Below are 56,781 nucleotides of genomic sequence, written 5' to 3' on the forward strand. Positions count from 1 at the left end.
GGTTCGGCTCCGCGTTCCAGGGGGCGTTGCGCACTGTGGTGCCGCTTGCCGCGCCGCACGAACGCACCGGCCTGCTGTCAGTGCTCTACATCGTGTCGTATCTCGGCATGGGCCTGCCCGCGGTCATCGCCGGCGTGCTTGTCGTGCACGGTGGTGGACTGGTGTGGACCGCGCGGGGATACTCACTCTTCGTCATCGTGCTTGCCGGCGCCGCGCTTGCCGGTCTGCTGAGGAACGGGGGACGCGCCGATGAGGACGCCCGCGCGTGAGCGGCTGCTCGACGCCGCCGAGGAGCTGTTCTACGCCGAGGGCGTCCACACTGTCGGCATCGACCGGGTGATCATGCACGCCGGGGTGGCGCGCGGCTCGCTCTACAACGCGTTCGGCAGCAAGGACGAGCTGGTCCGGGCATATCTTCAGCGCCGCGCGGACCGGATGTTCGCCCGGATCGGCGTGGCTGCCGCACGGCAGGACACGCCGCGCGGGCGGCTGCTGGCACTCTTCGACGCGCAGGCGGAGTGGATGGCCGCGCCTACCTACAACGGCTGCGCGTTCGCCCGCGCCGCCGCGGAGTCCCCGCCGGACGGCGTGGCTGCCGAGGCCGGTCGCGACTACCGCGCGCGCCTGATCGCACTGCTCACCGGCCTGGGCGCCGAGGCGGGCGCACGCGACCCGGCCGAGCTGGCCCGGCAGCTGCTGCTGCTCTACGACGGCGCGGCCAACGGCGGGCGGTTCGAGCGCACCACAATCGCCGCGGTCGCGAAGGCAGCCGCGGGGGCGCTTGTGGACGCGGCCAGTACCTGAGAATTGGCCCTCGACCCACGGTCCGATCGCGCTCTAGCGTCGGATCCATGGAGATCCTCCGCTACACCGCGTTCAGCGACGACCCGGCCGGCGGCAACCCGGCCGGCGTGGTGCTCGACGCGACCGGCGCCACCGGCGCGCAGATGCTTGCCGTCGCCGCCGAGGTCGGCTACTCGGAGACCGCGTTCCTGATCCCGCGCGCGGACGGCGAGCACGACGTGCGCTACTTCAGCCCGCTTGCCGAGGTGCCGTTCTGCGGTCACGCGACGATCGCCACCGCCGTCGCGCACGCGGACCGGCACGGGCCCGGGACGCTGCGGCTGCACACCCGCGCGGGCCTGGTGCCGGTGGAGACGACCGGCCGGACCGCGACGCTTGTCAGCGTGCCGCCGCGGGACACCGCGCTCGACGACCCGGCGCCGCTGCTCGGCCTGCTCGGCTGGTCGCCCGGCGACCTCGACCCGGCGCTGCCGCCGCGCGTCGCGTTCGCCGGGGCGTGGCACCCGGTCATCGCGGCCCGCTCCCGGGAACGGCTTGCGAAACTCGACTACGACCTGGCCGCGCTCGGCGCGCTGATGGCCGACCGCGACTGGACCACGATCGCGCTCGTCTGGCGCGAGTCGGAGACCGTCTTCCACGCGCGCAACCCGTTCCCGCCGGGCGGCGTCTTCGAGGACCCGGCGACCGGCGCGGCCGCGGCTGCTCTCGGCGGCTACCTGCGCACCCAGGGCCTGGTCACCCCGCAGACCACGATCACGATCCATCAGGGGTACGACCTGGGCCGCCCTAGCCTGCTCACCGTGACGATCCCGCGCGAGGGCGGCATCTCGGTGACCGGGACGGCAGCGCCGATCACCGTGTGAGGGTGTCCGCGGGTTAGGCTCATCGTTTGTCATCGGACGGGAGGCCGGCGTGGACTATGGCGACAAGCTCTTCTGGCTCTCGGTGGTGATTCAACGCAAGTACGCGCAGATCTGCGCCGAGTTCGACCTGACCCCCTCGCAGGCCACGCTGATCTGCGCGGTCCGGAACGAGCCGCGGCAGATGGCTGACCTCGCCGCGTCGTTGGGGATGACCAAGAACGCGTTGAGCCAGCTTGTCGATCGCACGGCGCGGCGCGAGTTGGTCGGCCGGGCCGGCTCGGCGCAGGACCGGCGGGTGGTGATGCTCAGTGTGACGCCCACGGGGAAGGTGCTCGCCGAGGCCTTCTACGCCGAGATCACCAAGCGCCTGCCCGAGATCGCGGGGAACCTCGACGCCGACGACAGGCGCGACTTCGAGCGGGTGGCCACCGCCATCGTGGACACCTCGGACCTCTTGTCGCCCACCTCGTACCCACCCATGGGAGCGTAGGGCCGCCTTGACGAAGTTCATGGCATGAACTACTTTCGTTCATGCCATGAACTACTGAAGGGTGTCAGCGATGAGCACACGGACCACGGGCACGATCGCAGTCTTCGGCGCGACCGGGCAACAGGGCGGGGCGGTGGTCGACGCGCTGCTGGACCAGGAGGCGCGGGTGCGGGCCCTGGTCCGCGACCCGCGGTCGGGCAGGGCTCAGGCGCTTGCCGCCCGCGGCGTCGAGCTGGCGGCCGTCCGGGCCGACGACCCGGCATCGCTTGCCGCCGCACTGGCGACGGTCGAGGGGTTTTACGTCATGACCCCGGCGGCGGACAGCCTCGAAGAGGTCGAGGCGGAGATCCGCGTCGGTACCGCGCTCGTCGACGCGGCGGTCGAGGCCGGCGTCCCGCACGTCGTGTTCAACTCGGTCTTCGGAGCGGACCGGGAGTCGGGCGTGCCGCACCACGACTCGAAGCACCTGATCGAGGAGCACCTGAGGAAGTCCGGCCTGCGGGCCGTGATGGTTCGCCCGACCGCCTTCATGGAGAACTTCGCGAGCGTGATGGCGCCCAGCCTGGAGCACGGGGAGATCGTGCTCAGGCTGCCGCTGCCGGAGGACGTCGCCCTGAAGATGGTCTCGATCAGGGACATCGGCCGAGTCGCCGCCGCGCTCCTGCTCGGCACCGCGGAGGCGCCCGGCGGAGTCGTCGAGCTGGTCGGCGACGAGCTGACCGGCCCGCAGATCGCCGCGGCGTTCGGTGCGCGCGCCGGGCTGCCGGCACGGTACGAGGCCCTCCCGTTGAGCGTGCTTCCCACCGACCTCGACAGGGCGATGTTCCGCCAGTTCGCGGAGGCGGTGGACGGCCCTTCGGAGCTCACGCCGGCCGCCCTGGACCTGGCCGGATGGATCCGAGCCACCGGCTGGACCGCTGGTTCCTGAGCGTCAGACGCCGGAGGCCCACCCGACGTAACCGGCCGGCCGGACCAGCGCCGCCCGCACCACCGATCGTGCCGGCCACCGTCGGCTATGTGGAGATCAATTGATCGTGACCGCCGTCCAGGAGACGGGCGGCAGCTCGATCGTCAGGATGCCGCCGTCGAGCACCGCGCTCTCGTTTGTCCGCAGCCCGACCCGGGTGGTGTTCCGCAGGTCGTTGACCGCGTGGATGTCGTCGTCCCAGATCCCCTCCGCGGTGACGGCGGACCCGGCGAACCGGCGCACGTCGACAGTGAGCGTGGTCGGCTCGGTGAGGTGCCGGTTCTGCAGGAAGATGGTGAGATCCTCGCCGAGCGTGGCGGCCGCGTCGACCACCGGCACGTCGCCGTACTTCGCGGTCGGCACCGTGTCCGCGTCAAGCACCACCCGGAGCGCGTCACCCCGGGCCGCCTGCGAGGTCACCGCGAACGGGAAGAACGTGGTCTGCCGCCAGGCCGGGCCGCCCGGCTCGGTCATGATCGGCCCGATCACGTTGACAAGCTGCGCGAGGCTTGCGGACGTCACCCGGTCCGCATGATTGAGGAGCGAGATGAGCAGCCCGCCGAACGCGACCGCGTCCGCCACTGAGTAGACGTCCTCGAGGATCCGCGGCGCGACCGGCCAGTGGTCGATCGGGAACGTATCCTCGACCGCGTTCCACCGGGACGCGTACCAGACGTTCCACTCGTCGAACGAGATCATCATCTTCTTCCTGGCCCGCTTCAGCGCCCGTACGTGATCTGCCGTGGCCACCACCGCCTCGATGAACGCGTCCATGTCGACGCCGGACGCGAGGAAACTGGCGTAGTCGCCGTCCACCGGCTCGTAGTAGGCGTGACAGGAGATGTAGTCCACGTCGTCGTAGGTGTGCTCAAGCACCACCCGCTCCCACTCGCCGAACGTGGGCATGCTCCGCGCGGACGATCCGCAGACGACAAGTTCGAGCGTGTTGTCGACCTGGCGCATCGCGTTGGCCGTGACCGAGGCGAGCGTGCCGTAGTCCTCCGCACTGCGCCGCCCAAGCTGCCACGGGCCGTCCATCTCGTTCCCGAGACACCAGATCTTCACCGCGAACGGCTCCTCCCGGCCGTTCGCCGCACGCCGGGCGGCCCGGGTCGTACCCCCGGGGATGTTTGTGTATTCAAGCAATTCGATCGCCTCGGCCGGGCCACGGGTGCCAAGGTTGACCGCGAGCATCAACTCGGAGCCGACGTGGTCGAGCCAGGTCTGGAACTCGTGCAGCCCCACCTGGTTCGTCTCCGTCGAGTGCCAGGCCAGATCCAGACGGCGCGGACGCTCCTCGGCCGGCCCGACGCCGTCCTCCCAGTTGTAGCCGGAGACGAAATTCCCGCCCGGATACCGGATCGTCGACACGCCCAGCTCCCGGACCAGCTCGATCACGTCCCGCCGGAAGCCGTCCGGGCCCGCACTCGGATGCCCCGGCTCGTGGATCCCGTCATAGATGTGCCGGCCGAGATGCTCGACGAAGCCGCCGAACAACCGCCGCTGAACGGCCCCGATCGTGAACGCCGGGTCGAGAGTGAGACGCGCGCGGGCCATGGTTGAGCGCTCCTTGCGTTGGACTGCCTGCCATGTCGATCTTGACACGCCCACCCCACCCACGAGCACCAACACCACCCGCGCAGCCCGTTCCCATCCCGCCGGGCCAGAATCCCGCACAAGACAACCCCATGCGCGGGTACGCCTCCGCAGCGCGGCCGGTTGCGTGAGACTGCGGCCATACGTTCACGACGGTGCTGAGCAAGCGACGTAGACGCTCGCCTCGAAGGACTGTCACACGGCAAGCTGGTCGGATGACGACCGAGGAATGTCTGCTGTGCCGGGTCAGCGACGCGGACGCCCACTTCGACAGGCGACGGGTCTGGGCGGACGAACACTGGCGGCTGTCGGTCGTGCGGCGCGGTCCCGTACCGGGCTTTGCGCACCTCGAACCGCACCGTCACATCCCCTTCATCACCGATCTCGACGGACCGGAGGCGACGACCCTGGGCCCGGTACTCGCCCGGGTGACCGCGGCCCTGCGCCGGGCCACCTCCGCCGACAAGATCTACGTCTACCTGTTCGGCGACCGCGTGCCGCACCTGCACGTCAACCTCGCCCCGCACCACCCCGGTGACGCCCTCACCGGCGGCCCCGGCCTCCTGCGCCCCGACGCCGTGCCAGCGGATCCCACCGCGCACCGCGCCACGGCGGACGCGGTCGAGCAGGCACTCGCCGTCCCGCTCAGCGGCTGATCACGGGCGCCGGCCGGGCGAGTTCGTCCTCGACGAAGGTGGGCCTGGCCAGCGTGATCACCGGGATGGCCGCGACGAGGGCGACGGCAAGCAGGAACAGCAGCGGCAGGGTCCATCCGCCGTGCACATCGTGCAGCAGTCCGACGATCAGCGGGCCGAGCGCGCCGCACGCGTACGCGACGCCCCGGGGCGAAGCCGCTGAGCGCGACGGTGCCACCCGGTGTGCGGGTGTGGACGTTGATGAGCACGAGGCAGACCGGGAACAGGATCGACCCCGAACCGATGAGCAGCACCCAGAGCAGCGTGAGTGTCGCGGGCGCGAGCAGCAGGCCGAGGTAGCCGAGCACGAAGCTCGCAACACCCGCGGCGATCAGCCAGCCGGCATTGCGCAGCCGGGCGACGAGCAGGGGCGCGACAAGTGCGATCGGCGCGCTGATGAGGCCGGTGACGGCGAGCAGCACACCGGCCTGGGTAGGCGTGGAACCGGCGACATCACCGAGGATCTCAGGCAGCCACGCGAAACCGGCGTAGGTGCAGATCGTGCTTGCCGAGAAGACCACGGTGATCGACAGAGCCGCGCGTGACCGCCACAGCCGGGTGAGGACAGCCGGAGGCGCAGACTCGACGGCTTTCACGAATCGACGGCTGCGCTCCCGCACGAGAATGACGAGCCACGGCACGACCGCGACCACCGAGGTCAGCGCCCAGATGCCGAGCGCGAACCGCCATCCGGCCCGCGCGGCGACCGGAGCGGCGGCCGCGGCGGGCACGGCCGTGCTCACGCCCACGATGCACACGTAGACGGCGGTCAGCAGCGCCACCCGGTCGGGGAAGTAACGCCGCACGATCGGCGGCAGGAGCACATTGCCGATGCCCGTACCGGCGAGCGCGACGACACTGCCTGCCAGCAGCACCCCGAAGCCCGGGGCGGCCGCGCGCACGAGATGGCCCAACGTCATGAGCAGCAGCGCGAGCACGATGCCGCCGTCGAGGCCGAGACTCCGGGCAACCCGCGGCGCGACGAACCCGGAGGCCGCCAGCAGGATCGGAGGCACCGTGCCGAGCAGCCCGGCGCCGAGGTTCGAGATCGCAATGTCCACCCGGATGGCGCCCAGGATCGGCGACATCGCCGCAACCGTCTGACGCAGGGTGAACGCGACGAGCACAATCCCCAACATCGCGGCCGTACGCCCCGCCCACAGCGCGACAGGGTGGTCCTCGGACATCACCGGAGTCTAGGCGCGGTCCCCGGTCGGAGTGTCCGGGAGGCGCCTGATGCAGCGCCTAGGCTGCCTACCGTGAGTATCAACGGCAATTGGCTGCGCGTCTCCCCTGACGAGTGCGAACGGGCAAGAAACGACCTGGACTGGGCGCATGGTGTCGCCCGCGCGGAACGCGGCGGTGATTCCGGGCGGTGGGCAGGCACCGGGAAGGCGTGGAACGGCTTCGATTTCCTGCTCGACCGGCTGGGCTTCGAGACTCCGCTGGTCCTGGGCGCCGAGAGTTTCGTCGAGCTGCCGGATGTCGAGCCGGACAGCGCGGAGATGTTCGACTTCATGGACAACCTGGAGCTCGACTGGGGCTACGGGCCGCCCTCCTATTTGACGCCGGCCCAGGTGGCGGCCGCCGCTTCCCAGCTGGCCGAGTTGACCGAGGACGACCTTCTCCGCGGCGTCGATCCGTCGGAACTACAGCGGGCGGACGTCTACCCCGGCACCTGGGACCGGCCTGGGGAGCTGTCCTGGGTGACCCACTGCCTGCCGGATGTCCAGGCCTTCTTCACCGCCGCCGCCAAGGACGGCGACGCGGTGATCTGCTGGCTCGACTGACCACCGCCGCCTCGGCTGTGACGGTCTGCCGTACCGCTATGAGGGGCGTTCGGCCGGGGCGACCGGGGCGATGGCGCGGAGTTCGGCGGTGAGCCTGGCGGAGAGTTCGAGGGCGGTCTCCGCTGGTGGGGGCGGGGTGGGTTCGAAGAAGGTCACCGTGAGGCGGGGGCGGCGGGGGAACCGGGCGATGTCCACGGTGCCGGAGACCGCGGCGCAGATGATGCGGGCCTCGGGGACGGCCTGGGCGAGGCGTCCGGCACCGCTGCGGGCGCGGAGTTGGCGGCCCTTGGAGCGGGTGCCTTCGGGGAAGATGCCGAGGCAGCCGCCGGAGCTCAGGCACTGCACGGCCGCGTCGAGCGCGTCCATGTCGGCGTGGCCGCGCCGGACCGGGATCTGGCCCATCCCGTCGAGGATCCGGCGGAGCAGCGGGTTCTTCCACAGGGAGGCTTTGGCAAGGGCCTGGATCTGGCGGTGCCGGCGGGCGGCGACGGCGATGACGACCGGGTCCCATGCGCTGTCGTGGTTTGCGGGCATGAGCGTCGCGCCGTGCGTGGGGAGTTTGTCCAGGCCGACCACCTCGAGGCGGCCCCACCAGTTGACGATCGGAGCCGCCGCCGCCATGACCGCGCGGTAGACCGGCGGGATCCGGCCGGCGGTGCCGGTCTCAGCGGCAGAACGATCGCGCTTCATGACTTACTCTCCCACCGGTTGGACGATGACACTCGGCCTGTTTTAACAGGTGGCGACCGTCCTCAGCAACGCGGGACGGTGCTGCGCGCGATCTCCACAGGTCTACTCAGGCGTGGCTCGGGTCCCGCCGCCGCGGTGACGTTAGGCTCGCTGGCCATGGGAAAGCTCATCTTCAGCATCAATGTCACCCTGGACGGTTGCGTCGACCACCAGGAGGGCATCGCCGACGACGAGACGCATGCCCTGTTCACCCGTCTCATGGACGAGAGCGGGGCGATGCTGTGGGGTCGTGTCACCTACGAGATGATGGAGGGGCACTGGCCGGCCGTCGCCCGCGGCGACGTGGACGCGCCGCCGGCCATGCGCGAGTGGGCGGCCAAGCTGCAGGCCAAGCCCAAGTACGTGGTGTCGTCGACACGTACGGACTTCCCGTGGGCCAACAGCCATCACATCGCCGGTGACCTGAGCGAGGGCGTGCGGAAGCTCAAGGACGCGACCCCGGCCGGCGTACTCCTCGGAAGCGGCACACTCGCGACCGAGCTCGACCGGCTGGACCTGATCGACGAGTACCGGCTGCTCGTCCAGCCCAGGATCGCCGGCCATGGCCCGACCCTCTACCAGAGCGGCCTGCCCGGCACGCGTGAGCTCGACCTGGTCTCGGCGACGCCGCTCCGCAACGGCGCGGTGGCCATGCACTACCGCCGTACCCGCTGAAACCGGCCCTTCGCGGGTACGGTGACGCGTCCGCCACCCGGCTCCGGAGCGCCGGCGGAGCCCGCCGCTCCGGTGTGCCCGCGGGAGCGGCTCTATTGCCGGGGCGGCTCGACCATCACCTGATCAGACCCAACGCCTGACTTACCTGCTGCCGGTACGTGGCTGCCATCATCATTCGGCAACAGCTGATAGATCGACGGCCAGGTGCGGCGTGTGCACGTCATTCGCGACGAATAGCGTGCTCATGCCGCACCTGACACCTGCACCACCGCCGAGCAGCACATAGCAAGACCACCGGGCGCTGCGGTCCAGGCGGTCATACGGGCCGGCACCGAGGCGACAGGGGCAGCGATCTTTCGCCGTCAGTACGAACGCGGCGGGCGGCACCTATATGAAGAAATATCGGGCGCGCAGGCCGGCGAGGGCGGCGCCGCGGAGAAGGCGGGTCGTCACAAGGCCAGGAGATTAGTCGAGGTCGGAGAGGTCGAGCACGAAGCGGTAGCGGACGTCGCCCTTCTCCAGGCGCGCCAGCGCATCGCTTACCTGCGCGGACGGGAGCAGTTCGATGTCGGCGGTGATGCCGTGCTCGGCGGCGAAGGCAAGCAGTTCCGCGGTGCCCCGGCGGCCGCCGGTGCCGGACGAGCTGAGCTTGCGGCGGCCGATCGCCAGTTCCATCAGGTTGATTGTGGTCGGCAGCGGGAAGCCGAGCACGCTCAGCGTGCCGTCGAGGGCGAGCAGCTGCAGCAGCGGTGACAGGTCGTGCGGCGCCGAGACGGTGTCCAGGATCAGGTCGAATCGGCCACGCGCGGCGGCCAGTGCGGCGTCGTCCGTGGTGAGCAACAGTTCGGAGGCGCCCAGCTCACGGGCATCAACTGCCTTTTCGGGGGTACGGCTGAGCACTGTCACCTCCGCGCCGAGCGCGACCGCGAGCTTGACACCGAGGTGGCCGAGCCCGCCGAGCCCGGCGACCGCGACGTGGGTGCCGGGGCCGACACCTGCAGCGCGCATCGGCTCCCACACGGAGACGCCCGCGCACATCAGCGGCGCGGCCGCGGCCGGGTCGAGGCCGTCCGGCAGGTGGTACGCGAACGGGGCGCGCACCACGTACTCCCGGCTGTAGGCGCCTTTGGTCGGCGTGCCGTCGATCCGGTCCGGGCTGCCGTAGGTGCTTGTCGGCCCGGCGAGGCAGTAGTTCTCCTGGCCGGCCTCGCACATCGCGCAGACGCCGCAGGAGTCGACGAGCGTGCCGACCGCGACCCGGTCTCCGGCGGTGAAGCCGGTGACCGCGGGGCCGGCCTCGGTGACCGTGCCGGTGAACTCGTGCCCGGCGACCACGCCGCCGTCGAAGCTCTTGAAGCGGCTCAGGGCGCCGTTGAGCATGTGCAGGTCGCTGTGGCAGACGCCGCAGTAGTCGATGCGCACCGCGAGGTCGTCGTCGCGCAGGTCGCGGCGGATGATCTCGCCGCGGTGGAGTGTGGTGGTGCCGTCAGTGCTCAGCCAGGCGGTGGTGGTACGCATTTGTCGTTCCTCCCAGACAGACTATTCGGTCTGCCGCCCACCGTAGCGGCCCGCGGGCGGCAAAACAAACCAACTCGTCTGTTTGTTAAAGTGCCCGTCATGCCCGACTTGCCGACCACCTCGCGTGGCGCCGCCACCAGCCGGCGCATCCTCGACGCCGCGACCGCCGAGTTCACCGAGCGCGGGATCGCCGGCGCCCGGGTGGACCGCATCATCGCCGCGGCCCGCACCAACAAGGCCCAGCTGTACACCTACTTCGGCAGCAAGGACGCCCTGTTCGACGCGGTGTTGGCGGACTGCCTCGACCGCGGCGACTCGCACGTGGAGTTCGATGCGGACGACCTGCCGGGGTGGGCGGTCCGGGTGTACGACATGACGCTTCGCAGCCCCGACCTCATCCGGCTGCTGGCCTGGTCGCGGCTGGAACGCCGGCCCGCCGGGCTGTCCATCGGCGACCACGACACCGACCTGAAGACGACAGCGGTCAGCGAGGCCCAGGCGGCCGGGAGACTGCGGGCGGGCGACCCGGTGGATCTGGTGATGCTGGTCCTCGCGATGGCATCGGCGTGGTCACCGGCGACCGGGACGTACGCGGCCAGCACGGACGAGCCCGCCGCGGTCCACGAGGCCCGCCGAACGCTGCTGCGCGAGGCGGTGGCGCGCGCCGTGATGCCGTAGTCGGCACGTGAAGCCCCGGTCTCGGGCTCAGCGGGGCGGAACTGTGAGGTCCAGGCGGGTGTCGGCGGCCGGGATGACGTAGACCGGGCCGGTGCCGGGCGACCACGTCTCCGGGAGCAGCAGGAGCATGTCGTTGCGCTGGGCCAGCAGCCGCAGGTTCCAGTAGCGGATGCGGTAGCGACCGGCCTGCGGGCCGAGATCCTGGGACTCGACCCCGGTCCCGGCGATGGCCAGACGTTCCGCGGCATAGAGGACGACCTGCGGCCGGGCGTCGAGGTTGGCCGCGAGGTAGAGGGCGTAGTCACGCCCGATCCGCTGGGCGTAGAGACCGGTGGCCCAGAGCAGCCCGGCAACCGCAAGCACCGCAAGCACCAGGCTGCGCAGACGGGCCGGAATCGCGGCCTCCTCCGGTTGTTCCGGGCGGTCCATCAGCAGATGGCCGTAGCCGACGAGCGCGACGGACGCGGCCAAGATCAGCGGGAGCGCGATGCCGAGCGGCTGCCCGATGTCACCGCGGTCGAGGAGTCCGGCGAGCACGACCAGACAGCCGAGCACCCCGGCAGTGCGAAAGATCAAGGACAGACGGCGGATGCAGCGGGTACGCCGTGCGCCCGCGGCCTGCCGCAGCACCGGCACGACGATGCGGCGGTGCAGGGTGAGCGCGGGGAGTGCGACGAGCCCGGCGAGGATCAGCGGCTGGAACGCGGCGTTGACGCTGTGGATGAGGTTGTCGGCGACGGAGAAGCCGAGCGCCGACGCGTCCACACCGAAGTAGTCGAAGGTCGCCCGCAGCCGGATCGTGCCGAAGTAGTAGAGGATCGCGCTGATCAGCGCGGACTGGGTGGCCACCGAGCCGGCCATGCGCCACATCGCGGTCCCCCAGAGCGCCCCGGCCCGAACGCTCTCCGGCGAGTGTGCCGCCGATCCCGCCCGGCCCGGCGACCCCGCGACCGCCGGCATCTCGATCGCGGGCGCCGACGGTAGCGGCGACCGTCCAGGTGCCGCCCCGGACACGGGTTCCGGGCCGGTCGGCTGGGTCGGGACCGCGGGGTCAGGCATCCTGCGCGGCTTGCGCGGGGACCTCGGACACGGCGGCCGGTTGCCCTTCCGCCGTCCCGGACGAGGCCGGCTGCGTGCCGGGCCGGGACGCGGGGCCCGGCGGGGAAACGCCGTCGAGCGGGGACGGCGACTCGGAAACGGCGATCGGCTCCTCCCCGGCCGGCCCTTCGGCAGCCGGTTCGCCGCCGCCGCCGATGGTCGTCGTGGGCTCCCCCACCACCGGCGCCTCCTCCGCCTCCCGCCAGGGGTCCGGATCCGGCAGCCAGGCACCGGGCAGCCCCCACCCCGAGAACGGCGCCTCCGGCATCAACTCCGGCGACACCGGCTCCTCCGCCACCACCGGCGCCTGCCCACGTCGGGCGTCCGACGGCGCGGGATCACTCACAGGCACCGCGCCAGCAGAGGCCCCGGCGGCCCTCCGCGAACCCGGCGCGCACATCGGCGGCAACGGGTCACCGCCGAGCGGCGCGCAGTGAGCCGGCGCCGGCACGACCGCCTCACTCGTGATTACCGGACGCTCCGACGAGCAGCCCGCGCAGGCCATCAGGCCCATACCGAAAAGCAACAGCACGCCCGTCCGCACCGGGCGGCAAAAGTTCACCACCGGTCGAGTGTGCGCCACTATCCGGAGTTTGGGCAGGTCAGAGCGGTTGAAAACCGACACTTTCGCACGGTCGGGTGACGCCCGCTCTGCACGTTGGGCGTTCCCGACGCTCACCCCCTTCCGGCACGCCTGCCCGGTCGTGGCCGGCCCGGTCGTGGCCGGCCCGCTTCAGCCGCTCACCCCTTGGCGCCGCAGTCGCGGAGGTAGTCCCGGGTCCGGGCCGCGATCTCGGCGTGTTTGCCGGGTCCCGGTGGCGGCTCGTGGGCGACCACCACGAACGCGTCCCGCCCGCGGGCACGCAGCGCGTCCAGGACCGGGGGCAGGTCGGGGAGTCCGCCGGGCGGTGGGCAGCAGATGCCACGCGCCACGGCCTGCGCGTACGGCAGCCGCTCCCGGTGGGCGAGGATCGTCTTCGTGGCGTCGACCTGTTTGACGTGCAGGAAGCCGACCCGGTCCGGGTGGTCGGCGATAAGTGCGACCGGATCGCCGCCGGCATAGGCGTGATGGCCGGTGTCCAGGCAGAGCCCGACATATGCCGGATCGGACTCGGCTAGGAACCGGGAGATCTGCGCACCCGTCTCCAGGAACGTGTCCGGGTGCGGCCGGAACCGCAGCGTCAGCCCGTACTCGCCGAGCATGTGTTTGCCCAGCTCGTTCGCGGTGCGGACAAGCACGTCCCAGTCGTCGCCGGTCAGCTCCTCCTCGTCCGGCAGCGGCATGAAGATCAGGTCGTGGGCACCGGTGGAGGCGGCCAGCTCGGCGGCGATCCGGGCGTGCGCGAGCGCGTCGCCGAACTCCCCGGCGCGGTGCAGGCCGCCGCAGCCCTGAACGGTGCCGGCGCAGACCCGCAGTCCCCGCCGTCCGAGTTCGTCGTTGAGCCGGGCCGGGTCGGTCGGCAGGTAGCCGTACGGCCCGAGCTCCAGCCAGGAGTAGCCGGCGCCGGCCAGTTCGTCGAGGAACCGCTCCCACGGCGGGTACGGCCCGCAGCCGGCCCACCGGACTCCCCACGAGCCGGGACAATTGCCCAGAATCAGGTTGACCACCGTGCACCTCCGACGCCCCTGCATCGTCGCAGCGAGCCACCTCGATGCAATAGCGCCAGACACGGTACGTCAAGAGTCAGTTACTTTATGCGCACAAACTGCATGATCCAGTTCGTTTCCCAGTTGCCGTCGCGGTCCGGATACGCCTGCTCCCAGCGCGCCGCGTCCGGCCCGAGCACGGTCCAGACGAACCGGCAGCGCACCCGCACACCGTCCACCTCATCCTCGCCGTAGAACACGCCGGTCCCGTCCTCCCCGAACCGCCCGGCCATCGGCGGGGACGGCCGGCCGGTGCGACTGTCCGCCCAGTGCAGCGTCCACTCGTCCCGCGCCGCGTCGTAGAGCCGCAGCGTCAAGCCCCGGAACCCCCGCGTCGAAAAGTCGATCTCATCGATGTTCGCCGCCCCGCCGAACAACTGCCGGCACTCCGCCGTCGACGGGAACTCCTCGTCCGCCCGCACGTTCGTCACCTGCCAGCGCCCGATCAGAAAGTCGAAACCATTCACCTGTGCGGTCATCGCCATCGCTCCATGCTGGAATCCGGAACCCGTCGCGGGCACGGTAGGCCGACTCCCCTGACAGAGACTGTCAGTGAAGACCGGCACAATCCGTCACATGCGCGCGAGCCGGCTGGTGTCCCTGCTGTTGCTGCTGCAGTCGCACGGCCGGATGACCGCCGAGCGACTCGCGGCCGAACTTCACGTCTCCGTCCGCACCGTCTACCGCGACGTCGACGCGCTCGCCGCCGCCGGCGTACCGCTCTACGGCGAGGCAGGCCACGACGGCGGATACCGCCTGGTCGACGGCTACCACACCCGGCTGACCGGCCTCACCGGCGACGAGGCGGAGGCGCTGTTCCTGACCGGCCTCCCCGGTCCCGCCGCCGACCTGGGCCTCGGCGCCGTGCTGGCCGCCGCCGAACTCAAACTGCGCGCCGCCCTCCCCGACGCCGCGCGGGACCGGGCCGACGCGCTGCGCCGCCGCTTCCACCTGGACCCCGCCGCCTGGTACGCCGACGGCCCACCACCCCCGGAACACCTGCCCGCCGTGGTCGCCGCGGTCTGGGCCCGGCACCCGCTGCGCCTCCGCTACCGCCGCTGGGCCGCCCCGCAAACCGTGATCCGTACCGTCCGCCCCTACGGCCTGGCCCTGAAGGCCGGCGCCTGGTACCTGGTCGCCGACACCGCCCGCGGCCTGCGCACCTACCGCGTCTCACAGATCAGCCGGGCGACCGCACTGACCGGCACGTTCGCCCCGCCCGCCGACTTCGACCTCGCCACCCACTGGCAGGACTACCTCACCGCGTTCGACGCCCGCCGGCACCGCGCCGAGGCCACCCTCCTGCTCACCCCCGAGATCATGCCCCGCCTCCCCGACCTGCTCGAACCGGCCGTCGCCCGCGCCGCCCACGCCACCGCCACCCCGCACCCGGACGGCCGCCTGCACGTCACCGTCCCGATCGAGTCGGACTCCCACGCCCGCGAAACGCTGCTGCCCCTCGGCGCCCACGCCGAGGTCCTCTCCCCCGCCACCCTCCGTCTCGCCATGGCCACCGAAGCATCCGCCCTGGCCCGCCGCTACTCCTGACACCCGGCACCGGCAAGCCACAGATCAACATTCAGATCGGCCCGCGCGTGGTCCGGCCCGCACGCTCCCGACTCTGTTCCCCATTCGGCAGCGGCGGAGAGACACCCCCACCTGCCCGCGGAGTCAGTTGCTCCTCCCCACCTCGCCCGCCGTCGTCTCGCGGGCAGCACGGGCACTCCGTGCCCGATATTTCGCGATATAGATGCCAGGCCGTCAGGACCGATCGCCTAGACGGCTCACCTGGTCTGCAGGGCTGCTCCAGCCTGTAACGACGAGATGGGCCGTTCTGGGGAGAAGTGCCAACGATGACGTCTCCAGGCCATGACGTGAAACGATCGCGGCGTTGAGGGCAGGAGCCGGCCGCGGCCGGCTCGGGCGGATGGCCCCACGGCGTGACTGCGGCTGTCGCTGTGGTCCCAGGTGTCAGGACCTGCTCCGGACGGCGTTGCACGGCTTGCGCACGTCCTCGTGCTGATATTTAGCGCACGCGGCCCTCGCCTTCTCCGCGTGAACCAGCCCAGCGGGCCGCCCACCGCCCATCGAATAGGCAACAGAGTCGGCAGCATACGGGCGAACCTCGCCGCCGCCCACCAAGACTCCGCCGGCGCTCAGCTTGCCGGGCGGCGCGGAGCCGGTGCCGCGCGGGGCGGGAAAGGCCACATGCGACCGCCGCCGCACCACCGGCACCCCGGCGGCGCAGGGCCCGTGCCTCGTCGAGTGCGCCCGCCGGGGTTCTGCCGGACCACAGCGGGTCAGACAGGAAGGAGCGCCAGCGACGACCGTTGCCCGCGGGAGCATGCGGGCCGCAACCACCCCGGGAGTGGGAAAGCAGCTTGTGCTCTTGCTTCCGGGTTTCGTTCGTGGTTTCTGCTCGGGTTCCCTATCGGGGTTTCCGCTGTTCGGGGCGCTGCGTCGGCAGGAGCGGCAGTGTGCCGGCAGCGGATCGCAGCCACACGGCAGTGACACGGCGGCGCGCACCTCCAGCAGTTCACCTGGTGACGACGGCGGGCGCCCGGCCGCGGGCCTGACGGAGGAAACCGGCGCGGGTGGCTCATCCGCCCGCACCGGTTTCACCCGCGGGCGGCTCCGGACCGGGACTGATCAGAGGTGGTTCTGCTGCATGGCCTGGTTGGTGAGCTGGCGGGCGAGGCGGGCGGCGACCGCACGGGCCTCGATGTGCAGGCGTGCGACGTTGAGGCCGTCGTCGCCGAGGACTGCCAGCAGGGCGAGGTCGCCGATCGCGTAGACCGCGAAGTAGCCGCCCTGGCTGCGTACCGTGCACTCGCTGAAGGAGCCCTGGTTGAGCGCGGCGCCGCAGGTGCGGCCGATGCCGTAAGCGGCGGCGGCCAGCGCGGCCAGGTCGTGCGGCTCCGCCTGGGTGATCAGGTCGTGCAGCACCAGCAGGCCGTCCACACCCGAGATGATGCTCCCCTTGACGCCGGTGACCTGGGTACGAAGGGAGGCCAGCTCGGTCCGTGCGGGCTGGTACGGGTCATGCGGTGCGGTGGTCATCGACACGATTTTCTCTCCGGCGGCAGGGGGCGGCGTGATGGGGCTTGCGGCGATCACAGATCTCGCAGCGCGGACATGATGCGGTCCAGGGCCGGCGAGTCGTTCGTGAACGGCTGATTCAGCAGACTGAGCAGCGACGGCACCTCACCGTCGTCGAGCTCGACCGGCAGATCCAGGCCCGGGTCGGGCTCCGGCACAGGTCCGGGCCGCACGGTACGGCGCGGCAGCAGCTCTCCCCCGTCATCGGCGGCCACAACCGTGAGCGTATCCCCGGACGGGGGGTCGACGTGGTCGGACGTGGGCATAGTCTCCCCAGGCCAGGGCGGTTCCGACTGGGTCGGAAGGTAGACGGGCGGCTCGCTGACCGGGAAGTCCACGTCCCGCGGGACATACCCGGGCCAGGCCGCATCCGGCTCCTGGTAACCGGGCAGATAACCGGCCTCCAGCACGGCTCGCGCAGCGACGTCCGCGGCGACGTTGGCGGCCTCGTCCTCAGCGGCCCACGCCTCAGCGTCCTCCGCGTCCTGCGCGGCAAGCGCAGCACCCGGGCGACGCGAGACGCCATAGGGGTTCCCGAACTGCCCGAGCGGCGGCGGGTACGCCACGGTCTCGTGCGGCGGGTCGTCGTCCTGGAGCGGCGTCGGGTCGTAGAAATTTTGGTAGTCGGCGTCGGGAGGGGTTTCCTGCCGGTGAGCGCCCTCGGCCGGCAGGTCGTAGGCGGCGTCGAACGGCGGATCGTAGATCGGCAGCAGCGGAACATCGGCCGTCGGCGGAACCTCGAAGTCCGGGGAGATGTGGCCGGGCGGGGTCTGCGGCGGCTCCAGGCCGGCACCGGACTCGGGCGCGGGGACGACGGGTGCGATGCCGACGGCGGGCGCGAGTGGCTCGAAGACGTCCTCCGGAGGCGGTTGCAGCCCGGCGATCGGCATGTCCAAATCGGAAATCTGCCGCTCGGGTACGGGCAACTCTTGGAATGCGTCGTCGAAGGGCGGAAAGTCGGGGGCGGGCTCGAAGAAGGGCGGAAGGTTGGTGACGGTCGGGTGCGGGAGCACGTCGGCCTCCGCGAGCGCTTCGGCCTCCGGGTCCCGGTCAGCCACTGAGTCCGGGACGACCACTGAATCCGGGACGACCACTGAATCCGGGACGACCACCGGGACCGCACCGGTCTCCGAGGCCGGGGCGGCTGTGGCGGAGGACTGTGGTTCGTCGAATGAGGGCGGCTCGACGGGCTGCTCGGGCTCGGTCATCTGTTGCGGCTCGCCGGACGGGCCGCGATCGCCGGACGGGCCGTGGTCGGCGAGCGGGGCGAATTCGGCGAGCTGGACGTGATCGACAGAGTTCTCGGGCTCGGCCTCGGCGTAGGGCTCGGGCTCGGCGTAGGGCTCGGGCTCGGGCTCGGGGAACGATTCTGGGTCGGACAGCTGCTCAGACTCCCGGTCCTGCTCCGGCTCCGGATTCGACTCAGACTCAAGCCTCGGCTCAGGCTCAGGGCCCGTCTCGGGCTCAAAGAGCGACCCAGACTCAGGGCCCAACTCAGACTCAAAGGGTGTCTGAAGCTCAAGGACCGACTCAGACTCAACCGGCGGCTCAGACTCAACCGGCAGCTCGGGATCGGCTGGATGCTCGGCTTCGGCAATCGGCGCCAAAGCCCCGGAAGATTCCTCCGCCGCGCCGTCAGCGGTCACCGCGGAGACCAAGAACGACTCAGGCCCCGCAACCGTCTCAGCCGACTCGATCGGCTCCAGCTCCGGCTCCAACTCCGGATCCGACCGCGGCTCCGCAACGGACTCCGCCGGGTCAGCCTCGACGACGGCCTCCGCCCCGACCAACTCCTCCGCGACCGGAGCCGTCACCCCTACCGGAGCCGTCACCACCACCGGAGCCGTCACCACCGGAGCCGTCACCACCACCGGGGCGATCAGCGGCGTCGACGGTGGCACCACGATTCCCTGCCCGCCCGGCGACGCCTCAAGCGCATACGGCCCGTCCCGGTACAGCAGCGCCGCCCGCCGGAACTCGTGCCGGGCCATCGCCAGGTTCGCGCCGGGCCGGTGCAACGTCAGGTGCACCACCTCCGCGCCGCGCCCCGGCCGTTCGACAAGGCGTAGCACGTGGAAGAAGTCCGTGCTGGTCAGCAGCACGTCGTCGATGTCGCCGCCCGCGGTCAGGCGCAGCAGTTCCCTCGCCGCCTGCACCATCACTACCGCGACGGTGGCCGTACCCTCGATGGGCTCGTCCGGACCGCCGGGTGTGGAGGACCAGGCCGGCACGCTGGAGCCCTCGGCCACGAGTGCGACCCGCCGGGCGCCGGGGATCTGCAGCGCGTCGGCGAGCGCGCGTATCGGGTGGTCGCCGAGCCCGCCCGAGTCGGCCGCAGCACCTGTCATCGCCATCGCCGTTCCGCGTCGATCGGCCGCGCCGAGCCACTGCCGGTCCTCACCGAGACCAGCACATTTCCATTCGCCGAGACCGGCACGTCATTCCCCCGCGTCCAGGCCCGGGGCGCGCGAGGGCGCCGGCCGTGCCGGATAAGTCCACAAGTCAAAGCGCCGGGGCCCGCGTACCGCCGCGAACCCCGGGGTGGTGAATTGAAGTACCCGCACCGGCCGGCCCGCGGGCCGGCCGGAACCCGGGTCAGGAGGCGGAGTTGTCCTCCACCTGCTTCATCACCATGCGGGCCTGGGCGAACAGCATGCCGATGTTGACCTGCCGGCGGCAGACGACGACGGCGACCAGGTCCTGGTTCGACGCGCTGCGCATGAACAGGTGGACCAGGTTGTCGCTGTTGATCAGGATCTCCTGGAAGTAGTGGCGGTCGGACTGCACGCCCCGCTGCTGCTTCCAGATGTCCTCGATCATCGTGACGTTGCGGCCCTGGAAGAGGTCGAACGTCGCGGCCGCCAGGAGGTCGAGGACCTCGGACGGGTGGTCGTCCAGGGTGTCCGCCACCAGGAGCATGCCTGTCGACATGTCTACCCAGCCCGAGGCGATGCACTCGGGGACCTGGCTCCGGAAGTCCCGGACCGTGTCGGTGACGATCTGGGACAGGCTGCGTTCTGCCACTGCTTTCCTTTGTTTGGCGCCACGGCATACCGCCGCGGTGTTCTGCTCCGCGACCGTGACGGGCCGCGCCCCTGAGCCGCCCGGCGGTTTCAGCGCGGGCGGTGCCGGGTCAGATCTCGAGCTCGGACTCGATGCGCTTGAGCTGGTGCCGGGCCATGCCCAGGTTGGCGCGGCTCTTGGCGAGCGCCAGGTACATGAACAGCGCCTCGCCCTGCCGGCGCGGCTGCAGCAGCCGGATCAGGTGGTACTGGCTGTCCAGGGTGATCAGAATGTCCTCGATGCCGTCCGGCAGGCCGAGCATCTCGAGCGTGCGCAGCTTGCTGCGGACCACGTCGGTGTTGCCGGCGGCGGCGATCGTGACGTCCATGCCCGGTCCGCCGCCCATCACGCCGAGCGTGAGGCCGCTTGTGTAGTCGACCAGCGCGACGCCGATGGCACCGTCGATGGCCATCGCGTCTTTGAGCGTGGTATCGATGTTTGCCACTTTTCCTCCGGTTGTTTCAGCGAACCGCTCGCCAGCCGGCGAATACGGAAGGTGGTTGGATCATGAGCGACCAGTGAAGCTTTGCACGGATCCAGTGAGATTCGGAAAGACGTCACGAGTTATGCCTGACCAGGCAAGGCGAAGATCGCCCGAATGACCCGGAGCAGAGCGGAACGGGTGGTTGCGCTATAGGCTCCGAGTTGGTAGCGACTACGGCGAGTAGCCTCCTTTGACACTCTTAGTCATCTCTCAACTCAACTTTGATTTAACACCACGAACCGCCTTACTGAGCGGTCCATCAGACAGATCGGGAAAAGCGCAAGCGCCGGAAATCGGCCGCCTGCCACCAAAGACGCCGGAACCCGACAAATGTCAGCGACCCGGGCGCGGAGAATCGAGGCGATACACCGCGCGCGCGTTCCTGTCGAACACCGCCTCGTGGTGCTGCTCGGGCACGAACCGCCGCACCAGGCCACGCCACTGCCGGTAGTCCGACGCCAGGTTCACCACCGGCCAGTCACTTCCGAACAGACAGCGCCCCGGCCCGAACAACGACAACGCCTCCGCCAGGTACGGCCGGATCAGCTCGACCGTCCAGCTGTCGAACGGCGCCTCCGTGACCAGCCCGGACAGCTTGCAGTAGACGTTCGGCAATTCCGCCAGCTCCGCGAGCCCGGCCCGCCACGCCGCCCGCCCCTCACCGGTGGCCACCGGCGGCTTCCCCAGGTGATCAAGCACGATCGTGGTGCCCGCACAGTCCCGGGCCAGCGTGACCAACTCACCGATCTGATGGTGCCGAATGCACGCGTCGAAGGTGAGCCCGGCCGCGCCGAGCGCATGCATCCCGTACCGGAATTGATCGCTCACCGCGAAGCCCGGGCTCTCATCCTGGATATTCCGGCGCACCCCGACCACGAACGGATCGGCCGCATAATCCTCCACAAGCGACAGATCCCCGGTCTCCAGCGGCGCGTAGGCGACAATTCCGCGTACCCGGGGATGAAGCGCCCGCACCCACTCCACCTCGTCCCGCGCCTGACCCACCGCACAGTCCGCCTGCACCATGATCAGTTCCGGCACCTCGCCCGCATCGTGCGCCAACTCCTCCGGCCCGTACCGCCGCTCAAGCGACGTCCCCGCCAACCAGGAATAGTCCAACTCCGCCGGATCCCAGAAGTGCACGTGCGTATCGATCGCCATCCCCGCACCCTCCCGAACAACCTCCCACCCCACAACCGGCGAACATCCATTTCCCAGTCGGTCTCACATCACCACCCGAGGCCTCCCGGCGACACCGGTCGGCCGCAGGCGGCCTCCCTGCCAGGTCCGTGGTCACACGACCAACCCACCCACTCCTGACCACGGCGGATTGAATCGACGGCCGAGGCGGCTCGCCAGCGCGTGGCGGGCGCTTGCCGGTCCCTATAGTTCGCTTCGTGGGTTACTGGGGAACTGTCGTGGTCGCGCGGCCGGACGGGCTGCTGACGGACGTGGGTGGACTTGGGTTCCGGCACCGGTGGTTGCGGGAGCTCGGCGGCGGGTGGCAGCTGCTGGAGACGTCCGGGTGGAACGACCCGCCGGACCTGTGTGCGGGTGCGCGAGGGCTGGCCGAGTGGACCGGGTGGCCGGCGCTCGCGATCTATGTCAGTGACGGCTCGTGCGCGGCCCTGTCCGCCTCGGTGCCGGGGCGGACGGGTGCGCTCACCCACCTGTGGGACACGGACGGGCCGTGCGGGACGGTCCAGCACGCGCCGGAGGGGCGGCCGGAGCCGGAGGGGCGCACGGTCGGCGCGGTCGCGGATGAGCTGCGGGAGTGGTCGGCCGCGGCCGGGCTGACGCCGGACGCGGCGCGGCTGCACGCGGTGATCGCCCAGGACGGGGACCGTACGGACGCGGATGATCTGGTGTTCGCGCTTGTCAAGGCGCTGGGTGTGGCACAGATCGGGCGCACGCTGGCCTGGTCGCTCGACATCGACGCGCGCCCGTTCCGGCTGATCACCGACGATACGTTCGGGCTCGGGCTGCAGGCCCGGACGCGCGCCCTGCACACGGACGCGCCGGAGGCCTGGGTGCCGGCCGTGACGGCGCTTGAGCGCGACCTGTGGGACGCGCTGTACCGCGCGGACACGGATCCGGGCGCGCTCGCCGGGCGGGTGCTCGACGTGCTCGGCCTCTACCAGGACCGCGACCCGGAGGCGGCCGGCGGCGGCGTGCTTGCCGAGCTGTTCCCGAGCCTGCTCGACGGCACGCTCAACCCGGACTCCCCCGGCACCGACCGCAGGTGGGCTGACGGCCGGGCGACGGTCTGACTGCTGTCCGTAACGTCTGCCGGGCCGGGGACGCGCCGGACGGCCGGCGCCGGGCCGGAAACGCACTCGTCAGCGACAGCGCTGCCGAGCGCTGCGGCACGGGCGCGGCGGTCGGCCCGGGACGCGGGCTGCGGCGGCCCGTCCTGCGGAAGAGCGCGTCAGCTGGCGTCCACCGCCTCGGTCAGGTCGCGGACCAGCTCGGAGAAGACGACCGGGTCGAGGTCGCCGAGCGTGTGACCCCAGCTCAGCGAGATGCGGTCAAGCGAGCTGTAGTCGTCGACCTCGGTGATCGAGAAGCCGGGGTTCAGGTCGATGCTCACCTCGACGCCGCCCGGCAGCGTGCCGTTGAACTCCCCGACAATGCCCGCGTCCTGCGCCGGGCCGCGGCGCCAGCGGCCGTGCTTCTCAAGCGCCAGCAGCCGCGGGATGTGGACGCCGGCGCCCTCCAGCCGGGTGAGCCGGGTCGCGCCTTCCTCCTCCGCCGTCCGGGTGAACGTGTCGCGGCCGAGCTGGGGGAACGGCTGGAGCAGCTCGTAGTCGGCGAACAGCTCCGCCCAGGCCGACAGCTCCCCGTGGGCCAGCCGCAGCGGGTGCGGGACGGTGACCGCGCCGGCCGGCGGCTTCACCCGCGCGTCGGCGGCGTCGGCGAACGTGCCGTCCTCGGCGATGCGGAACGTCACGCCGTCCGCGCTCCACAGCAGACGGCGGGCGACCCGGCCGACGAGCGGGTGCCCGGCCAGGTAGGTGTGGAACTCCTCAGTGGTCCACTCGCGGCCGTCGGCCATGGCCCGTTCGAGGCGGTCGATAACGTCGCGGGCGATCGGGCGGACCTCCTTCTTCACGGCCGCGAACCGCTTCGCCCCGGCCGGCGCCAGCTCGGGATCGTCCTTCGCGCCGGGCTTGGGCAGCGCCTTGAGCGTCCGGCCTGCCTCGTCCGTGACGTACGGCCGCAGCTGCTCGTCGAAGCGCGCGGTGAACCGGCGCGGGCCGTAGTCGATCGTGAGCGACCCGTCCGGCGCGAGGCCGAGATCCGGTACCAGCCGGTCGGCGAGCTGTTCCCCGGTCAGGCCGAGACCGGCGGCCACCTCGTCGATCTTCTGCCGGGCGGCGGACTTGAGCCCCTTGAACGTGCTGCGCTGCGCGACCCGGTGCAGCTGCTGGAGCGCGGCCTCGGTGCCGATCGCGGCCAGCGCGGACAGGCCCTCGACCGCGCGGGCGTGCCCGCCCTCGCCCGGCCACGCCAGGATGAACCGGGTGAAGGGCACCGTGATCGCGTCGTCGCCGGCCAGGCCGATCGCCGCCATGATCCACCCGTGCTTCGGGTCGGTGCCGGTCAGATACCAGCGGCGGAACAGATCCCACGCCCAGCGGGACAGGTCGGCGGGGTCGAGCGCGTCCTTCAGCACGGCGACGCCGGCGTACGGCTGTTCCAGCGTGCTCATCGCGAACACGGTGGCCAGGGCGGGCGTCGCCGCGCCGGGCAGCCGCCGGTCGCCGCCGCGCAGCAGGGGCGGCAGCACCGCGTCGGTCAGCTCGCGCGGCACCGCCGGGACGCGGGCCGGCAGGATCGTCAGCGGATCCGTGCCGAGCAGCGCGCCGATGCCCGCGGCCGCGTCGTCGCCGTAGTCGGCGGCGGCATCGTGGACGGTCCGCGCGTGTCCCGCCGCGGCGAGCGCGCGAAGTGCCGCCTCCGCCTCCCGGCGCGGGCGCCCGGCCGGGCCGAGTGCGGGCGGGATCAGGGCGCGGGCGGCCCGGGCGGGGTGCCGCAGCAGCCAGGCGCGGGCGGTGCCGCGAAGCGACTTCCGGTGGGCGAGCCACTCGGCGACGAGGACCGCGAGCTCCGGCGCGGCGTACGGAAGCATGGTGGCGGCGTGCGGGCCCGGCTCGCCGCGGACGACCTCGATCGCGGCCGGGAACGCGTCCACGCCGAACCGGGCGACCAGGCCGGGCAGGGAATGCTCGGCCTCGGAGCCGCTGTGGAAGCGGAAACCGGCCAGCAGCGGCCGCGCGAGTTCCTCCGGGCCGTAGAGGAACATCCGCACCTTGAGCCAGTTGCCCTGTCCCGCCCAGCCGTCGGCGTCCGCCTGCCAGTCGCGCTGCTGACCGCGCCCGTCGGGTAGCACCCGCTCACCCGGCCGCCAGTCGATCGTGGGCGGGTCGTCGCAGACCAGGCCCGGCACGACGACCGGTTTCACGGTCTTCCGCCGGACTGCCCACGGCGGCTCCGCGAGCAGGGGCGGCGGGTCGCCGCCGGGGACCGCGTCCAGCTCGGCGAGCACGGCCGCGACCAGGGGGTGGTCCGGAAGCGTGCACCGGGCGATGTCCGGATGGGCCAGGACGTGCTGCCGCAACAGCTCGCCGACGAACCGGTGATCGCCGCCGCCGGCCAGTACGCGGACGGCGCGCGCCGGGTACCGCTCCACCGCCACCGCGAGCCACTGCCGGGTGGCGCGGTCGGCGATCCGGTCACGCAGCACCGCCAGCGCGCCCTCGTACGGCAGGCCCGCCAGGTGCCGGTGCGCGTGGTCGGTCTCCGTGCGGGCGAACGCCGGCACCGCAGCCTCCCCGCCCGCCAGCGCGAACGTCGAGGCGAACCGCGGCAGGCCCCAGGAGACGGAGGACGCCGTGCCGACGCGCCGGAGCGTGGCCGGGTCGCCGCGCAGGGACGCCGCCAGCAGCGTCGCCGCGTCGGCGTCCAGGTCCCGCTCCGCGTCCTCTGCGGCCCAGGCGACCTGGTCCGGCGCGAGGAACGACGTCACCGCCCGGGCCGGCCACGGCGTCGCCGCACGCACCTCGCCCAGCGCGCCGACCGCCCGGCGGTACTCCTCCTCGGGCGCGCCGGCCAGGACGTCGCGCAGCCGCTCAAGCGTGCCGGACATCCGGGAGAAGTACGCCAGCCGGTCCGCGCGGGCCACGTGCGCCGGCGGCCGTGCATCATCGTCGTAGTCGCGCCCGCTGTGGTCCAGCCGCGCCAGCTCGGCGGCGGCGCGCACCGCGAAGTCGAGCCCGTGCGTGGTGATCCACGCGTCGGCCAGCCCGGCGTTCATCCGGCCGATGTCGTGCTGGTCGTCCCACTCCGAGGTCCAGAACGTCAGGTAGGCCCGGACCGCGGCGCCGAGTGGGCTGTCCGCCGGCGCAGAGACGATCTCCGGCGCCACGTCGTCCCGGCGGAGCACCCGCGCGACCTTGCCGGCGCGCGGCGCCAGCACCGCGGCCACGGTGGCGGCCGCATCCGGATCCAGCGCGACCGGCCCGGCCTCACCCCGCCAGGGCAGCGGCGGCGCCCAGTCGTCCCACCGCACCAGCTCGTTCTCGTCGCCGTCGACTCGCATCGCTAGAGGGTACGAGAGTCGATCACACGTGTGCCGCCTACCGTGTCAATAGATGGTGCCGAGCGCGGCCGGCGTGAACGCGATGATCTCGTTCTCCCGGCCGGCCGTCACCTTGGCCGCCCACTCCGGGTCCGCGATCAGCGGCCGGCCCACCGCGACGAGGTCGAACTCGTCGGATTCCAGGCGGTCGAGCAGCCCGTCGATGCCGGTGACGGCGACGTCGCCGCCGGCCAGGCTGTTCCAGAACTCGTCGGCCAGCCCGACCGAGCCGACAGTGATGACCGGCTTGCCGGACAGCTTCTTCGCCCAGCCGGCCAGGTTGAGGCCGGAGCCGTCGAAGGCCGGCTCCCAGTAGCGGCGGGTGGAGAGGTGGAAGAGGTCGGTGCCGGCGTCGGCGAGCGCACCGAGGGCGATGCCGAACTCGTCTGGCGTCTCCCAGTTGCGGGCGGTGAAGTTGTTGTTCTTCCACTGGGACAGCCGCATGCTGATCGGGAAGCCGGGCGAGACCGCGGCGCGGATCCCGGCGACGATCTCGGCGGCGAAGCGGGCGCGGGCGGCCACGTCACCGTTGTAGGCGTCGGTGCGGTGGTTGGTGCCGGGCCAGAAGAACTCGTCGATGAGATAGCCGTGGCCGGCGTTCAGCTCGACGCCGTCGAAGCCGAGCCGTTCCGCGGTGGCGGCGGACGTGGCGAACGCGCGGATCACGTCGTCGATGTCGGCAGGTGTCATCGTGTGCCCGACGCGCGGCACGATCTCGACAGGGGCGCCGGAGAAGTCGGTGGCGTAGTCCATCGGCACGCCGGACGGGCCGAACGCGGGCGCGTCCGGGTGCGGCTCGTCGCCGGCCTTGCGGAACATGCCGACGTGCTGGAGCTGCGCCCAGATCACACCCCCCTCCGCGTGTACGGCCTCGACCGCGCGGGACCAGCCGGCAAGCGGCGCGTCGCCGTAGATCCGGGAGCCGTTCTCCATGTTCCCGGCCGTGGGGTGGTCGATGTAGATGCTCTCCGTAATGACCAGGCCGACACCGGCGGCGGCGCGCCTGGCGTAGTAGGCGGCGAGGTCCCTGGGGGCGGTGCCGCCGGTCGAGCTGAACCGGGTCATCGGGGACATGACGATGCGGTTGGGGAGGGTGAGCCGGCCGATGGTGATCGGGCGGGAGAAGGCCTTTGCGGCGCGAGTTGTCATGGTCAATACGCTAGGATCTACCGTGCACGTCAGATTCAAGTCCCAGTTAGCCAGGTCACAGCACCCACCGGTCACACCAGCCATAGGTCACAGCACCCACAGGTCACAGCGAGCGGATCACCATGCACAAGACCAGCCTGAAGATCGGCGACCTCGCCGCACAGTCCGGCGTGAGCGTCAGGGCACTGCGGTACTACGAGGAGCAGGGGCTGCTCGGCTCCGAGCGCAGTTCCGGCGGCACGCGGTACTACCCGGAGAACGCGGTCGACCAGGTCTGGCTGATCCAGCAGCTCTACGCGTCCGGCCTGGCCAGCAAGTCGATCCTGAGCATCCTTCCGCACATCGAGACCGGGACCGTGACGCCGGAGATGATCGCGCTGCTGACCGGCGAGCGGGACCGTCTTGAGCAGCGGCTGGCCGACATGGCGCTGGTCCGGGACCGGCTGAACGCCGGCATCGACGCCGCGACGGCCGCAATGGAGAAGGGCCGGTCCTGCCGGCCGTCGCAGAGCGCGTGGAGCGACGCGTGACGAGCACGAGAGGCCACACATGCTGATCATCCGGTACGAGTCGGGCAGCGCCACCCACGTCGGCGTGGCGGAGGACGACGGCACCGTGCGCCGCCTCGGCGTACCCACGCTGGGTCTGCTTCTGGAACGGCCGGTGGACGAGATCCGTGCTTTCGTCACGCAGCAGTGGCCGGTCGAGGACGGCCCGGTGCGCCCGCTGCCGCCGGTGGACGGGCGGACCGAGGTGTGGGCCAGCGGCGTGACGTATGTCAGGTCGCGGGAGGCGCGGCGCGAGGAGAGCCAGGTCGCGGACGTGTATTCGCTTGTCTACGAGGCGGACCGGCCCGAGCTGTTCTTCAAGAGCGCGGCGTGGCGGGTGGTCGGCGACGGTGAGCCGATCGGCGTCCGGCCGGACTCCACGGTGGACGTTCCCGAACCGGAGCTGGCGCTGGTGCTCAACGCGCACGCGGAGACGGTCGGCTACACGGTCTGCGACGACGTGTCGTCCCGGTCGATCGAGGGCGAGAACCCGCTGTACCTGCCGCAGGCGAAGGTCTACGCGGGCGCGTGCGCGGTCGGCCCCGGCATCCGGCCCGCCTGGGAGCTGCCTGATCCGGCCGCGCTCGGCATCACGCTGTCGATCCGGCGCGGCGCGGGCGTGGTCTTCACAGGCGAGACCTCCACGTCGCTGCTGCACCGGCCGCTCGACGAGCTGGTCGAGCACCTGTTCCGCTGCGCGCACTTCCCGGAGGGGGCGGTGCTGTCCACAGGTACCGGGCTGGTGCCGGGCCTGGACTTCACGCTCGCCGAGGGTGACGAGGTGGAGATCGGCATCGAGGGGATCGGCACGCTCACCAACCCGGTCACGGCCGCGCTGCCCGCCTCGTTCGCCTGGCTCGCCGGACGCTGACCGCCTATGCGCGGGCGCCCGCAAGCGCCATCGTCAGGACGCGTTCGCGCTGGGCGTCGTCCACGTAGGAGCCGCCGGTGATGCCGCTTACCATGCGCAGCACGTCGTCGAAGCTGGCGTCCGCGCGCACCACGCCCGCGGCCTGCGCGCGGTCGAAGAGCGGCTGTCCGGCGGCGTACATGTCGGCGCGGCAGTTCATGAACATGGCGGACTCCATGTTCAGCGCCTCCTTGATCGCGCGCTTGGTGGCGGCGTAGCCGACGAACGCGCGGAGCCAGGTCTGCAGCGCCTCCCACGGCGGGCGGGCGGCGACCTCGTCCGCGAGCCGGCAGAGCTGTTCGACCTCGCCGACGTACACCGCCTCGAACAGGTCCTGGCGGGCCGGGAAGTTGCGGTAGAGCGTGCCGATGCCGACGCCGGCCGTACGCGCGATCTCCTCGAGCGACGCCTCGGTCCCCTTGACCGCGAAGACCTCACGCGCGGCGCGCAGCAGCGCGTCGTAGTTGCGCCGGGCGTCCGCCCGCTGCGGCCTTGTTCGCTCCGTCACGACACCCCTCCCGAGGACCAGGTTGATACCGGAGGCACCCCTCCGCTAAGGTGGAGGAGTGCCTCCACTTTAACAGGCACGTCGCTGTCTTCCGAAGGGCCCGCCTTATGGCAATCACCTCCTCCGGGCGCGTATTCGCGATCCTCGCCTCCGCGGCCGCCACGGTCTCGCTGATGCAGTCGCTGATCACACCGGTCCTGCCCACCATCCAGCGCGACCTGCACACCGACGGCAGCACCGTCACCTGGGTGTTCACCATCTGGCTGCTCGCCGCCGCGGTGGCCACGCCACTGCTCGGGCGCGTCGGCGACCTGATCGGCAAGCGCCGCGTGCTTGTCGGCGCGCTGATCGCGCTCGCCGCCGGCTGCCTGCTGGCCGCGCTCGCGCCCACAATCGGCGTACTGATCGCCGCCCGTGTACTGCAGGGCCTCGGCGGCGCGGTCTTCCCGCTCGCGTTCGGCATCATCCGCGACGAGTTCCCGCCGGCCCGGGTCGCGTCCGCGGTCGGTGGCATGTCCGCGGTCATCGCGGCCGGCGGCGGCATCGGCATCGTGCTGGCCGGGCCGGTGGTGAGCGCGCTCGACTGGCGCTGGCTGTTCTGGCTGCCGCTCGTCGCCGCGCTGCTTGTCGCCGCCGCCGCGCACCGCTTCGTGCCGGAGTCCCCGATCCGTACCCCCGGGAAGGTGAACTGGCTCGCCGCCGCCCTGATGTCGTCGTGGCTGGTCGCGCTGCTGCTGCCGCTCTCCAAGGCGCCGCTCTGGGGTTGGGGCTCGTTCCGGGTCGTCGGCCTGCTGACCGCGGCCGCCGTGCTGCTCGCCGCGTGGATCACCTATGAGTACCGCTCGGCGAACCCGCTGATCGACATGCGCATGCTGCGCCTCCCCGCCGTCTGGACGACGAACCTGGTGGCGCTGCTGTTCGGCGCCGGCATGTTCGCCTGCTACGCGTTCCTGCCGCAGCTGATCCAGACCCCCACCGCCGCGGGGTACGGGTTCGGCGCCAGCCTGACCACCACCGGCCTGCTCATGCTGCCGATGCTTGTGGCGATGGCCGCGGCCGGCTCACTCAGCGGCCCGCTCAGCACTCGCCTGTCCGGCAAGGCACAGCTGGTCATCGGCGCCGCACTGGTCGCGGTCGCGAACGCCACGATCGCGCTCTTCCACGACGCGGCCTGGCAGGTCTCCACCGCGGGCGCGGTGTTCGGCCTGGGCCTCGGCCTGTCCTTCGCCGCGATGATCAACCTGATCGTGAACGCGGTGCCGCGCTCCCAGACCGGCGCGGCAAGCGGCATGAACACGAACATCCGCACCATCGGCGCGTCGATCGGGACCGCTGTCGTCTCCGCGATCGTCACCACGCACGTGCAGCCGAGCGGCCTGCCCTACGAGTCCGGCTACACCAACGCGTTCTGGCTGATGACCGCGCTCGCCACCACTGCCGTGGCGCTCTCCCTCCTCGTCCCCGCCGTCCGCCCGCACCGCACCCCGGCCCCGGCCGCCGAGGAGGCCGCCCTGGTCGAGGCCTGACGGTCCGGCCCGCCCACCACGATCGCCTACAACCTGGCGGTGCGCGCGGTGGAGCGGGAGCTGGTGCCGGCGTTACGCCACCTCGGCGTCGGCCTGATCCTGAACAGCCCGCTGCACGCTGACCTCCTCACCGGCGCACGTGAAGCCGGGACCGGCCGAAGCGCGCGGCGCACTCCGGAGCCGGAGTCGCGCGGTGGTCGCGGCTTTGCCATGACCACCGCGGGACCGGCTCCGGCGCGAAGGGGAAAGCGGAGCGCCAGCGGAGTCTTTGCCCGCAGCGAGGTTTGCCCGCGGGAGCATGCGGGCCGGACCACCGCGGGAGCGGGAAAAGGAACTGGATCTTTCAGCCCGGGGTGAGGATGCCCTGGATGCCGACCACGATCGCGATGATGCCGAAGATCGCGAGGATGAGGCCGAGGCCGGCGGATGCGTCCGGGCTGCCGGGCGAGCGGCGGCCGGTCAGCCGGTCCCAGAGGAGCAGGACGCCCACAAGGATGCCGATGATCTCGAAGTGGAAGACCTGCGGGCCGGAGAAGAGGTGGACGATGAGGTAGAAGCCGCCGGTGACGAGCGCGACGATGCCGACGATCCAGCCGAACGCGCCGAGGCGTTCCGCGAAGCGGGACAGATCATCGCCGACCCGGGGCAGGCGGCGCAGCAGGGCTATGGCGAGCAGGAATCCGCCGAGGATGTTGGCGAAGTCGAGCAGGAGAGATATCAGGATCATGGATTGCCGTCCTCCGCACGGCCGACGACGTGGTCGATTTACGTCGATCGAGAGCCTAGCGGTGGTCCGGCCGGTTCGCACTGGGAGCGGTCCCAGCGCTGGTCAGCCGCGTGAGGCGAGCCGGTCGAGCATTCCTCCGGCGAAGAGCAGGGCGGGGCAGATCCAGACGGGCGCCGGCAGCGAGGTCATCAGGTCGACGAATCCGCCGGTCCAGGACGAGATCGTGTCGACGATCACGGCAGGGTCCATGCGTGCCTCCAAAGGCGGTGGGGCCCGCACCGATCGGCGCCCCCGCCGCTCATCTGATGGGAACCTCGATGTTGTGGCGCTCTGACACGATGCCCACATGATCGATAGGGCTGGCCTGCACGAGTGGCGGGTGATCGGCGCGGCGCGCCCGGCGCTGCCGCTGCTGCTCACGGCGGGCCGGCTGGCCACGCCGCTGCGTAAGGTGCCGCGGCTGGGCTGGGTGGTCGCCGATCCGGTGACCGCGCGGGCGATCCTGAACGATCCGGCCCATTTCAACCTGCTCGGCGAGGGCGGCGTCGGCCACATGTGGTCGCAGCTGCTCGGCGACTGGGTCAACGACGTGTTCGACGGCCCCGGCCACCACAGCCTGCGGGCGAAGACCCGGGACCTGTTCACCGAGGAGAGCGCGCGGCGGCTGGCCGACCGGGTGCTCGGGCCGCGGCTGGCGGAGGCGGGTGCGGATCTCGCGGCCGGCCGGACCGTGGACGTGGCGGATCTGGCCCGGGTGCTCGTCGGCCGGATCGTCGCCGACCTGCTGCATCTGCGCACGGCCGGGACCGACGAGTCGTACCGGGAGATCTTCGCGACCGGCGAGGAGCTGGCGATGCTTGCCATGCGCGCGTCGACGACCACGCATCTGGCGCCGTCGACGATCACGCGCGGCCGGGAGATCGTCGCCCGGCTGACCGCTAACGTGCCTGACGCGTTCCGCACCGCGCCGCCTACCACCGTGCTCGGCAGGTGCCGTGAGCTGGGCGTGGAGCAGCAGCACGCGGAGGGGCTGTCGACGCTGCTGATGGTGGCCGGCACCGAGACGGCCGCGTCCGCGATGGCGCGCATCGTGGCGCTGCTGCACGACACCGGCGCACAGCACCGGCTGCTTGAAGATCAAGAGCTGATTCCCGAGGTGGTACGGGAGGGGCTGCGCGTGACCACGCCGGCGGCCGCGATCGGGCGCTCGGTGACCTCGGACGTGACGATCGCCGGGCGGACGCTTCGCGCGGGCGAGCGGGTGCTGATCCTGACGCACGCCGCGAACAACCGGGTGGGCGGTTTCTCGCTGGACCGGGGGTACCTGCCGGAGCAGCGGCAACTCTGGTTCGGCGCCGGGCGGCATCTGTGCCTGGGCGCGCCGCTGGCCCGGGCGGAGATCGGCGGGCTGGTGCGGACCGTCATCTCGTCCGGCCGGCCCTGGACGATCCGGGGGCGGCGGTACCGGCGGCGGGTGCTTATCCCGTCCTACGATTCGCTGCCGGTGACCCTGGCGCCGTCCCGCTCGTGAGCAGGGCGAACGACGATCGACGTGACCTTGACGACGGTGGGGGTGTCAGCAGGCCCGCCGTTTGCGAGGATCATGCAATGTCGTTGACCGCACACACTCCGTCGCCATCGGACACCATTCCGGAGATGTCGGAAATAACCGTGGTGCCGGGTAAGTCGGCTACCTGGCGGAGTCGGTGGGTACGGCTGGCCGCGGTAGCGGTCTCGGTCGCACTGCTGGCCGTCATCGGGCTCCGCGGCAAACTGCCCGACTCCCGCGCGTTCACCGACGCGCTCGGCGGCGCGCACTGGGGCTGGATCATGGGCGCCGCAGTCCTTCAGGCAATGTCGCTGGCCTGCTTCGCCTTCCAGGAGCGGCACCTGATGACCGCGATGGGCGCGTCGATCCGCAAACGCCGGCTCTTCGCGATCATCCTGGCCCGCAACGCCATCTCGATCTCCGTACCCGCCGGCCCGGCCGTCTCCACCGGCTACGCGATCCGCGAGTACAGCCGCGCCGGCGTCCCAAGCGAGATCGGCACGGTCTGCGCGATCGTCTCCGGCCTCGCCTCGATCGGCGGCCTCACCCTGCTCTACGCCGGCGGCGGCGCCGTACTCCTCACCCACAACTCCGCCACCACGCTCAACTGGCGCCCGCTCGCCGTCGTCGCCGCGCTGGTCCTCCTGATCGCCGCCGCGGTCGCGCTCGGCCGTCGCCGCCGCCCGTCCCCCGGGCTCCTCGACCGCGTCCCGCCGTCCGGCAGGGTCGCCCGCTACGCCCACGGCCTGCTGCTCACCGCCCGCGCCGCCTGGCACGCCGGCGCCGGCCTGCGCGTCCGCGACTGGGCCGCCGTGGTGGGCTACTCCGCAGTCAACCGCCTCACCGACCTGCTCTGCCTGATCGCCTGCACCCGCGCGTTGGGCCTGCAGATCAACCTGATCACGCTCGCCACCATCTACCTCGGCGTACAGATCGTCCGGCAGGTGCCGCTCACCCCCGGTGGCATCGGCGTCATCGAAACCGCCCTTGTCGCGGGCCTGACGACCGCCGGCGCCACCGCAATCACCGCCACCGCCGCGGTCCTCATCTACCGCGTCATCTCCTGCTGGCTCCTCATCCCCGCCGGTGGCATCGCCGCCCTGGCGATCCGCCGGCAGTAGATCGGGCTTGCTGACCGCCGTGGGGCGCATCATCTCCGGGTCGCTGATGGAGATGGCGACGGCCGGGTTCGCGGTGATGTTCTTGAACTGACGGCGGAGATTCGTGTGCGTGAACGTCGGAATCGTATTCCGGCCGCAACGGCAACAGCGCCGCCCGGGTGACTCCGGACGGCGCTGATTCCTTCCCTGGAAGGACTACTTACTGCGGCGCTTGTTGACGATGTCGAAGGCGACAGCGGCGATCAGCACCAGGCCCTTCCAGACCATCTGCCATTCCGGCTTGACGCTCATGATGGACAGTCCCATGTTGAGCACACCCATGACCAGCGCGCCGATGATGGCGCCGGTGACCTTGCCGACGCCGCCGTTGACCGCAGTGCCACCGATGAAGGCGGCGGCGATGGCGTCGAGCTCGTAGTTCTGGCCGGCGGAGGCGACGGCCGATCCGGCGCGCGCCGTGGTGATCACGGCGGCCACACCGGCGAGCAGGCCCATGTTCACGAAGAGCAGGAAGTTCACCCGCTTGGTCTTCACACCGGACAGCATCGCGGCAGGCAGGTTGCCACCCATCGCGTACACGTGCCGGCCGAAGATCGTGTTGTTCATGACGAACGAGTACAGCAGCACCAGGACGCCGACGATGATCAGCACGATCGGCATGCCGCTGGAGCTGTTGGCGAGCAGCCAGGTCAGGTAGCCGACCGCGGCGATCCCGACGACGAGCTTGCCGACGAACGCGGCGAACGGCTCGGTGCGCAGGTCGTTGCGGACCAGTTCACGGCGGGTGCCGATCTGGCTGATCAGCAGGCCGGCCCCGGCGATGGCGCCGATCACCACGGTGACGGCGTCAAGGTTGCCGATGAAGCCGAGCCAGTTCGGCAGGGCACCGTTGGCCAGGGCGTTGAAGTCGCTGGGCAGGCCACCGACGGTCGTGCCGACGTAGTAGATCGCCAGGCCGCGGAAGAGCAGCATGCCGCCAAGCGTGACGATGAACGCCGGGATGCCGACGTAGGCGATCCAGAAGCCCTGCCAGGCGCCGACCACGCCGCCGAGCACGATGGAGAGGACGATCGCGAGAGGCCAGGCGATGCTCCACTCCATGATCATCAGCGCGCAGATGCCGCCGACGAACGCGACCACCGAGCCGACCGAAAGGTCGATGTGACCGGCCACGATGATCATGACCATACCGATGGTCAGGACGAACACGTACGCGTTCTGCTGGATCAGCGACACGACGTTGTTCGGCAGAAGCATCAGGCCGTCGGTCTCGAACTGAAAGTACAGCGTGATCACGATGAGGGCCGCGACCATCACGTACTGCTTCAGGTTGCCACCGAGGTAGCCGGCGAGCGAGCCGCCCTCGGTCTTGTCGCCGGGTTCCGGCGTGGCCGCCGGCTTGTCCAGCGTGGTGGGCGCGCTCACCGCGTTGCTCCGCTCTTCTCCATGGTCATGTAGCGCATGAGGCTCTCCTGCGAGGCCTCCTCGCGGGGAAGCTGACCGGTGATGCGCCCCTGGCTCATCGCGTAGATCCGGTCACAGACACCGAGCAGTTCCGGCAGCTCGGAAGAGATGACGATAACTGCCTTGCCGGAGTCGGCAAGCTTGTTGATGATCTCGTAGATCTCGTACTTCGCGCCGACGTCGATACCCCGGGTCGGCTCGTCGAGGATCAGCACCTCGGGCTCGGCGAAGAGCCACCGGCTGAGCACGACCTTCTGCTGGTTGCCGCCGGACAGCTTGCCGACCTGCACATCGACGCTCGGCGTCTTGGTGCGCATGTCCTTGCGGAACCGGTCGGCGATGGTGACCTCCTTGGCCGAGTTCACCACACCGACGCGGGAGATCTTGCCCAGCCTGGCAGCGGTCGTGTTGCGCTTGATGTCCTCGATCAGGTTGAGGCCGTAGTGCTTGCGGTCCTCGGTGGCGTAGGCGATGCCGTGCTCGATGGCCGCGGACACCGTCTTGATCGACACCTCCTTGCCGTGCAGGAACAGCTTGCCGGAGATGCCGCTGCCGTAGCTGTGCCCGAATACGCTCATCGCCAGCTCAGTGCGGCCGGCGCCCATCAGCCCGGCGAGGCCGACGATCTCCCCGGCCCGCACGTTCAGCGCTGCCGAGTCCACCACGACCCGGCTCGGGTCGTTGGGGTGATGCACGGTCCAGTTCTCGATCCGCAGGATCTCCTCGCCCACCGTGGAGGTGTGCGAGGGGAATCGGTGCTCCAGGTCGCGGCCGACCATCGCGCGGATGATGCGGTCCTCGGAGACCGGCTCGGCGCCGTGCATGTCGAGGGTCTCGACGCTCTTTCCGTCGCGGATGATTGTCGTGCTGTCGGCAATCGCGGCGATCTCATTCAGCTTGTGCGAGATGATGATCGAGGTGATGCCCTCGTCCTGGAGCAGCCGCAGCAGGCCGAGCAGGTGCGCCGAGTCCTCGTCGTTCAGAGCCGCGGTCGGCTCGTCGAGGATGAGCAGCTTGACCTTCTTCGACAGCGCCTTGGCGATCTCGACGAGTTGCTGCTTGCCGACACCGATGTCCATGATCTTGGTGTCGGGCTGCTCCTTCAGTCCCACCCGGGCGAGCAGGTCGGCGGCCTGCCGGTTGGTCTGCGCCCAGTTGATGACCCCGCCCCGGGCTCGCTCGTTGCCGAGGAAGATGTTCTCCGCGATTGACAGGTACGGGCTGAGCGCGAGTTCCTGGTGGATGATGACGATGCCGCGCTCCTCGGAGTCGCGGGTCGTCTTGAATTTGCAGGTCTCACCCTCGAAAACGATGTCACCGTCGTAGGATCCGTGCGGGTACACACCACTGAGCACCTTCATCAGGGTCGACTTGCCCGCGCCGTTCTCGCCACAAATGGCGTGGACCTCCCCGCGGGTCACGCTCAGCGTGACGTCCGAGAGCGCCTTGACGCCCGGGAAGGTCTTGGTGATCCCCCGCATCTCCAGGATCGGGGTCGTGTCGTTGACCATCGCACAACTCACTTGCTCTAGGTCTGTCTCGCGGATCGCGGGGAAGCGAGGCGAGGTCCAGGATTCGACCAGGACCGGCCGGGCCCGCAGAAGGTGGGCCCGGCCGGAGTTCGACTTACAGGCCGAGCTTGTCAGCGGTGTAGAAGCCCGAGTCGACGAGCTTGGTCTTCACGTCGTCCTTGACGACGACGACCGGCGGCAGCAGGTAGGCCGGGACGACCTTGACGCCGTTGTTGTAGGTCTTGTCGTCGTTGGTCTCGACAGCGGTGCCCTTGACGGTCGCGTCGACCATCTTGGCAACCTGGTCACCCAGGGTCCGGGTGTCCTTCCAGACGGTCATCGCCTGCTTGTCCGCGAGGATGTTCTTGGTGTTCGCCAGGTCGGCGTCCTGACCGGTGATCAGCGGGTAGTCAGCGCCCGGCTTGTAGCCCTTGGACTCCAGCGACTGCGCGATACCCAGCGCCAGCGAGTCGTTCGGCGACAGAACGACGTTGACCTTCTTGCCACCGGTGTAGAACGAGTTGATCCGGTTGTCCATCTCCGCCTGCGCGGTCTCGGACTTCCAGCCGGTGATGGAGATGGTCTTCCAGTCTTCCTCGCCGACGAGCTTCTTGCCCGACGGGATGACCAGCTTGCCGCTCTCGACATACGGCTTCAGAACGTCCCACGCGCCGTTGAAGAAGAACTTGGCGTTGTTGTCGTCCGACGAGCCGGCGAAGGGCTCCAGGTTGAACGGGCCCTTGCCGTCCTTGAGGCCCAGCTTGTCGACGATGAACTCGCCCTGCAGCTTGCCCACCAGGTAGTTGTCGAACGTGGCGTAGTAGTCCACGTTCGGGGTGGCGTTGATCAGGCGGTCGTACGCGATGACCTTGATCTTCGCGTTCGCGGCCTTCTCGAGGACCGGGCCCAGCGCGGTGCCGTCGATCGAGGCCACGACCAGAACCTTGGCGTTCTGGTTGATCATGTTCTCGAGCTGGGTGATCTGCTGGTCGACCTTGTTGTCGGCGTACTGCAGCGACGTGGTGTAGCCGGCCTTCTTCAGCAGATCGTCCAGGTGCGCACCGTCGTTGTTCCACCGCTCGAGGCTGCGGGTCGGCATAGCGATGCCGACCAGGTTCGACGTGGAGCCGCCAGACGTCTCCTCGCTGTCACGGGTGCTGCTGCAGGCGGACGTCGCGGCCAGAGTTGCGGCCATGGCGACGGACGCGAGAATCCGGAAGCTCTTGGACACTCGGCGTCTCCTCTCTTATGGGGCCCGCTGCCGGGCCGACGAAGCATCGATTTGTTTGCTGCGCAGAACATACGGCTCTGACGAGAGAGTTTCACGCGGGTGTTCGTAACGGCTGCGTAACACTCCGAGTTACCTTCAAGGGCCTTGACCGTCATCAAACGCCCTCGAAGCCTACAGTCCGTAACCGTCCCGCCGCCTATTTGTTGGCTACGGCGACTATCGACTGGTACGCGATTGATGACTGTTCAGGCTCGTATGGGCGGTTCCGCCGGTAGTGGGGTTATCGTTCGGCGGCGCGAGCGGAGACCAGTCCCGCGATGGACTTGTGTAAGTCATTAAAAGGCCGCCGGAGACTGTGCTCCGGCGGCCCTGGGAAAGCGGTGTGATCAGGGTTGCTTGGGCGAGGTGACCGTGAGGATTGTGAACGGGGCGATCAGGTTCCACTCGGTGAGAACCTGGATCTTCACGCCGACGCCGGCGACCTGGACCGAGCTCAACGGGTTCGCCGTCGAGTAGTAGCGGTTCGGGTCGGAGTCGTCGAACGTGGTGATCGGCGGGCGCGCCGGGATGTTGAGCGCGACGCCGTTGCGGTGCAGGGTGACCGGGTCGGTCCGCTGGACGCCGAACGTGGCGTCGAACGGCTGGCGGCGGTTGCCGAGGCGCACGCCGTCAGGGAACACGATCGGGGCCGGGCGGGCGTCGACGGGCAGAACCGCGCCGCCGCCGGGGTGGTTGATCGTGTCGTTGTCGGTGAACTCGTCGTTCACGTACCAGACCAGAAGGCCGTCCTGGTACGGGAACTTCTCGACCCGCAACGGCTGGGTGGAGTTCCACCCGAACTGGTACGGCCCGGTCTTGAGCCCCTTGTCGTAACCGGTGTACGTGCGCCACTCCGCGATGTAGTACCGCGGCGCGATGCGCGTCTCGGTGCCGGTGAAGCGCGTCCAGCCGCCGCGCGCGGTCCACGCGGAGGTGGCGGACTCGACGTCGTCGGTCCACGCGGCCGTGCCGTTGACGAGCAGCGACAGGTCGTCGAGGAACACGCCGGCGAAGTGCACGCCGCCGTCGGTCTGGTAGCGGAACCGGAACTGCACGGACTGTCCGACGAACGCCGCGAGGTCGTAGGTCAGGTCGACCCACTCCCCCTCGCTGCTGCTGCTTACCGGCGTGCCGAGGCGCGTCCAGCGACTGCCGCCGTCCGTGGACACCTCCGCGTAGAGGTAGTCGTAGCCGGGCTCGATCTCGTACTGCGCCTTGGCGGTGAGGGCCGCCGAGGTCGCGGAGGTGAGGTCGAGCGTACGGGTGAGCATGGTGTTGAGGTCGTTGGCCGACCCGCTCCACCACTCGTACGACCCGGAGTGCGGCGTGTTGTACTCGGTGACGACGGTCTGGTCCGGCAGCGGTACGACGACGGCCTGCGGGAGCGGGCCCTTCGCGTCCGCGGCCTGGCCGAGCACGACAGTCTTCTTCTGGCCCGGTTTGACAGTGGTGTAGTCGAGCCAGCCGAGGAACAGCTTCTCCCAGGCACCCATGTAGCCGGGCGTCGAGCCGATGTTGTTCGGGTCGTGGGACAACCACGAGCCGCCGGACATCAGCGTCCAGAAGCCGGTGCCGTTGTCGCCGCCCTGCGTGTCGTAGAGGTCGGGCAGGCCGAGGTCGTGCCCGTACTCGTGGGCGAAGACGCCGAGGCCGCCGTTCTCCGGCTCGGTGGTGTAGTCGCCGATCCAGAAGCCGCTGTCGCCGATCGGGACGCCGCCGAGCAGGTTCTGCCCGGGACCGGTCTGGCCGTAGTCGCCCTGGTAGGTGTAGCCGCGGTGGGACCAGATCGCGTCCGCACCCTCGTCGCCGCCGCCGGCCTCCTCGCCCTCACCCGCGTGAATGGCCTGGAAGTGGTCGATGTAGCCGTCCGGCTCGTTGAAGTCGCCGTCGCCGTCGACGTCGTAGCGGTCCCACACGTCGTACTTGGCGAGGGTGGCCTTGATCTGGGCAGGCGTCTGACCTGCAGCGACCTGCGCCTGGTACCACGCGAGGGCGGCGTCCTTGACGAAGTCCTGGTAGCCCTCGCCGCCGGACCAGGTGTTACTGCCGTACCGCGCCTCGTTGTAGGGCACTGTCACCCAGTTCGACACGTCGCCGCCGACCGTGTACCGACCGCCGGACTGCGCGGTGTAGAACGTGGTCATCGACTCCTTCTTCGTGCTGAAGAGGAGCTCCTGGTAGTAGGCACGGCTGAAGTCGGGCGCCCACAGCGTGCTGTTGTCGTCCGTCGGCTGGCCGTCGATGACCCGGTCCGGCGCGGGGATGCGGTTGTGCAGCGGGCCTGGCGTGCCACCGGTCTGCGGCAGCGTCTGCGTGCCGAACTCGACCAGGAACGTCAGCAGCGGGTCGGTCTTGGTCTTCTGCTTGACCTCGACCCAGCGGTTGCCGCCGAGACGGACCACTTCGGACCCGTTGCGCATCTCGGTGGTGGCCTCACCGTTGAGCAGCTTGGTGAGCGCCTCCTCGCGGGCGGCCTGGTATGAGTCGGCGAGCGGGTTCACCAGGTTGTCGGCCTTGACCGGCATCCGTGGCTCACCGTCGGCGGCCGGGGGTGAGGCGAGAGCGGTGGTGGCGGGAACAGTCAAGAACATCGTGACCGTCGCGGCCGCGGTGGCGCCCGCCAGAACGGTTCTGATCTGACCGTGCAAGAGGGAACTCCTTCCCCATGTGACGAGACTGGGAGCACAATCTCGGCCGCACGTTACACCCGTGATTCAGACATGCAAAGGTTTCCATTCCCAATCGGTCACGCTGCGGGATCTTGGTGACCCGCGTCATTCCGGGCTCCGCGGGACGATTCGCCCGGCATACTTCGATGCGTGACACGGGAACCGAGGCTGGAAATCGAGTACTGCACCCAGTGCCGCTGGCTGTTGCGCGCCGCCTGGACCGCGCAGGAGCTGCTCACCACGTTTGCGCTGCGGCTGGGCGAGGTCGCGCTGATCCCGGGCACCGGCGGCGTCTTCGACGTCCGGCTCGACGGCGAGACCATCTGGTCACGCGCGTCGCAGGGCCATCCGGAACTGACCGAATTGAAACAATTGGTGCGTGACCGCATTGCCCCGGACATGAGCCTGGGCCACTCGGACAAACGCTGAGTCAGAGCCTTTCCCGTACCCTCTCGACCAGTTTTTTCGCTTTTTCACAACTGTGCATTGCCGCGTGCGCGTCGCCGAGGAACCCTTGCGGCGCGACCGGCAGCGCCGCCGCCGACTCGACCATGCCCTTCTCGTTGATCAGCCACCGGCCCGCCCGCCCGTGCATCGCCTGGCACACCACGCCGACCAGCCGAAACAGGCACCCGGCCCGGTGGACCGGATCGTCGACCTTGCCCGCCAGCCCGATCATGAAGTCGGCCTCCCAGAGACCCGCGACAAGCGCGTCACCGAGCGCCGGCGGATAGTCGATCTGCCGCAGCCCGCGCCCGCCCAGCGGTCTGCAGAGCGCGACCTCGCCCGCATAGGTGTGCGAGTAGAACCCGAGCGGATGCCCCGGCTGGAACCCGATCTCGTAACGCCCCTGCCGGCGCTCCTCCTGGATCCGCTCGACGCGCGCGAGGTCACGGTAGATCCAGTCGACCCGCACACCGTCCACGGTCAGCCAGCCGCCACCGTCCACCCACGGCCCCCAGCCGCCCCGCGCGGTCACCTCGGTCTCCCGCCCGCTCACCTCCGCCGCGAGTCTGCGCAGGTGGGCGACGTCGAGGTCATCGCGGTAGTACAGCCCCAGGTCGTAGTCGGAGTCGGGGCGATGCGTGCCGCGCGCCCGGCTCCCGCCCAGCACGACGGCCTCGACGCCACCGACGCCGGTCAACAGCTCCGCGATCTCCCTCAGCCGCACATCGTCCACCCCAGAATCCAATCACGTGGGTACGACAGGAAGGCGGAACCACCCGGCGGTGCGCAGAGCCCGCGGGCGTCGTGGCCGGCACGCCGACCACAGGGGCATGTGGCCGACTGACCGAACCGCACGTCACACTGTTTCTGGACTGCTCGATCTCGAATGTGTAGCATTGCCGCATGGCGAGGACCAAGGAATTCGACCCGGCGGTCGCGCTGGACGCGGCGATGCGCCTGTTCTGGCGCAAGGGATACGAGGCCACCTCCACAGGTGACCTGGTCGCCGAGCTCGGGATCGCCCGGGCCAGCCTGTACGGGACCTTCGGGTCGAAGCACCAGCTGTACCTCGCCGCGCTCGAGCGTTTCATCGACGCGGGCGTCACGCCGTCCGCGGCGGACGTGCTCGCCTCGCACGAGTCCGCGCTTGCCGCGATCCGCAGCCTGCTGGAGACAAGCATCATCCGGCCGGCGGCGGACGGGCCGGCCGGATGCTTCGCGGTCAACGCCACGGTCGAGCACGGCGACGACGACCCCGAGGTGTCACGCCGGCTCGAGGTCAATCGCCGGCGACTCGAGACGGCACTGCACAGCGCGCTGCTGCGGGCGCACGCCCAGGGCGAGCTGGCCGACGGCGTCGACCCGCGGGCCGGCGCGGCGATGCTTGTCGCGGTCAACACCGGGCTGAAGGTGCTTGCGCGCGCCGGCGAGGGCCAGAACGACCGGATCCGGTCGGCGATCGACGCCACAGTTTCCGCGCTCGCGGCGTGAACGACGGGTGCGCGGCAGCCACTTTTTGTTACGCAAATTCTAGATCGATCAGTCTAATATGAAAGGCAGTCAGATGATTGTCGACCACCAGGGCGTACCCCTGCGCACGGATCGTGCCGCAGTCAACGGCACCTCACTGCATTACCGCACCGGTGGGAGCGGGCCGGCCGTCGTGCTGCTGCACGGCATCCCGAAGACCAGCTACCACTGGCGGCATCTCATCCCCAGGCTCACCGCACACCACACAGTCGTGGCCGCGGACCTGCGCGGCCTCGGCGACTCGGCCCACCCGGCGGACGGCTACGACTCGGCGACGATGGCCGACGACATCGCCGCACTGATGGCCCACCTCGGCCACAGCTCGTACGCCGTGATCGGCGAGGACTGGGGAGCGGTGATCGGCTACCAGCTCGCCGCCCGGCACCGTGGCGCGGTCACCGGCCTGGTCTTCGCGGAGGCACTGTTCCCCGGCTTCGGCTTCGAGCAGCACACCACGCTGAGCCCGGAGAACGTCGAGGGCCTGTTCCTGTGGCACCTCGGGTTCTACTTCCAGCCCGATGTGCCGGAGATGCTCATCGCCGGGCACGAACGCGAGCTGATCACCTACATGATCAAGAACGAACGGATCTTCCCCGACACGGCCACACCCGACGCCGTCGAGGAGTACGTGCGCTGCTACTCCCAGCCCGGCGGCATCCGCGCGATGCTTGCCGTCTACCGGGCCATGCTTGTCGACGCCGCGCAGAACCGGGAGGCCGCCCGGCAGCCGCTCGACGTCCCGGTGCTCGCCCTCGGCGGCGACGCGTTTATCGGCGACCGCAACGAGACGCAGATGAGGACCTTCGCCCGCGACGTCACCGGCCACGTCTTCCACGCCGGCCACGACCTCGCCGAAGAGGTCCCGGACGCCATGGCCGCTGTCGTTCTGCCGTTCCTGTCCCGCATTCCCGCCCTCACCTCGTGATGCGCCGGCAGGTCACCGGGCCGGTGCGAGGAGCGTGGTGGCGAGCAGCGGGGCCTCGGTAGCCGGCTCGCCGCGTGCGATCAGGTAAACCTGCCGGGACCGCGGGCCGAACCGGGGCCAGGGCAGGTCGCCGGAGGTGGCGAAGTCGATCCAGAGGCGGTGGGCGCGGTCCGCGATCGCCTGGGGCGGGTTGTTCCCGGCGAACCGCCCCAGGCCGGTCACGGTGTCCAGGGTGTCGAAGACGAACGGCAGTTCCATGCCGTGGGCCGCGCCGAGCCGGCCACCGGCCGCGGGAGACCGCCACTCGAACTCGTACATGTACGTCCGGCCCTGGTGCGCCTCGGCGAACAGCCGGGCCGGCGCGCGGAAGGAAAGGTCGCTCAGCACCCGGATCAGCGTCGCGCCGCCGGGCTCGCCGGGGAACGCGCCGGCGTACGCCGCGAAGAGCCCGGTGGCGTTCGGGGCCATGAGTCGCAGGAGGAGCCGGGCCGCCGGGCGCGGAAGGCGGTCCAGCCGCGTCGGACCGAACCAGAACCGGGCCTCCTCGCTTGTGGTGCCGATCAGGAGGTCGACGTCGGCACCCGCACCCGCGGCCAGCGCCGTCAGCGGATGGGCCGGGAGCACGTCGTCGCCGTACACCGGATTGATCTTCGCCAGTCCGAACGCGGGGTCGAAGCCGTTCTCGTCCCGCAGATCGAGCCGGCCGGGCCGGGAGATCCGGGCGAGCGCCGTCACGGTGCGGCCCGGGTCCACGGACCGGAAGCCGTCGGCCGTCGCGTCGATGCGCAGCTCCTTCGCAAGCGCGCGCACCGTCCGCCCGGCGATCTCCAGGGGGTAGACGGCCGAGCCGTGTCCGCTCTGGACCACCGCGCGGTGGAACAGTCCACCGCTGAGCGGACTTGTCAGCAGGCAGGCGACGGCGATCGCGCCGCCCGATTCGCCGAGGACTGTGACGTTTCCGGGGTCGCCGCCGAAAGCCGCGATGTTCCGCCGCACCCAGCGCAGCCCGGCGAGCATGTCACGAAGACCCAGATTTGTGGGTACGCCCGGGATCGGCAGAAACCCGTCCGCACCGAGCCGGTAGTTGAGGTTGACGACCACCACCCCGTCGCGGGCGAACCGGCTGCCGGAGTAGACCGCCGCGTCCTTACTGCCGATCACCAGACCCCCGCCGTGGATGTAGACCATGACGGGTGCGTGGTCCGCGCCGGCCGGCGCCCAGACGTTCGCGGTCAGGTAGTCACCTCCCGGACGCCACTCGGCGCCGGTCACGGAGAACATGTCGAGGCCGGCGAAGGTACGCCGGGCCCGCTGCGGGGCGGTCGGGCCGGGCGCGAGCGCGTCCCGCGAACCTGTCCAGGCGGGGGCCGGCTCCGGCGCGGCGAAGCGCAGGTCACCCTCGGGGGCGGCCGCGTACGGGACGCCCAGGAAGGTCAGGACGCCGTCACGGAGCACGCCTCGCAGGGCGCCTTCCGCGGTGTCCACATGCACGAATGTCATCGAATCCTCCAGGCTCGGCGGCCGCAGCATGGCACACTGTGCCACGAAGGCACAACGTGCCAAATGCGGTAGGCTTGCCGCATGCCTCACGACGCCCCGGCTTCCGGCCTGCGCACCCGCCTGCAGCAGGACCTGCGCGACCAGGTCAGGACGAGCGCCATCGCGCTGATGCTCGAGCGTGGCTTCGCCGCGACGTCGGTGGACGACATCGTGAACGCATCAGGCATCTCCCGGCGCTCGTTCTACCGCTACTTCGGCACCCGGGAGGAACTCGTCCTCGGCCGTACCGACGACCAGATCGCCGCGTTTGTGGACGCGCTCGCCGCCCGCCCGCCGGACGAGGACGCATGGACCGCGTTGCAGCGCGCCGCCGAGCACCTCCCCGACGCCGGCCAGCCCACTGACCGCGCGCTGGCGTACGCCCGGCTCGTCGGCGGCGACCCCGACCTGCGCGCCCGCCACCTGGAGCAACGCGCAGCCTGGCGCGCCGCGCTCGGCCCACTGATCGAGGAACGGGCCCGCCGGTCCGGCGACCACCTCGACTCGCTCGGCGCGACCGCGCTTGTGGCGGCCGCGCTCAGCTGCCTCGACGTGGCGGTCGAGGTCTGGGTACGGCAGGACGGGCAACCACCGCTGCGGGACCTCTACGAGCGCGCCGTCGCCACCGTACGCGGCCGGTAGCCCGGCACACTCGAACGCAGGGCCCGATCATCGCCAGAACGAAGGCACAAGGTGGCGCTGGTGACCGGTGAAAGTCATCTCGGTGTGCCGCCGCACGAGCTCCCCGGCGGCCGCAACGGCACCGTGACCCCACCCCCGGGCCTTCGCCCGGACGGTCCACGGCCCATTGGTGGAGGCCGGCGCACGGGTGTAGAACCGGCCACGCCACTCAACCCCCGCGCCGACCGGGTCGCAAGATACCGGGTCGGCGAGGCCGTCCAGCATTTCGGACATCGGCTGGCGGGAACCCGGGTTACCGTCAGCCGATGACCGACACCCCGTGGGAGCCGCCGCTCGCCGGTGACGAACTCGCCCACCTGACCGGCATGCTTGAGCGGCTGCGCACCACGTTCCGGTGGAAGGCCGACGGGCTGTCCGGGGCGCACCTGCGGGCCACCGCCGGCGCGTCCACGCTGACGCTCGGCGGACTGCTCAAGCACCTCGCCGCGGTCGAGGCGCTGAGCTTCACCTGGAACCTGGACGGCTCCTCCCCCGGTCTCCCCTGGTCCGAGGGCTCGCATGACTGGGCGTTCACGTCCGCCGTGGACGACCCGCCGGAGCGGCTCTACGCCCTTTGGGACGACGAGGTCCGCAGGTCCCGCACCCGGCTCGCGGCGGCGCTGCGGGACGGTGGCCTCGACCGGCGCATTCACAAGGGGCCGGCCAGCCTGCGGCGCCTCGTCTGCGACCTAATCGAGGAGTACGGCCGCCACACCGGCCACGCCGACCTGCTGCGCGAGTCCGTTGACGGCCTGGTGGGTGAGGACCCGCCGGCCGGCTGGCGGGCACGTTCCGGCACGTCCCCGGTCGGCGTGCAGGCCTGACTCCCCCTATGGTGCGGGGGTGCCTGCTCCAGAGAACGCGAAGCTGCTGACCAAGTCGACCCTGGTGACCGTCTCGCACGCCATCGAACGGGCGGCGCTGGCCGCGGCCGAGGACGGGCCGATGCTAGTCATCGCGCTGTTCCAGCGTATGCCGTACTTCGCCCGGGAGCGTGACGTCTACGACCGGATCGCCGGTGCCGCAGCGGTCACCGTCGTGGGCCTGGTCACCGACGAGGCACCGGAGCCGTCGGCCGGGTGGCATCTGATCCCGCTTGACGAGGACGATCCGTACGCGCGCGAGTGGACAGTCGTCGTCCTCACGCCCCGGTTCGGCGCCGTGCTGGAGGCCCACGACCGCGAGCAGGTAAGCGAGGCAGCCGCGACGCTCGAGTCGGGCCGGCTCTTCGACGGGTGGTGGAGCCTGCGCCGCGACGACGCGCTGCACAAGGCGATCGAGCTTGAGGCGGCGTTCACGGACCGGCTCACACCTGACGCCCGCACGGCGCTGGCCGGCGTGCTGGACCGGGTCCGCGAGCTGCCCGCCGGCACCGGGGAGAGCCGCGGCGACGCGCTGGTCCAGCTGCTCGTCGAGCGGACCGAGCGCAACCGGGACGAGCTGGCCAGGCTGCGCCGCCGCATCGCGGTCGCCGATCGCTCACCGCTTGCCGGCCCGGAGGAGATCGGGCGCTGGTCCGGCGGGGTGACCGCCTCCGGCACGCTGCCGGTGTCCCTGCTGGCGGTACGCGTCCCGGCGGCGCATCAGCTGCCGGAGCAGGCCGGGCGGCGCACCGGGGCGCTTCGCGACGAAGGGCTGCTGAAGGTGCTGACCACTGTGCTGCGCGACGCCGACCGGATCACCCGGCTGGCCGAGAACGACTTCCTGCTGATCCTGCCCGCCAGGTCCGCCGCCGAGTCGGTCGAGGCGGCACATCAACTCCGGGCCGGGCTCGCCGAGGCAGCCACGCAGAACGCGTTCCTGTCCGGCGACGCCCACGTGGTGGTGATGACGACCCGGCGCCGGCCGTTCCCCACCGAGCGCATCGCCTCCGCGCTGGACTGGGCCGAGCGGGAGCGCGTGCCGGTGGCGACGATGGACGACTGAATTCTACAGCAGGCGCAGCCGGCGGTCCGCGACCGTGACGGTGATGCGCTGACCCCAGGTGAGCTGCAGCGCGTCCGACTCGAGGCCGTCCGCGAACGCGACAAGCCGCTCCGACTCGCTGCTCACCTCCAGGTGCCCGCCCGCCCGCAGCAGGCCGGCGACCTGCGTGGCACCGGTGGCCGGGGAGGACCAGGCTTCCCGGACGTACCAGCAGAGGCTCTGGTCCTGCGGTGACGGCATCGTGGGTGCTGCCGCGCGCTCGCGGGCGATCGACGCACACCAGCCGGTCGCGCCGGTTCCGGTGCCGACGATCAGGCCGGACGAGGACTGGCGTTCCCGGGCGCCGTCCGGGGTGGTCAGGAGGTAGCGCGCCGACTGGTGACCGGCGTGCCCAATGTAGATCTCGTTGAGGCCGAGCAGCTGCTGGCCGTCGTCGAGGCGGGCGACGACCATGGTCCGGTCCTCACCGCCGTCCCGGGAGCGCAGCAGGGCGGCGACCGATCCGGCCGCGTGCCGGACCAGCACGCCCGCGTTCCGGCCCGGCTCCGGGTCGACGCCGATCACCGGCTGGCCGGACAGGTACTTCGCCACGTTCGCCACCAGGCCGTCCTGGCCGACGGCGATCACCACGTCCTCCGGTGCGAACAGGAAGCGCGGCAGGTCGGCGCGCTCGACGTGACCGCGCCGCCAGTCGGCCGGGATCGCGGCGCCGACGGTGGTCAGCGCCGTGGTCAGCGCCGCGTGCCGGGCCGTCACCTCGTCCAGGTCACGGCCGCGCTCGCGCAGGAAGAACGCGGCCGCACCGCGGGTGCCGTGCCGGGCGAGCAGCTCGTCGAGCTCGCTGCGCCGCGACACGACCACCACACGCGGGGTGAGCGTGCTCACCCGAGCCGCCCGATGAGCTTGCTGACCAGGTCCGGCGTGACGGTCAGCTCGTTGATCGAGGGCAGCTGACCGGCCAGCTCCTTGAGCGCGAGCGCCTGCAGCACGGCCGGCGGCAGGTCCCGGTACGCGGCCAGGCGCGCGGTCTCCGCCTCGGCCTCGGCCAGACCGACCAGGCGGGCGCCGGCCGCGCGTGCCTCGTCCCGGGCGCGCTCCGCGTCGGCCTCCGCGGCGGCGGCCCGGCGCACGCCCTCGGCCTCGGCCGCACCGGCCACCTCCTGCCGGTCCGCCTCGGCGCGCGCGGCGACCAGCTGTGCCTCCGCGTCCAGCTCGGCCTCGCGGCGGGTGTTGGCGCCGCGCTGCTCGACGAGCTCCTGCTCGCGGCGGGACAGCTCGATCTTGCTCTGGAGCTCGTTCTCCGCGATGGTGCGCTCCTGCTGGACCGCGTGCGCGCGCCGGGCGTAGGTGGCCCGGTCCGCGTCCTGCTGGACCGCCTCCCGGGTGGGGGTCTGCAGCGCGCGCTCAAGGTCCGGCTCCGGGCGGATAGCGACGATCCGCGCGCTGACCACCGACACGCCGGTCTCGGCCAGCCGCGGGTCGGCCGCCAGCGCGTCCGCCACGGACTGCCGGATCGGCGCTATGCCGGTGGTCAGCGCCTCGGCCAGCGGGAGCCGGGCGAGCAGGTCGAGCGCGGGCTGCTGGGCCAGCTCGGCGAGCAGGCCGGCCACCTGGTCGAGCGGCTGCCCGCGCCAGGTCCCCCGGTAGGGGTCGATCGAGAAGTCCAGGCGGGCCGCGACCGCCGCCGGGTCACTCACCCGGTACGTCACAGTGGCCTGGACCGTCACGTCCGCGAAGTCCTCGGTGCGGGCGTGGAACAGCAGCGGCAGCTCACGGTCGTCGACCGGCACCTCGGACAGCACCGCGGTGAGCGGCCGGTACCAGAACGACAGGCCGGTCCCGGCGCGCTTGACCTTCCCGTTCAGCGTGTGGCTGACCCAGCTGGTCGGGGCCGCCCGCAGGTGCCGGAAGTTGAACCGCCGTGTCACGTCAGCCATCTCGGCCGCCCTTCAATAGTTTTCGTCAGAGTGACGATAACGCCTTGTGGCTATTATCGTCAACATGACGATTAACGGGTCCGCCGTCACCGTCGACCTGGTCCTGCTCACCATCAGGGCAGGCGCGCTGCACGTACTGCTGATCCGGCGCGGCATTCCACCGTTCAAGGGCAGGTGGGCGCTGCCCGGCGGCTTCGTGCTGCCCGGCGAGGACCTGGCGGACGCCGCCCGGCGCGAGCTGCGCGAGGAGACCGGCCTCGACCCCGACGCCGGGCACCTGGAGCAGCTCGGCACCTACGGCACCCCGAACCGCGACCCACGCGGCCGCGTGTTCACCGTCGCCTACCTCGCGCTGCTGCCCGACCTGCCCACCCCGGTCGCGGGCAGCGACGCGGCCGGCGCCGACTGGCACCCCGTCGACGACCTCGGCCCGCTCGCCTTCGACCACGACCGGATCCTTGCCGACGGCATCGAACGGGCCCGCGCCAAACTTGAGTACACACCGCTGGCCACCGCGTTCTGCCCGCCGGAGTTCACAATCGCGCAACTGCGCACGGTCTACGAGACGGTCTGGCGCACCACCATCGACGCCCGCAACTTCCACCGCAAGGTGACCGGCGCGGACGGTTTCATCGCGCCCACCGGCCAGAGCGCGACCCGCGAACGCGGCCGCCCGGCACAACTCTTCCGCCGCGGCCCAGCAACGCTGCTGCATCCCCCGCTGCTGCGTCCGGCGAAATAGTCGGGCCTGGCCGACGGAATAGCCGCGCCCGGCCGGCGGAATAGCCGCGCCCGGCCGGCGGTCAGCCCACGCACCCGGGTCGGCTATGGCACGAACGGACCGGCTCCGAGCGGAGCCCGGCGCGAGCTTTGCCTGCGGGAGCGAATGCCGGGCCAGCTCCGCCATCACCTGATCAGCCCAACGCCTGCCCGAAATACCAGGATAAATTCCCCGCTGTCGGTACGTGGCCGCCGCCACCAATGAGCAACGGCCGATAGATCGACGGCCAGGTGAGGCATGTGCACGTCATTCGCGCCGAATAGCGTGCACACGCCTCACCTGACACCCTCCGCTCTCGCTGCTTCCTCACATTTCACCCATACCCCCGCCGCGCCGCCCTGCCTTTGACCTTGATGTTGTGTGCGCAACACACAAAAGTGACCGCCTGGCTGCCCCGTCTGCCATCGACCCGCCCTTCGGGGAGCAGATCATCGGCAGGGCCGCCACCAACGAACCGCACCAACACCACCCGGCGTAACCCACAGCGCGTGCCCACCCACGAAACCGGAGCCCGGCCCGCCCAGCGTGACCAGCAGACTCGTGAGGTACCGCCAAACCGGAACCAATCCCACCAAGGCTGGCGGCCCTGCCGATGATCTGCTCGGCTCTGCCCGGGTCGATGGCAGACGGGGCAGACAGGCCGCACGAAACCCAGCCACCGACAGGCTTTAGCAGCGCAGCTGAAAGTGCTTTCGGTTGCCCCGGAGCCGGAGCGCTCCCCCCGGAGGGCCGCCGGAGGCAACCGCCCCACAGCCAACCCCGCCCCACGCCACCACCAGACAGACATGCCGAGGCGGAGCGCACGCCGACGCCGGGCAGCACATAGCAAGACCTCGGGCCCGCACAGCACCCGATGCTGGACCTGACCACGGAAGGTCAGTACTCGCCTTCCGCGCGATCAGGGTGATCGCGCGTTAGACGCTCCTATGTACCAAAATTCCGGGCGCGGAGCGCTCGACTCGTACCCGGTCCGCGGAACCCAGTACTGACCTTCCGCGGTCAGGCCGAGTGCGCGTCAGGGGCTTCTATATAACGAAATTTCGGGCGCGGAGTGCCCGGCTCGCACCCCGACCGCGGAACCTCAGTAGGTCACAAAATTTCGGATGCATAGCGCCCGACCCGGCCCCCTCATCCTCGGATGGGCAACAGGATCCCTCCCGACTCTGCCGCCGGTTCGCGTGCGGCGGTCTGGGCCTGACGAACGAAGGGCTGTCATTGAGGCCAGGAGTGTGGCGGGTCGGTCCGGCTAGTCGGCGGTCTCGCGGCACGCGGGGGCAGCGCAGTCCTCGTCTCAGCGGAGGCTGGTCTGGGCGGCTGCGGTCTGGGCGGTCGCACGGGCCGGCACCGAAGCACCGGGGGCCGCAGCAGGGCGGTTGATCTCGGCCTGGGTGGTCGCAAGGGCCGACGCCGAAGCCAGTGACTGACGGCAGGGCGATCAATCTCGGCCCAGGCGGCCACAAGGACCCGCACCGAAGCCAGCACTCACGGCAGGACGATCAATCTCGGCCCAGGCGGTCGCAAGGGCCAGTCGATCTCGGCTGTGATGTGTCGCCGCGCCAGGGCGATGGCAGTTCCGGCGCTGCGCGCCGAGATTGGTTCGCTGTTCGGGATTCCGCGTCCATCTGACGGGATGCAAGATCCTTGCGGCTCTGGTGGCCCCTATCCGAGCGCGATAAGGGCCACCAGAGCCGCAAGGATCTTGACGCGAGCCGTCCTGATCTTTCAGCGTCAGGATGAACGAGCCAGGCGGAACCTATAGGCCGAAATGTCGGACGCGCAGCGCTCGAACCTGGAAACTGACCGAGGACCTGCATGAGGCGGGTCGTGAGCGTCGACTGTGTCCTGACATATGCGGCTTCGCGTTGCCCGGCCCCGAGACCTGCCGAAGTGCCGCGATCGGCCCGCACCCCTGTGAAACTCGCGGCCTCGATGCCGGTCCTTGCGCCCACCCAGGCCGCAGCCGCCTCAACCTGCAGCCGCCTCAACCAGCAGCCACCTCGACCAGCAGCCACTGCAACCTGCAGCCGCTTCACCAAGCAGGGGCCGATGCCCGTGCTGCTCTGGCGCTCCGCAAGCACCACGACCAACCAAAACGACTCACCACGCCCCAGCCCTTCCGATCACGGGCCCTCAAACGGCCGGACGCGAATGGGCAACAGAGCCGGCGCCGGTCACGGCCACCCACAGAGTGGGAAAAGGATCTGGGTTTTCGGTCTTCGTGGCCTTTTAGGCCATAGCAGCTTGGATATAACACCGCGCCTTGAAAGCCGCCTGACCAGCGGCGACCCGACCCAGCAGCGCGCCGGCCAGCCACATGGCCTTGTGCCGCCCGCAACGATCGCGTATTCACGCATCTAGATCGCGCAATCGGGTTAGGTGCCCGCGGTGACGTGGGCGAGAGGGGACGATCGTGCGCAGACTCCCACCAAGGATCGGACACACCGGACGGCGGGTGACGGCTGGGGCCGCCGCCCTGATGCTCGGGACCAGCATGTTCGCGGTGTTGCAGCCCGCGACGCCGGCGGAGGCCGGCACCTCGATGCGGGAGGCGGCGCCGCAGGGCGAGCAGGAGCACGAGAGCCTGGATCTGGACAATCGGCGCGGCGTGGTGGCGCCGAATTCACGGCAGCGGAGCGCGGCGCCGGGGGTGCGGTTCAACGCGCTCGGCACGCCGAGCGCGGAGGGGCCGGGGGTCCTGGCCTCCGGGCTGTCTTCGGATCCGGTCGCCGCGGCGCGAGCCTATCTGGCGGATCCGGCGAACGGGTACGGGCTTGAGGCGGCAGCGGTCGGCGCGATGGACGTGGTGTTGCAGCGGGCGATCGGCGCGGGGACTGTGGTGACGCTGCGGCAGCGGTTCGGCGACCTGCCGGCCGGGTTCGACGGGCTGGCGTCGTTGCTTGTCAAGGACGGTGCGGTGCTGCGGGTGACGAGTTCGCTGTCGCGGGACACGTCGGCGCCGGATCCGGCCACGGTCACGAAGGAGCAGGCGGTCGCGACAGTGCTTGCGGACGTGCGGCTGCCGGCCGGGACCGAGACCAGCGTGCAGAGCGTGGCGGTGCCGACGCCTGCGGACGGTCCGCGGGCCGCGTTCGCGGTGACGGCGATCGCGGCGGGCGGGACCCCGGTGGCGGTGACGACCTATGTGGATGCGCGGACCGGAGCGGTGCTGGTCCGTGAGGATCTGGTGGACTACGACTCGGACAATCCGACATGGGCGGTGTTCCCGTCCACGCCGAACCAGCGCAATCAGCGGCAGTTGTGGTGCTTTGAGGCGAAGCCGGGGTGTGCGAGAACTGTCGCGACGGCGGATACCGGCGCGCCGTGGGACGTCGACCCGGTGACCGGCCTGCCGACGTTCACGACGCGCGGCAACTCGGCGGACAACGTGGTGATGTGGGGTGGCGACGCGGCGCCGTTCCCGGCCACGCCGACGACGGACCGCACCTACGTGTACCCGTTCACCGACCAGTGGAAGGCCTCACGCTGCGACCCGGCCGTCTACGCGTCGGCGCAGCGCAACGACGCGGACGCGGCGGTGACGAACCTGTTCGCGATGCACAACCGGATGCACGACTGGTCGTACCACCTGGGCTTCACCGAGTCGGCCTGGAACATGCAGGTGGTGAACACGACCGGGCAGGGGCTCGGTGGTGACCCGGAGAACGGGCGGGCCCAGCAGAACGCGCTCGGCGGCTCGCGGAACAACGCGAACCAGGGCACGCCGCGGGACGGTCTGCCGCCGACCACGAACATGTATCTGTGGCAGCCGATCGCGGGCGCGGCCTACCCGCCGTGCGTGGACGGCGACTACGACATGACGGTGATCGGGCACGAGTACAGCCATGCGATCACGAACCGGATGATCGCCGGGCCGGACACCGGGATCGGCTCGTTGCAGGGCGGCTCGATGGGTGAGTCGTGGAGCGATCTGCTCGCGATGGAGTACCTGTTCGAGAACGGCTTGCGGGCGGCCGGCGACACGCCTTTCGTGACCGGCGCGTACGTGACCGGCAACACCGTCAACGGCATCCGCAACTACGACTCCAGCCGCAGCCCGCTCAACTTCTCCGACATGGCCTACGACCAGGTCGGCCAGCAGGCGCACGCGGACGGCGAGATCTGGACCGCGACGCAGCTGCGGCTGCGCACGGCGTTCCTTGAGGAGTACGGCGACGGGTCGGCGGAGCTGCAGAAGCGCTGCGCGGAGGGGAAGGTCGACATCGGCCGGTGCCCGGGCAACCGGCGCTGGATCCAGCTGATGTTCGACTCGTTCCTGCTGCAGGCGGCCAGCCAGTTCAGCATGCTCGACATGCGGGACAACATGCTTGCCGCGGACCTGGCCCGGTTCGGCGGCGAGAATCAGAAGCTGTTGTGGGACGTGTTCGCGGAGTCCGGCATGGGCCGCGACGCGACAAGCGGCCCGTCGGACGCGCAGCCGGTGCCGAGCTTCGCCTCACCGCAGGCCCGGAACGCGACTGTGACGGTCAAGGCCGCGGCGCCGGTGCAGGTCTTCGTGGGCGACTACGAGGCCCGGGTCACGCCGGTCGCGGACACCGACCCGGCGACGCCGCTCGGCGACACGTTCGAGATCGTGCCGGGTGTCAACTTCGAGTTCGTGGTCACCGGGGCCGGTTACGGGCACCAGCGGCTGTCCCGGTCGTTCCGGGCAGGTCGTTCGTCGACGCTTGAGGTGCGCCTGCCGGAGAATCTCGCCTCGGCGGCGCGCGGCGCCACGGCCAGCGGGCCCGGCGTCAACCTCGACAAACTGATCGACGACACCGAGGGTACGAACTGGGCGTCGACGGACGGGGTGGCCGGCCGTACCGTCACCGTCGATCTCGCGGGCACCGGCCGGCGCGTGATCACGTCGGTAAACGTCAGCGCGCTGCTGCGGCCCGCGATCCTCACCGACGCGGACCCGGCCAACCCGCAGAACCGGTTCACGGCGTTGCGGTCGTTCGCGGTCTGGGCGTGCGACGCCACCCGCGCGGACTGCACGACGGACGCCGGATACCGCAGGGTGTACGTCAGCCCGTCCGACGCGTTCCCGGCCCCGAACTTCCGGCCGACCGCGCCGACCGTCAACCTGCGCAGTTTCCGCATCCCGCCGACGTCTGCCACGCACGTGCGCCTGGAGGTGCTGAGCAGCCAGTGCACCGGCAACCCGCGTTACGCGGGTGAGCAGGACAACGACCCGGCCGCGGGTACGGACTGCGCGACGAACAGCCCGTTCCGCGATCAGGTCCGCATCTCCGAGTTCCAGGTCTACGGACGGTGACACGGTTCCCTCTCCCGGTTATGGTCTTGCATGATCATGCCGGGAGAGGGGACCTGCCGTGCTGCTTGACTGGTTGAACAGCACCGCCGTGACCGCGTTCGGTGCGCCGACGAGCTGGGCGGAGGTGCTCGGGTTCGCCACCGGCGCGCTGTGCGTCTGGCTTGTCGTCCGGCAGCACATCGCGAACTGGCCGCTCGGCATCGCGAACGCGGTGATGCTGTCGCTGGTGTTTCTTGACGCGGCGCTCTACGCGGACGCCGGGCTGCAGGTCGTGTACGTGGTGCTCAACGCGTACGGCTGGTGGCATTGGGCACGTGGCGGCAACGGCGCGACACTGCTGCCGGTGCGGCACACGACCCGGGCGGAGTGGATCGGGCAGGTGGCCGCGGGCGTGCTGATCACCGCCGGGCTCTGCTGGTGGCTTGCGACGCACACGGACTCGACGACGGAGCTGCCGGACGCGGCGACGACCGCACTGTCGCTGATGGCGACGTACGGGCAGTCCCGCAAGCTGCTGGAGAGCTGGTGGCTGTGGATCACGGCTGACCTGATCTACATCCCGCTGTACGGCTACAAAGGGCTGTGGCTCACCGCGCTGCTGTACGTCCTTTTCCTCGGCCTGTGCGTGGCGGGCCTGCGGTCCTGGCGGCGGGCGGTGGTGCCCGCATGACCCGCTTTCCCACAGGCCTGGTGATCGGGAAGTTCTACCCGCCGCACGCCGGGCATCACCATCTGATCTCCGTCGCCGCCGCGCGGTGTGAGGCGGTGACCGTGGTGGTGGCGCCGTCCCGGCAGGAGTCGATCCCGCTCCCCCTGCGCCTTGACTGGCTGCGATCACTCCACCCCGACGTCCACTTCGTCGGGATTTATGATGAGCATCCGGTCGATTATCACAGCGATGACGCCTGGGACGCGCACGTCGCGGTCTTCCGGGAGGCGGCCGGGACC

51 protein-coding genes (2 of these 51 running past the window's edge) are annotated in these 56,781 nt (G+C 70.7%); 25 read left to right on the top strand and 26 right to left on the bottom strand.

What is annotated here, in order from left to right:
* The 5 genes from ACIA8K_RS16785 to ACIA8K_RS16805 form a co-directional block, all read left to right on the top strand.
* On the top strand, positions 1 to 269 hold the final stretch of the coding sequence (locus tag ACIA8K_RS16785; RefSeq protein WP_396059651.1) for an MFS transporter. The gene continues 976 nt to the left of window position 1, outside the view; only the last 269 of its 1,245 coding nucleotides appear in the window; its start codon lies off the left edge, out of view; it ends in the stop codon at positions 267 to 269.
* Positions 250 to 804 (top strand): TetR/AcrR family transcriptional regulator, encoded by a 555-nt coding sequence (locus ACIA8K_RS16790; RefSeq protein ID WP_396059653.1) that lies wholly within the window; start codon positions 250 to 252, stop codon positions 802 to 804. Before ACIA8K_RS16785 ends, ACIA8K_RS16790 begins: the two co-directional genes overlap by 20 nt.
* A gap of 47 nt (positions 805 to 851) precedes the next feature.
* The gene (locus ACIA8K_RS16795; RefSeq protein WP_396059655.1) at positions 852 to 1,667 is read left to right on the top strand and encodes a PhzF family phenazine biosynthesis protein; all 816 of its coding nucleotides are present in this window, start codon (positions 852 to 854) and stop codon (positions 1,665 to 1,667) included.
* A gap of 49 nt (positions 1,668 to 1,716) precedes the next feature.
* Positions 1,717 to 2,157, top strand: a complete 441-nt coding sequence (locus ACIA8K_RS16800) for a MarR family winged helix-turn-helix transcriptional regulator (RefSeq protein WP_396059657.1) — start codon at positions 1,717 to 1,719, stop codon at positions 2,155 to 2,157.
* A gap of 70 nt (positions 2,158 to 2,227) precedes the next feature.
* The gene (locus ACIA8K_RS16805; protein ID WP_396059659.1) at positions 2,228 to 3,085 is read left to right on the top strand and encodes an NmrA/HSCARG family protein; all 858 of its coding nucleotides are present in this window, start codon (positions 2,228 to 2,230) and stop codon (positions 3,083 to 3,085) included.
* 96 nt (positions 3,086 to 3,181) lie between these two features.
* Here ACIA8K_RS16805 and ACIA8K_RS16810 read toward each other — a convergent pair whose 3' ends face one another.
* Entirely contained in the window at positions 3,182 to 4,681 is a 1,500-nt protein-coding gene (locus tag ACIA8K_RS16810; RefSeq protein WP_396059661.1) for an alpha-N-arabinofuranosidase, read from the bottom strand.
* 514 nt (positions 4,682 to 5,195) lie between these two features.
* Positions 5,196 to 6,602: a CynX/NimT family MFS transporter gene (locus ACIA8K_RS16815; protein WP_396059663.1), complete on the bottom strand. Its 1,407-nt coding sequence runs from the start codon at positions 6,600 to 6,602 to the stop codon at positions 5,196 to 5,198.
* 72 nt (positions 6,603 to 6,674) lie between these two features.
* On the opposite strand from ACIA8K_RS16815, the gene ACIA8K_RS16820 reads away from it, so the two are divergent.
* On the top strand, positions 6,675 to 7,205 hold the full coding sequence (locus ACIA8K_RS16820) for a YfbM family protein (protein ID WP_396059665.1): 531 nt from the start codon (positions 6,675 to 6,677) through the stop codon (positions 7,203 to 7,205).
* A 36-nt stretch (positions 7,206 to 7,241) separates the two neighbouring features.
* On the opposite strand, the gene ACIA8K_RS16825 is transcribed toward ACIA8K_RS16820, so the two are convergent.
* Positions 7,242 to 7,895 (bottom strand): lysophospholipid acyltransferase family protein, encoded by a 654-nt coding sequence (locus ACIA8K_RS16825; RefSeq protein WP_396059667.1) that lies wholly within the window; start codon positions 7,893 to 7,895, stop codon positions 7,242 to 7,244.
* Positions 7,896 to 8,051: 156 nt separating this feature from the next.
* Here ACIA8K_RS16825 and ACIA8K_RS16830 point away from each other — a divergent pair, with 156 nt between their 5' ends.
* Positions 8,052 to 8,609: a dihydrofolate reductase family protein gene (locus ACIA8K_RS16830; protein ID WP_396059669.1), complete on the top strand. Its 558-nt coding sequence runs from the start codon at positions 8,052 to 8,054 to the stop codon at positions 8,607 to 8,609.
* Between the two features lie 465 nt (positions 8,610 to 9,074).
* Here the strand turns inward: ACIA8K_RS16830 and ACIA8K_RS16835 are convergent, their stop codons facing one another.
* Positions 9,075 to 10,127: an NAD(P)-dependent alcohol dehydrogenase gene (locus ACIA8K_RS16835; RefSeq protein ID WP_396059671.1), complete on the bottom strand. Its 1,053-nt coding sequence runs from the start codon at positions 10,125 to 10,127 to the stop codon at positions 9,075 to 9,077.
* Positions 10,128 to 10,226: 99 nt separating this feature from the next.
* On the opposite strand from ACIA8K_RS16835, the gene ACIA8K_RS16840 reads away from it, so the two are divergent.
* Positions 10,227 to 10,805 carry a TetR family transcriptional regulator gene (locus ACIA8K_RS16840; protein WP_396059673.1) on the top strand — a complete coding sequence of 193 codons (579 nt, stop codon included), beginning with the start codon at positions 10,227 to 10,229 and terminating at the stop codon, positions 10,803 to 10,805.
* A 27-nt stretch (positions 10,806 to 10,832) separates the two neighbouring features.
* On the opposite strand, the gene ACIA8K_RS16845 is transcribed toward ACIA8K_RS16840, so the two are convergent.
* The 4 genes from ACIA8K_RS16845 to ACIA8K_RS16860 all read right to left on the bottom strand — a co-directional run bounded on the left by ACIA8K_RS16845 (position 10,833) and on the right by ACIA8K_RS16860 (position 14,029).
* Positions 10,833 to 11,864: a hypothetical protein gene (locus tag ACIA8K_RS16845; RefSeq protein ID WP_396059675.1), complete on the bottom strand. Its 1,032-nt coding sequence runs from the start codon at positions 11,862 to 11,864 to the stop codon at positions 10,833 to 10,835.
* Entirely contained in the window at positions 11,857 to 12,255 is a 399-nt protein-coding gene (locus tag ACIA8K_RS16850; protein ID WP_396059677.1) for a hypothetical protein, read from the bottom strand. The genes ACIA8K_RS16845 and ACIA8K_RS16850 overlap by 8 nt, the downstream gene beginning before the upstream one ends.
* A 389-nt stretch (positions 12,256 to 12,644) precedes the next feature.
* Positions 12,645 to 13,511, bottom strand: coding sequence for a sugar phosphate isomerase/epimerase family protein (locus tag ACIA8K_RS16855; protein WP_396059679.1), 867 nt, complete (start codon positions 13,509 to 13,511; stop codon positions 12,645 to 12,647).
* Positions 13,512 to 13,591: 80 nt separating this feature from the next.
* A complete protein-coding gene (locus ACIA8K_RS16860) occupies positions 13,592 to 14,029 on the bottom strand; it encodes a hypothetical protein (RefSeq protein WP_396059681.1) in 438 nt (145 codons plus the stop codon).
* Positions 14,030 to 14,126: 97 nt separating this feature from the next.
* Here ACIA8K_RS16860 and ACIA8K_RS16865 point away from each other — a divergent pair, with 97 nt between their 5' ends.
* The gene (locus ACIA8K_RS16865) at positions 14,127 to 15,098 is read left to right on the top strand and encodes a helix-turn-helix transcriptional regulator (protein WP_396059683.1); all 972 of its coding nucleotides are present in this window, start codon (positions 14,127 to 14,129) and stop codon (positions 15,096 to 15,098) included.
* A gap of 1,101 nt (positions 15,099 to 16,199) precedes the next feature.
* On the opposite strand, the gene ACIA8K_RS16870 is transcribed toward ACIA8K_RS16865, so the two are convergent.
* The 5 genes from ACIA8K_RS16870 to ACIA8K_RS16890 all read right to left on the bottom strand — a co-directional run bounded on the left by ACIA8K_RS16870 (position 16,200) and on the right by ACIA8K_RS16890 (position 21,357).
* Positions 16,200 to 16,610: a roadblock/LC7 domain-containing protein gene (locus ACIA8K_RS16870; protein ID WP_396059685.1), complete on the bottom strand. Its 411-nt coding sequence runs from the start codon at positions 16,608 to 16,610 to the stop codon at positions 16,200 to 16,202.
* Positions 16,611 to 16,663: 53 nt separating this feature from the next.
* Positions 16,664 to 19,003, bottom strand: coding sequence for a hypothetical protein (locus ACIA8K_RS16875; protein ID WP_396059686.1), 2,340 nt, complete (start codon positions 19,001 to 19,003; stop codon positions 16,664 to 16,666).
* Between the two features lie 241 nt (positions 19,004 to 19,244).
* A complete protein-coding gene (locus ACIA8K_RS16880) occupies positions 19,245 to 19,673 on the bottom strand; it encodes a hypothetical protein (RefSeq protein ID WP_396059688.1) in 429 nt (142 codons plus the stop codon).
* 109 nt (positions 19,674 to 19,782) lie between these two features.
* Positions 19,783 to 20,157: a hypothetical protein gene (locus tag ACIA8K_RS16885; protein WP_396059690.1), complete on the bottom strand. Its 375-nt coding sequence runs from the start codon at positions 20,155 to 20,157 to the stop codon at positions 19,783 to 19,785.
* A gap of 372 nt (positions 20,158 to 20,529) precedes the next feature.
* Positions 20,530 to 21,357, bottom strand: coding sequence for an amidohydrolase family protein (locus ACIA8K_RS16890; protein WP_396059692.1), 828 nt, complete (start codon positions 21,355 to 21,357; stop codon positions 20,530 to 20,532).
* Positions 21,358 to 21,593: 236 nt separating this feature from the next.
* Between ACIA8K_RS16890 and ACIA8K_RS16895 the strand changes: the two genes are divergently transcribed.
* Positions 21,594 to 22,466 (top strand): hypothetical protein, encoded by an 873-nt coding sequence (locus tag ACIA8K_RS16895; protein ID WP_396059694.1) that lies wholly within the window; start codon positions 21,594 to 21,596, stop codon positions 22,464 to 22,466.
* Positions 22,467 to 22,624: 158 nt separating this feature from the next.
* Here the strand turns inward: ACIA8K_RS16895 and ACIA8K_RS16900 are convergent, their stop codons facing one another.
* Both ACIA8K_RS16900 and ACIA8K_RS16905 read right to left on the bottom strand, forming a co-directional pair.
* Positions 22,625 to 25,798 (bottom strand): DUF4132 domain-containing protein, encoded by a 3,174-nt coding sequence (locus tag ACIA8K_RS16900; RefSeq protein ID WP_396059696.1) that lies wholly within the window; start codon positions 25,796 to 25,798, stop codon positions 22,625 to 22,627.
* 45 nt (positions 25,799 to 25,843) lie between these two features.
* Positions 25,844 to 26,986: a 12-oxophytodienoate reductase gene (locus ACIA8K_RS16905; RefSeq protein WP_396059698.1), complete on the bottom strand. Its 1,143-nt coding sequence runs from the start codon at positions 26,984 to 26,986 to the stop codon at positions 25,844 to 25,846.
* Positions 26,987 to 27,123: 137 nt separating this feature from the next.
* On the opposite strand from ACIA8K_RS16905, the gene ACIA8K_RS16910 reads away from it, so the two are divergent.
* On the top strand, positions 27,124 to 27,516 hold the full coding sequence (locus ACIA8K_RS16910; RefSeq protein ID WP_396059981.1) for a MerR family transcriptional regulator: 393 nt from the start codon (positions 27,124 to 27,126) through the stop codon (positions 27,514 to 27,516).
* Between the two features lie 19 nt (positions 27,517 to 27,535).
* On the top strand, positions 27,536 to 28,405 hold the full coding sequence (locus ACIA8K_RS16915; protein ID WP_396059700.1) for a fumarylacetoacetate hydrolase family protein: 870 nt from the start codon (positions 27,536 to 27,538) through the stop codon (positions 28,403 to 28,405).
* 4 nt (positions 28,406 to 28,409) lie between these two features.
* Here ACIA8K_RS16915 and ACIA8K_RS16920 read toward each other — a convergent pair whose 3' ends face one another.
* Positions 28,410 to 28,952 (bottom strand): TetR/AcrR family transcriptional regulator, encoded by a 543-nt coding sequence (locus ACIA8K_RS16920; RefSeq protein WP_396059702.1) that lies wholly within the window; start codon positions 28,950 to 28,952, stop codon positions 28,410 to 28,412.
* A gap of 107 nt (positions 28,953 to 29,059) precedes the next feature.
* Between ACIA8K_RS16920 and ACIA8K_RS16925 the strand changes: the two genes are divergently transcribed.
* Positions 29,060 to 30,478, top strand: coding sequence for an MFS transporter (locus tag ACIA8K_RS16925; RefSeq protein ID WP_396059704.1), 1,419 nt, complete (start codon positions 29,060 to 29,062; stop codon positions 30,476 to 30,478).
* 343 nt (positions 30,479 to 30,821) lie between these two features.
* Here ACIA8K_RS16925 and ACIA8K_RS16930 read toward each other — a convergent pair whose 3' ends face one another.
* Together ACIA8K_RS16930 and ACIA8K_RS16935 are read right to left on the bottom strand one after the other, a co-directional pair.
* A complete protein-coding gene (locus ACIA8K_RS16930) occupies positions 30,822 to 31,205 on the bottom strand; it encodes a hypothetical protein (RefSeq protein ID WP_396059706.1) in 384 nt (127 codons plus the stop codon).
* A gap of 102 nt (positions 31,206 to 31,307) precedes the next feature.
* Positions 31,308 to 31,454, bottom strand: coding sequence for a hypothetical protein (locus ACIA8K_RS16935; RefSeq protein ID WP_396059708.1), 147 nt, complete (start codon positions 31,452 to 31,454; stop codon positions 31,308 to 31,310).
* Between the two features lie 97 nt (positions 31,455 to 31,551).
* On the opposite strand from ACIA8K_RS16935, the gene ACIA8K_RS16940 reads away from it, so the two are divergent.
* Positions 31,552 to 32,736 (top strand): cytochrome P450, encoded by a 1,185-nt coding sequence (locus ACIA8K_RS16940; protein ID WP_396059710.1) that lies wholly within the window; start codon positions 31,552 to 31,554, stop codon positions 32,734 to 32,736.
* Positions 32,737 to 32,861: 125 nt separating this feature from the next.
* The gene (locus tag ACIA8K_RS16945; RefSeq protein ID WP_396059712.1) at positions 32,862 to 33,875 is read left to right on the top strand and encodes a YbhN family protein; all 1,014 of its coding nucleotides are present in this window, start codon (positions 32,862 to 32,864) and stop codon (positions 33,873 to 33,875) included.
* Between the two features lie 195 nt (positions 33,876 to 34,070).
* Here the strand turns inward: ACIA8K_RS16945 and mmsB are convergent, their stop codons facing one another.
* The 4 genes from mmsB to ACIA8K_RS16965 all read right to left on the bottom strand — a co-directional run bounded on the left by mmsB (position 34,071) and on the right by ACIA8K_RS16965 (position 40,768).
* A complete protein-coding gene (mmsB, locus tag ACIA8K_RS16950; RefSeq protein ID WP_396059714.1) occupies positions 34,071 to 35,300 on the bottom strand; it encodes a multiple monosaccharide ABC transporter permease in 1,230 nt (409 codons plus the stop codon).
* On the bottom strand, positions 35,297 to 36,850 hold the full coding sequence (mmsA, locus tag ACIA8K_RS16955; protein WP_396059716.1) for a multiple monosaccharide ABC transporter ATP-binding protein: 1,554 nt from the start codon (positions 36,848 to 36,850) through the stop codon (positions 35,297 to 35,299). The genes mmsB and mmsA overlap by 4 nt, the downstream gene beginning before the upstream one ends.
* Before the next feature lie 115 nt (positions 36,851 to 36,965).
* A complete protein-coding gene (chvE, locus tag ACIA8K_RS16960) occupies positions 36,966 to 38,081 on the bottom strand; it encodes a multiple monosaccharide ABC transporter substrate-binding protein (RefSeq protein WP_396059718.1) in 1,116 nt (371 codons plus the stop codon).
* 386 nt (positions 38,082 to 38,467) lie between these two features.
* Entirely contained in the window at positions 38,468 to 40,768 is a 2,301-nt protein-coding gene (locus ACIA8K_RS16965) for an immune inhibitor A domain-containing protein (protein ID WP_396059720.1), read from the bottom strand.
* Between the two features lie 171 nt (positions 40,769 to 40,939).
* Here ACIA8K_RS16965 and ACIA8K_RS16970 point away from each other — a divergent pair, with 171 nt between their 5' ends.
* Entirely contained in the window at positions 40,940 to 41,218 is a 279-nt protein-coding gene (locus tag ACIA8K_RS16970; protein ID WP_396059722.1) for a SelT/SelW/SelH family protein, read from the top strand.
* A 1-nt stretch (position 41,219) separates the two neighbouring features.
* On the opposite strand, the gene ACIA8K_RS16975 is transcribed toward ACIA8K_RS16970, so the two are convergent.
* Positions 41,220 to 41,969, bottom strand: a complete 750-nt coding sequence (locus ACIA8K_RS16975) for a nucleotidyltransferase domain-containing protein (RefSeq protein ID WP_396059724.1) — start codon at positions 41,967 to 41,969, stop codon at positions 41,220 to 41,222.
* 170 nt (positions 41,970 to 42,139) lie between these two features.
* Here ACIA8K_RS16975 and ACIA8K_RS16980 point away from each other — a divergent pair, with 170 nt between their 5' ends.
* Positions 42,140 to 42,727: a TetR/AcrR family transcriptional regulator gene (locus ACIA8K_RS16980; RefSeq protein WP_396059726.1), complete on the top strand. Its 588-nt coding sequence runs from the start codon at positions 42,140 to 42,142 to the stop codon at positions 42,725 to 42,727.
* A 73-nt stretch (positions 42,728 to 42,800) separates the two neighbouring features.
* Positions 42,801 to 43,691 (top strand): alpha/beta fold hydrolase, encoded by an 891-nt coding sequence (locus ACIA8K_RS16985; protein ID WP_396059728.1) that lies wholly within the window; start codon positions 42,801 to 42,803, stop codon positions 43,689 to 43,691.
* 12 nt (positions 43,692 to 43,703) lie between these two features.
* On the opposite strand, the gene ACIA8K_RS16990 is transcribed toward ACIA8K_RS16985, so the two are convergent.
* Entirely contained in the window at positions 43,704 to 45,191 is a 1,488-nt protein-coding gene (locus ACIA8K_RS16990) for a carboxylesterase/lipase family protein (protein ID WP_396059730.1), read from the bottom strand.
* Positions 45,192 to 45,272: 81 nt separating this feature from the next.
* Here ACIA8K_RS16990 and ACIA8K_RS16995 point away from each other — a divergent pair, with 81 nt between their 5' ends.
* From ACIA8K_RS16995 to ACIA8K_RS17005, 3 genes are all read left to right on the top strand, one after another.
* Positions 45,273 to 45,872, top strand: coding sequence for a TetR family transcriptional regulator (locus tag ACIA8K_RS16995; RefSeq protein ID WP_396059732.1), 600 nt, complete (start codon positions 45,273 to 45,275; stop codon positions 45,870 to 45,872).
* A gap of 305 nt (positions 45,873 to 46,177) precedes the next feature.
* A complete protein-coding gene (locus tag ACIA8K_RS17000) occupies positions 46,178 to 46,735 on the top strand; it encodes a DUF664 domain-containing protein (RefSeq protein WP_396059734.1) in 558 nt (185 codons plus the stop codon).
* A 19-nt stretch (positions 46,736 to 46,754) separates the two neighbouring features.
* The gene (locus ACIA8K_RS17005) at positions 46,755 to 47,837 is read left to right on the top strand and encodes a DICT sensory domain-containing protein (RefSeq protein WP_396059736.1); all 1,083 of its coding nucleotides are present in this window, start codon (positions 46,755 to 46,757) and stop codon (positions 47,835 to 47,837) included.
* Between the two features lie 3 nt (positions 47,838 to 47,840).
* Here ACIA8K_RS17005 and ACIA8K_RS17010 read toward each other — a convergent pair whose 3' ends face one another.
* Both ACIA8K_RS17010 and ACIA8K_RS17015 read right to left on the bottom strand, forming a co-directional pair.
* On the bottom strand, positions 47,841 to 48,722 hold the full coding sequence (locus ACIA8K_RS17010) for a hypothetical protein (RefSeq protein ID WP_396059738.1): 882 nt from the start codon (positions 48,720 to 48,722) through the stop codon (positions 47,841 to 47,843).
* Positions 48,719 to 49,774 carry an SPFH domain-containing protein gene (locus ACIA8K_RS17015; RefSeq protein ID WP_396059740.1) on the bottom strand — a complete coding sequence of 352 codons (1,056 nt, stop codon included), beginning with the start codon at positions 49,772 to 49,774 and terminating at the stop codon, positions 48,719 to 48,721. The genes ACIA8K_RS17010 and ACIA8K_RS17015 overlap by 4 nt, the downstream gene beginning before the upstream one ends.
* Before the next feature lie 64 nt (positions 49,775 to 49,838).
* On the opposite strand from ACIA8K_RS17015, the gene ACIA8K_RS17020 reads away from it, so the two are divergent.
* The 4 genes from ACIA8K_RS17020 to ACIA8K_RS17035 form a co-directional block, all read left to right on the top strand.
* A complete protein-coding gene (locus tag ACIA8K_RS17020) occupies positions 49,839 to 50,516 on the top strand; it encodes an NUDIX hydrolase (RefSeq protein ID WP_396059742.1) in 678 nt (225 codons plus the stop codon).
* A 2,491-nt stretch (positions 50,517 to 53,007) separates the two neighbouring features.
* Positions 53,008 to 55,833 (top strand): M36 family metallopeptidase, encoded by a 2,826-nt coding sequence (locus ACIA8K_RS17025; protein WP_396059744.1) that lies wholly within the window; start codon positions 53,008 to 53,010, stop codon positions 55,831 to 55,833.
* 58 nt (positions 55,834 to 55,891) lie between these two features.
* Positions 55,892 to 56,503, top strand: coding sequence for a nicotinamide riboside transporter PnuC (pnuC, locus tag ACIA8K_RS17030; RefSeq protein ID WP_396059746.1), 612 nt, complete (start codon positions 55,892 to 55,894; stop codon positions 56,501 to 56,503).
* Positions 56,500 to 56,781, top strand: partial view of an AAA family ATPase gene (locus ACIA8K_RS17035; RefSeq protein ID WP_396059748.1) — the beginning only. It continues 777 nt past the right edge of the window; the window shows 282 of its 1,059 coding nt (coding positions 1-282); its start codon is at positions 56,500 to 56,502; its stop codon lies beyond the right edge, outside the window. Before pnuC ends, ACIA8K_RS17035 begins: the two co-directional genes overlap by 4 nt.

This window comes from Catenuloplanes sp. NPDC051500 (assembly GCF_044454585.1).
Classification (GTDB): Bacteria; Actinomycetota; Actinomycetes; order Mycobacteriales; family Micromonosporaceae; genus Catenuloplanes.

Coding starts and splice junctions, on each gene's coding strand:
- ACIA8K_RS16990 (WP_396059730.1), bottom strand. CDS start 45,191: ATGACATTCGTGCATGTGGACACCGCGGAAGGCGCCCTGCGAGGCGTG.
- ACIA8K_RS16875 (WP_396059686.1), bottom strand. CDS start 19,003: ATGGCGATGACAGGTGCTGCGGCCGACTCGGGCGGGCTCGGCGACCAC.
- ACIA8K_RS16940 (WP_396059710.1), top strand. CDS start 31,552: ATGATCGATAGGGCTGGCCTGCACGAGTGGCGGGTGATCGGCGCGGCG.
- ACIA8K_RS16870 (WP_396059685.1), bottom strand. CDS start 16,610: ATGACCACCGCACCGCATGACCCGTACCAGCCCGCACGGACCGAGCTG.
- ACIA8K_RS16835 (WP_396059671.1), bottom strand. CDS start 10,127: ATGCGTACCACCACCGCCTGGCTGAGCACTGACGGCACCACCACACTC.
- ACIA8K_RS16810 (WP_396059661.1), bottom strand. CDS start 4,681: ATGGCCCGCGCGCGTCTCACTCTCGACCCGGCGTTCACGATCGGGGCC.
- ACIA8K_RS16805 (WP_396059659.1), top strand. CDS start 2,228: ATGAGCACACGGACCACGGGCACGATCGCAGTCTTCGGCGCGACCGGG.
- ACIA8K_RS16905 (WP_396059698.1), bottom strand. CDS start 26,986: ATGACAACTCGCGCCGCAAAGGCCTTCTCCCGCCCGATCACCATCGGC.
- ACIA8K_RS16935 (WP_396059708.1), bottom strand. CDS start 31,454: ATGGACCCTGCCGTGATCGTCGACACGATCTCGTCCTGGACCGGCGGA.
- ACIA8K_RS16865 (WP_396059683.1), top strand. CDS start 14,127: ATGCGCGCGAGCCGGCTGGTGTCCCTGCTGTTGCTGCTGCAGTCGCAC.
- ACIA8K_RS17020 (WP_396059742.1), top strand. CDS start 49,839: ATGACGATTAACGGGTCCGCCGTCACCGTCGACCTGGTCCTGCTCACC.
- ACIA8K_RS16925 (WP_396059704.1), top strand. CDS start 29,060: ATGGCAATCACCTCCTCCGGGCGCGTATTCGCGATCCTCGCCTCCGCG.
- ACIA8K_RS16790 (WP_396059653.1), top strand. CDS start 250: ATGAGGACGCCCGCGCGTGAGCGGCTGCTCGACGCCGCCGAGGAGCTG.
- ACIA8K_RS16890 (WP_396059692.1), bottom strand. CDS start 21,357: ATGGCGATCGATACGCACGTGCACTTCTGGGATCCGGCGGAGTTGGAC.
- ACIA8K_RS16985 (WP_396059728.1), top strand. CDS start 42,801: ATGATTGTCGACCACCAGGGCGTACCCCTGCGCACGGATCGTGCCGCA.
- ACIA8K_RS16845 (WP_396059675.1), bottom strand. CDS start 11,864: ATGCCTGACCCCGCGGTCCCGACCCAGCCGACCGGCCCGGAACCCGTG.
- ACIA8K_RS16860 (WP_396059681.1), bottom strand. CDS start 14,029: ATGACCGCACAGGTGAATGGTTTCGACTTTCTGATCGGGCGCTGGCAG.
- ACIA8K_RS16840 (WP_396059673.1), top strand. CDS start 10,227: ATGCCCGACTTGCCGACCACCTCGCGTGGCGCCGCCACCAGCCGGCGC.
- ACIA8K_RS17000 (WP_396059734.1), top strand. CDS start 46,178: ATGACCGACACCCCGTGGGAGCCGCCGCTCGCCGGTGACGAACTCGCC.
- ACIA8K_RS17015 (WP_396059740.1), bottom strand. CDS start 49,774: ATGGCTGACGTGACACGGCGGTTCAACTTCCGGCACCTGCGGGCGGCC.
- ACIA8K_RS16825 (WP_396059667.1), bottom strand. CDS start 7,895: ATGAAGCGCGATCGTTCTGCCGCTGAGACCGGCACCGCCGGCCGGATC.
- ACIA8K_RS16915 (WP_396059700.1), top strand. CDS start 27,536: ATGCTGATCATCCGGTACGAGTCGGGCAGCGCCACCCACGTCGGCGTG.
- ACIA8K_RS16795 (WP_396059655.1), top strand. CDS start 852: ATGGAGATCCTCCGCTACACCGCGTTCAGCGACGACCCGGCCGGCGGC.
- ACIA8K_RS16945 (WP_396059712.1), top strand. CDS start 32,862: ATGTCGGAAATAACCGTGGTGCCGGGTAAGTCGGCTACCTGGCGGAGT.
- ACIA8K_RS16980 (WP_396059726.1), top strand. CDS start 42,140: ATGGCGAGGACCAAGGAATTCGACCCGGCGGTCGCGCTGGACGCGGCG.
- ACIA8K_RS16930 (WP_396059706.1), bottom strand. CDS start 31,205: ATGATCCTGATATCTCTCCTGCTCGACTTCGCCAACATCCTCGGCGGA.
- ACIA8K_RS16900 (WP_396059696.1), bottom strand. CDS start 25,798: ATGCGAGTCGACGGCGACGAGAACGAGCTGGTGCGGTGGGACGACTGG.
- ACIA8K_RS16815 (WP_396059663.1), bottom strand. CDS start 6,602: ATGTCCGAGGACCACCCTGTCGCGCTGTGGGCGGGGCGTACGGCCGCG.
- mmsA (WP_396059716.1), bottom strand. CDS start 36,850: ATGGTCAACGACACGACCCCGATCCTGGAGATGCGGGGGATCACCAAG.
- ACIA8K_RS16995 (WP_396059732.1), top strand. CDS start 45,273: ATGCCTCACGACGCCCCGGCTTCCGGCCTGCGCACCCGCCTGCAGCAG.
- ACIA8K_RS16830 (WP_396059669.1), top strand. CDS start 8,052: ATGGGAAAGCTCATCTTCAGCATCAATGTCACCCTGGACGGTTGCGTC.